General features: G+C 61.0%; 55 protein-coding genes, 3 pseudogenes and 3 riboswitches (2 of these 61 running past the window's edge). Of the genes and pseudogenes, 32 read left to right on the top strand and 26 right to left on the bottom strand.

Annotated features, from left to right (window positions below; all coding sequences use genetic code 11):
* Positions 1–1,576, top strand: the 3' portion of a protein-coding gene (locus ACQRAX_RS18820; protein WP_412040903.1) for a putative bifunctional diguanylate cyclase/phosphodiesterase. It extends 509 nt beyond the left edge of the window; the window shows 1,576 of its 2,085 coding nt (coding positions 510–2,085); the start codon falls outside the window, past its left edge; its stop codon occupies positions 1,574–1,576.
* A 2-nt stretch (positions 1,577–1,578) separates the two neighbouring features.
* Here the strand turns inward: ACQRAX_RS18820 and ACQRAX_RS18815 are convergent, their stop codons facing one another.
* On the bottom strand, positions 1,579–1,839 hold the full coding sequence (locus tag ACQRAX_RS18815) for a DUF1652 domain-containing protein (protein WP_412040902.1): 261 nt from the start codon (positions 1,837–1,839) through the stop codon (positions 1,579–1,581).
* Positions 1,840–2,225: 386 nt separating this feature from the next.
* On the bottom strand, positions 2,226–2,873 hold the full coding sequence (locus tag ACQRAX_RS18810) for a DUF1345 domain-containing protein (RefSeq protein WP_412040901.1): 648 nt from the start codon (positions 2,871–2,873) through the stop codon (positions 2,226–2,228).
* A gap of 260 nt (positions 2,874–3,133) precedes the next feature.
* On the opposite strand from ACQRAX_RS18810, the gene ACQRAX_RS18805 reads away from it, so the two are divergent.
* Positions 3,134–4,048, top strand: a complete 915-nt coding sequence (locus tag ACQRAX_RS18805) for a site-specific integrase (RefSeq protein ID WP_412040900.1) — start codon at positions 3,134–3,136, stop codon at positions 4,046–4,048.
* Between the two features lie 37 nt (positions 4,049–4,085).
* On the opposite strand, the gene ACQRAX_RS18800 is transcribed toward ACQRAX_RS18805, so the two are convergent.
* The 4 genes from ACQRAX_RS18800 to gspG form a co-directional block, all read right to left on the bottom strand.
* Positions 4,086–4,745 carry a TenA family protein gene (locus ACQRAX_RS18800; RefSeq protein WP_412040899.1) on the bottom strand — a complete coding sequence of 220 codons (660 nt, stop codon included), beginning with the start codon at positions 4,743–4,745 and terminating at the stop codon, positions 4,086–4,088.
* Between the two features lie 3 nt (positions 4,746–4,748).
* Positions 4,749–5,396, bottom strand: coding sequence for a TenA family protein (locus ACQRAX_RS18795; protein ID WP_412040943.1), 648 nt, complete (start codon positions 5,394–5,396; stop codon positions 4,749–4,751).
* A gap of 79 nt (positions 5,397–5,475) precedes the next feature.
* Positions 5,476–5,590, bottom strand: a riboswitch (TPP riboswitch).
* 38 nt (positions 5,591–5,628) lie between these two features.
* Positions 5,629–6,816, bottom strand: a complete 1,188-nt coding sequence (locus ACQRAX_RS18790; RefSeq protein WP_412040898.1) for a type II secretion system F family protein — start codon at positions 6,814–6,816, stop codon at positions 5,629–5,631.
* 15 nt (positions 6,817–6,831) lie between these two features.
* On the bottom strand, positions 6,832–7,254 hold the full coding sequence (gene gspG / locus ACQRAX_RS18785; protein ID WP_412040897.1) for a type II secretion system major pseudopilin GspG: 423 nt from the start codon (positions 7,252–7,254) through the stop codon (positions 6,832–6,834).
* A 177-nt stretch (positions 7,255–7,431) separates the two neighbouring features.
* Between gspG and ACQRAX_RS18780 the strand changes: the two genes are divergently transcribed.
* The 20 genes from ACQRAX_RS18780 to ACQRAX_RS18685 all read left to right on the top strand — a co-directional run bounded on the left by ACQRAX_RS18780 (position 7,432) and on the right by ACQRAX_RS18685 (position 29,313).
* Positions 7,432–8,037, top strand: a complete 606-nt coding sequence (locus ACQRAX_RS18780; RefSeq protein ID WP_412040896.1) for a lytic transglycosylase domain-containing protein — start codon at positions 7,432–7,434, stop codon at positions 8,035–8,037.
* A 162-nt stretch (positions 8,038–8,199) separates the two neighbouring features.
* Positions 8,200–14,076, top strand: a complete 5,877-nt coding sequence (mnxG, locus tag ACQRAX_RS18775) for a manganese-oxidizing multicopper oxidase MnxG (RefSeq protein ID WP_412040895.1) — start codon at positions 8,200–8,202, stop codon at positions 14,074–14,076.
* 18 nt (positions 14,077–14,094) lie between these two features.
* Complete coding sequence (locus ACQRAX_RS18770) at positions 14,095–16,086, top strand: cytochrome D1 (protein ID WP_412040894.1); 1,992 nt, start codon at positions 14,095–14,097, stop codon at positions 16,084–16,086.
* A 2-nt stretch (positions 16,087–16,088) separates the two neighbouring features.
* Complete coding sequence (locus tag ACQRAX_RS18765; protein ID WP_412040942.1) at positions 16,089–16,748, top strand: SCO family protein; 660 nt, start codon at positions 16,089–16,091, stop codon at positions 16,746–16,748.
* Complete coding sequence (locus ACQRAX_RS18760) at positions 16,745–17,407, top strand: SCO family protein (protein ID WP_412040893.1); 663 nt, start codon at positions 16,745–16,747, stop codon at positions 17,405–17,407. Before ACQRAX_RS18765 ends, ACQRAX_RS18760 begins: the two co-directional genes overlap by 4 nt.
* A gap of 5 nt (positions 17,408–17,412) precedes the next feature.
* Positions 17,413–18,948 carry an ABC transporter substrate-binding protein gene (locus ACQRAX_RS18755; RefSeq protein WP_412040892.1) on the top strand — a complete coding sequence of 512 codons (1,536 nt, stop codon included), beginning with the start codon at positions 17,413–17,415 and terminating at the stop codon, positions 18,946–18,948.
* On the top strand, positions 18,945–19,589 hold the full coding sequence (locus tag ACQRAX_RS18750; protein ID WP_412040891.1) for a SurA N-terminal domain-containing protein: 645 nt from the start codon (positions 18,945–18,947) through the stop codon (positions 19,587–19,589). Before ACQRAX_RS18755 ends, ACQRAX_RS18750 begins: the two co-directional genes overlap by 4 nt.
* Positions 19,590–19,818: 229 nt before the next feature.
* Positions 19,819–20,352: a response regulator gene (locus ACQRAX_RS18745; protein ID WP_412040890.1), complete on the top strand. Its 534-nt coding sequence runs from the start codon at positions 19,819–19,821 to the stop codon at positions 20,350–20,352.
* Between the two features lie 53 nt (positions 20,353–20,405).
* On the top strand, positions 20,406–22,109 hold the full coding sequence (locus tag ACQRAX_RS18740) for a GspE/PulE family protein (protein WP_412040889.1): 1,704 nt from the start codon (positions 20,406–20,408) through the stop codon (positions 22,107–22,109).
* Positions 22,090–22,878: a hypothetical protein gene (locus tag ACQRAX_RS18735; RefSeq protein WP_412040888.1), complete on the top strand. Its 789-nt coding sequence runs from the start codon at positions 22,090–22,092 to the stop codon at positions 22,876–22,878. The genes ACQRAX_RS18740 and ACQRAX_RS18735 overlap by 20 nt, the downstream gene beginning before the upstream one ends.
* Before the next feature lies 1 nt (position 22,879).
* A complete protein-coding gene (locus ACQRAX_RS18730; RefSeq protein ID WP_412040887.1) occupies positions 22,880–23,422 on the top strand; it encodes a PilN domain-containing protein in 543 nt (180 codons plus the stop codon).
* On the top strand, positions 23,409–23,957 hold the full coding sequence (pilO, locus tag ACQRAX_RS18725) for a type 4a pilus biogenesis protein PilO (RefSeq protein WP_412040886.1): 549 nt from the start codon (positions 23,409–23,411) through the stop codon (positions 23,955–23,957). Before ACQRAX_RS18730 ends, pilO begins: the two co-directional genes overlap by 14 nt.
* On the top strand, positions 23,957–24,454 hold the full coding sequence (locus ACQRAX_RS18720; protein WP_412040885.1) for a hypothetical protein: 498 nt from the start codon (positions 23,957–23,959) through the stop codon (positions 24,452–24,454). Before pilO ends, ACQRAX_RS18720 begins: the two co-directional genes overlap by 1 nt.
* Positions 24,451–26,274, top strand: coding sequence for a secretin N-terminal domain-containing protein (locus ACQRAX_RS18715; RefSeq protein WP_412040884.1), 1,824 nt, complete (start codon positions 24,451–24,453; stop codon positions 26,272–26,274). Before ACQRAX_RS18720 ends, ACQRAX_RS18715 begins: the two co-directional genes overlap by 4 nt.
* Before the next feature lie 3 nt (positions 26,275–26,277).
* Positions 26,278–26,751 carry a type II secretion system protein gene (locus ACQRAX_RS18710; RefSeq protein ID WP_412040883.1) on the top strand — a complete coding sequence of 158 codons (474 nt, stop codon included), beginning with the start codon at positions 26,278–26,280 and terminating at the stop codon, positions 26,749–26,751.
* 5 nt (positions 26,752–26,756) lie between these two features.
* The gene (locus tag ACQRAX_RS18705) at positions 26,757–27,131 is read left to right on the top strand and encodes a type II secretion system protein (protein ID WP_412040882.1); all 375 of its coding nucleotides are present in this window, start codon (positions 26,757–26,759) and stop codon (positions 27,129–27,131) included.
* A complete protein-coding gene (locus ACQRAX_RS18700; RefSeq protein ID WP_412040881.1) occupies positions 27,106–27,636 on the top strand; it encodes a type II secretion system protein in 531 nt (176 codons plus the stop codon). Before ACQRAX_RS18705 ends, ACQRAX_RS18700 begins: the two co-directional genes overlap by 26 nt.
* A gap of 8 nt (positions 27,637–27,644) precedes the next feature.
* The gene (csgE, locus tag ACQRAX_RS18695; RefSeq protein ID WP_412040941.1) at positions 27,645–28,028 is read left to right on the top strand and encodes a curli production assembly/transport protein CsgE; all 384 of its coding nucleotides are present in this window, start codon (positions 27,645–27,647) and stop codon (positions 28,026–28,028) included.
* Positions 28,025–28,444 carry a curli assembly protein CsgF gene (locus tag ACQRAX_RS18690; RefSeq protein ID WP_412040880.1) on the top strand — a complete coding sequence of 140 codons (420 nt, stop codon included), beginning with the start codon at positions 28,025–28,027 and terminating at the stop codon, positions 28,442–28,444. The genes csgE and ACQRAX_RS18690 overlap by 4 nt, the downstream gene beginning before the upstream one ends.
* Positions 28,445–28,470: 26 nt before the next feature.
* On the top strand, positions 28,471–29,313 hold the full coding sequence (locus tag ACQRAX_RS18685; protein ID WP_412040879.1) for a CsgG/HfaB family protein: 843 nt from the start codon (positions 28,471–28,473) through the stop codon (positions 29,311–29,313).
* A 72-nt stretch (positions 29,314–29,385) separates the two neighbouring features.
* Here the strand turns inward: ACQRAX_RS18685 and ACQRAX_RS18680 are convergent, their stop codons facing one another.
* The 5 genes from ACQRAX_RS18680 to ACQRAX_RS18660 are packed head-to-tail and all read right to left on the bottom strand — an operon-like array spanning position 29,386 to position 31,715.
* Positions 29,386–29,634 (bottom strand): DUF1272 domain-containing protein, encoded by a 249-nt coding sequence (locus tag ACQRAX_RS18680; RefSeq protein WP_412040878.1) that lies wholly within the window; start codon positions 29,632–29,634, stop codon positions 29,386–29,388.
* Between the two features lie 2 nt (positions 29,635–29,636).
* Entirely contained in the window at positions 29,637–30,392 is a 756-nt protein-coding gene (gene cobM / locus ACQRAX_RS18675; protein ID WP_412040877.1) for a precorrin-4 C(11)-methyltransferase, read from the bottom strand.
* A 27-nt stretch (positions 30,393–30,419) separates the two neighbouring features.
* Positions 30,420–30,821 (bottom strand): cobalamin biosynthesis protein, encoded by a 402-nt coding sequence (locus tag ACQRAX_RS18670; RefSeq protein ID WP_412040876.1) that lies wholly within the window; start codon positions 30,819–30,821, stop codon positions 30,420–30,422.
* Positions 30,822–30,826: 5 nt separating this feature from the next.
* The gene (locus tag ACQRAX_RS18665) at positions 30,827–31,519 is read right to left on the bottom strand and encodes a CbtA family protein (RefSeq protein WP_412040875.1); all 693 of its coding nucleotides are present in this window, start codon (positions 31,517–31,519) and stop codon (positions 30,827–30,829) included.
* A gap of 10 nt (positions 31,520–31,529) precedes the next feature.
* Entirely contained in the window at positions 31,530–31,715 is a 186-nt protein-coding gene (locus tag ACQRAX_RS18660) for a CbtB domain-containing protein (RefSeq protein WP_107023966.1), read from the bottom strand.
* Between the two features lie 98 nt (positions 31,716–31,813).
* Positions 31,814–32,030: riboswitch (cobalamin riboswitch) on the bottom strand.
* 62 nt (positions 32,031–32,092) lie between these two features.
* Positions 32,093–32,288: riboswitch (cobalamin riboswitch) on the top strand.
* A gap of 95 nt (positions 32,289–32,383) precedes the next feature.
* On the opposite strand from ACQRAX_RS18660, the gene cobW reads away from it, so the two are divergent.
* The 4 genes from cobW to ACQRAX_RS18640 are packed head-to-tail and all read left to right on the top strand — an operon-like array spanning position 32,384 to position 38,887.
* Positions 32,384–33,454, top strand: a complete 1,071-nt coding sequence (gene cobW, locus ACQRAX_RS18655; protein ID WP_412040874.1) for a cobalamin biosynthesis protein CobW — start codon at positions 32,384–32,386, stop codon at positions 33,452–33,454.
* Between the two features lie 3 nt (positions 33,455–33,457).
* Positions 33,458–37,219, top strand: coding sequence for a cobaltochelatase subunit CobN (gene cobN, locus ACQRAX_RS18650; RefSeq protein WP_412040873.1), 3,762 nt, complete (start codon positions 33,458–33,460; stop codon positions 37,217–37,219).
* Position 37,220: 1 nt separating this feature from the next.
* Entirely contained in the window at positions 37,221–38,225 is a 1,005-nt protein-coding gene (locus ACQRAX_RS18645) for an ATP-binding protein (RefSeq protein WP_412040872.1), read from the top strand.
* A 47-nt stretch (positions 38,226–38,272) separates the two neighbouring features.
* The gene (locus tag ACQRAX_RS18640; protein ID WP_412040940.1) at positions 38,273–38,887 is read left to right on the top strand and encodes a vWA domain-containing protein; all 615 of its coding nucleotides are present in this window, start codon (positions 38,273–38,275) and stop codon (positions 38,885–38,887) included.
* A gap of 131 nt (positions 38,888–39,018) precedes the next feature.
* On the opposite strand, the gene ACQRAX_RS18635 is transcribed toward ACQRAX_RS18640, so the two are convergent.
* A complete protein-coding gene (locus ACQRAX_RS18635; RefSeq protein ID WP_412040871.1) occupies positions 39,019–39,285 on the bottom strand; it encodes a hypothetical protein in 267 nt (88 codons plus the stop codon).
* 313 nt (positions 39,286–39,598) lie between these two features.
* Here ACQRAX_RS18635 and ACQRAX_RS18630 point away from each other — a divergent pair, with 313 nt between their 5' ends.
* Positions 39,599–40,921 (top strand): sigma-54 dependent transcriptional regulator, encoded by a 1,323-nt coding sequence (locus ACQRAX_RS18630; RefSeq protein WP_412040870.1) that lies wholly within the window; start codon positions 39,599–39,601, stop codon positions 40,919–40,921.
* Positions 40,922–40,978: 57 nt separating this feature from the next.
* Here the strand turns inward: ACQRAX_RS18630 and ACQRAX_RS18625 are convergent, their stop codons facing one another.
* The 10 genes and pseudogenes from ACQRAX_RS18625 to ACQRAX_RS18580 form a co-directional block, all read right to left on the bottom strand.
* On the bottom strand, positions 40,979–42,259 hold the full coding sequence (locus ACQRAX_RS18625; RefSeq protein ID WP_412040869.1) for a hypothetical protein: 1,281 nt from the start codon (positions 42,257–42,259) through the stop codon (positions 40,979–40,981).
* Positions 42,260–42,305: 46 nt separating this feature from the next.
* Positions 42,306–43,058, bottom strand: coding sequence for a hypothetical protein (locus tag ACQRAX_RS18620; RefSeq protein WP_412040868.1), 753 nt, complete (start codon positions 43,056–43,058; stop codon positions 42,306–42,308).
* 33 nt (positions 43,059–43,091) lie between these two features.
* Positions 43,092–43,772: a C39 family peptidase gene (locus ACQRAX_RS18615; RefSeq protein ID WP_412040867.1), complete on the bottom strand. Its 681-nt coding sequence runs from the start codon at positions 43,770–43,772 to the stop codon at positions 43,092–43,094.
* A 64-nt stretch (positions 43,773–43,836) separates the two neighbouring features.
* On the bottom strand, positions 43,837–45,381 hold the full coding sequence (locus ACQRAX_RS18610; RefSeq protein WP_412040866.1) for a heme utilization protein: 1,545 nt from the start codon (positions 45,379–45,381) through the stop codon (positions 43,837–43,839).
* 52 nt (positions 45,382–45,433) lie between these two features.
* On the bottom strand, positions 45,434–46,006 hold the full coding sequence (locus ACQRAX_RS18605; RefSeq protein ID WP_412040865.1) for an adhesin: 573 nt from the start codon (positions 46,004–46,006) through the stop codon (positions 45,434–45,436).
* A gap of 1 nt (position 46,007) precedes the next feature.
* On the bottom strand, positions 46,008–46,445 hold the full coding sequence (locus ACQRAX_RS18600) for a hypothetical protein (RefSeq protein ID WP_412040864.1): 438 nt from the start codon (positions 46,443–46,445) through the stop codon (positions 46,008–46,010).
* Between the two features lie 325 nt (positions 46,446–46,770).
* Complete coding sequence (locus tag ACQRAX_RS18595) at positions 46,771–47,295, bottom strand: AAA family ATPase (protein ID WP_412040863.1); 525 nt, start codon at positions 47,293–47,295, stop codon at positions 46,771–46,773.
* On the bottom strand, positions 47,292–47,858 hold the full coding sequence (pnuC, locus tag ACQRAX_RS18590) for a nicotinamide riboside transporter PnuC (protein WP_412040862.1): 567 nt from the start codon (positions 47,856–47,858) through the stop codon (positions 47,292–47,294). The genes ACQRAX_RS18595 and pnuC overlap by 4 nt, the downstream gene beginning before the upstream one ends.
* Positions 47,859–47,975: 117 nt before the next feature.
* Positions 47,976–48,563: pseudogene (locus ACQRAX_RS18585) on the bottom strand (methyl-accepting chemotaxis protein); the annotation flags it as partial.
* Between the two features lie 270 nt (positions 48,564–48,833).
* Positions 48,834–49,520 (bottom strand): annotated as a pseudogene (locus ACQRAX_RS18580) (cache domain-containing protein); the annotation flags it as partial.
* A 391-nt stretch (positions 49,521–49,911) separates the two neighbouring features.
* Here ACQRAX_RS18580 and ACQRAX_RS18575 point away from each other — a divergent pair.
* The gene (locus ACQRAX_RS18575; RefSeq protein WP_412040861.1) at positions 49,912–50,742 is read left to right on the top strand and encodes an undecaprenyl-diphosphate phosphatase; all 831 of its coding nucleotides are present in this window, start codon (positions 49,912–49,914) and stop codon (positions 50,740–50,742) included.
* Between the two features lie 4 nt (positions 50,743–50,746).
* Entirely contained in the window at positions 50,747–51,193 is a 447-nt protein-coding gene (locus tag ACQRAX_RS18570; protein ID WP_412040860.1) for a DUF1294 domain-containing protein, read from the top strand.
* Here the strand turns inward: ACQRAX_RS18570 and ACQRAX_RS18565 are convergent.
* Both ACQRAX_RS18565 and ACQRAX_RS18560 read right to left on the bottom strand, forming a co-directional pair.
* Complete coding sequence (locus tag ACQRAX_RS18565) at positions 51,186–51,545, bottom strand: MmcQ/YjbR family DNA-binding protein (RefSeq protein ID WP_412040859.1); 360 nt, start codon at positions 51,543–51,545, stop codon at positions 51,186–51,188. The genes ACQRAX_RS18570 and ACQRAX_RS18565 overlap by 8 nt on opposite strands.
* On the bottom strand, positions 51,538–52,446 hold the full coding sequence (locus ACQRAX_RS18560; protein ID WP_412040858.1) for a LysR substrate-binding domain-containing protein: 909 nt from the start codon (positions 52,444–52,446) through the stop codon (positions 51,538–51,540). Before ACQRAX_RS18560 ends, ACQRAX_RS18565 begins: the two co-directional genes overlap by 8 nt.
* Positions 52,447–52,574: 128 nt before the next feature.
* Between ACQRAX_RS18560 and ACQRAX_RS18555 the strand changes: the two genes are divergently transcribed.
* The 3 genes and pseudogenes from ACQRAX_RS18555 to ACQRAX_RS18545 all read left to right on the top strand — a co-directional run.
* Complete coding sequence (locus ACQRAX_RS18555; protein WP_412040857.1) at positions 52,575–53,186, top strand: FMN-dependent NADH-azoreductase; 612 nt, start codon at positions 52,575–52,577, stop codon at positions 53,184–53,186.
* A 125-nt stretch (positions 53,187–53,311) separates the two neighbouring features.
* Positions 53,312–53,527 (top strand): hypothetical protein, encoded by a 216-nt coding sequence (locus ACQRAX_RS18550; RefSeq protein ID WP_412040944.1) that lies wholly within the window; start codon positions 53,312–53,314, stop codon positions 53,525–53,527.
* Positions 53,451–53,790 (top strand): annotated as a pseudogene (locus ACQRAX_RS18545) (dienelactone hydrolase); the annotation flags it as partial. The gene ACQRAX_RS18550 and the pseudogene ACQRAX_RS18545, both read left to right, overlap by 77 nt.
* Here ACQRAX_RS18545 and ACQRAX_RS18540 read toward each other — a convergent pair.
* Both ACQRAX_RS18540 and ACQRAX_RS18535 read right to left on the bottom strand, forming a co-directional pair.
* Positions 53,774–54,973, bottom strand: coding sequence for an MFS transporter (locus ACQRAX_RS18540; protein WP_412040856.1), 1,200 nt, complete (start codon positions 54,971–54,973; stop codon positions 53,774–53,776). The pseudogene ACQRAX_RS18545 and the gene ACQRAX_RS18540 overlap by 17 nt on opposite strands.
* A gap of 143 nt (positions 54,974–55,116) precedes the next feature.
* On the bottom strand, positions 55,117–55,451 hold the 3' portion of the coding sequence (locus ACQRAX_RS18535) for an ABC-F family ATPase (protein ID WP_412040855.1). 1,252 nt of this gene lie beyond the right edge of the window; only the last 335 of its 1,587 coding nucleotides appear in the window; its start codon lies off the right edge, out of view — the gene reads right to left on this strand; it ends in the stop codon at positions 55,117–55,119.

Below are 55,451 nucleotides of genomic sequence, written 5' to 3'. Positions count from 1 at the left end.
CCGCCAGATTCGCGGAGCGGCTGCGGTGGTTATGGGCGTGGCGATTGTCGGCATGCATTACACCGGCATGGCTGCAGCGAACTTCCCGGAAGGCAGTTTCTGCGGTGCGCTCGGTAGCGGCCTGAGTGGCAACGGTCTGGATTACCTGGTGTTGATTACGACGTTGGCGGTGTTGTCGGTGGCTTTGCTGACCTCGGTGCTCGACGCTCGCCTGGAAGCGCGTACCGCCGAGTTGGCGCGCTCCTTGACCCGGGCTAATCAGGAACTCACGCAACTGGCCTTGCACGACACCCTGACCGGTTTGCCCAACCGTACCCTGCTGGCTGACCGCATCGAGCAGGCCATGAGCAAGGTGGCGGAGCAGGGCGGCTGTTTTGCGCTGATGTTCATCGACCTGGACGGCTTCAAACCGGTTAACGATGCCTTTGGTCACCATATGGGCGACCTGCTGCTCAAAGAAGTAGCGCAGCGCCTGCGCGGTCATTTGCACAGCCAGGACACCCTGGCGCGTATCGGTGGCGACGAATTTGTCCTGCTGGTGGAATTGCAGGAGCCTGATGACGCCATGGGCGTTGCTGCCAAGCAGGTCAACCTGATTTCTCGTGCCTTTCGCGTTTCGGAACAGAACCTGCAGATCTCGGCAAGCATCGGCATCGTGCTCTACCCAGGCAATGGCGTTGACCAGCATGAATTGCTACGCAATGCCGATGCGGCGATGTATCACGCCAAGAGTGCCGGCAAGAACGGTTATAGTTTCTTCGATGTGTCGATGAACAGTAACGCGCGGCTGCAGCTGCAACTGCTTCAGGACCTGCGTGTCGCCCTTGAGCAGGGCCAGTTCCGCCTGTTCTATCAACCCAAGTTCGACGCCCAGAACTGCCAGCCCATCGGTGCCGAAGCCTTGCTGCGCTGGGAGCACCCGCAGCATGGGCTGCTGTTGCCGGATCGCTTTATCGGTTTGGCGGAGAAAACCGGGCTGATCATCCCTATCGGCGAGTGGGTGCTCGATGAAGCCTGTCGGCAGATGCGCGTGTGGATTGGCCAGGGCTACAGCGACTGGCGCATTGCAGTTAACCTGTCGGCGATCCAGTTCTGCCACAGCGGTTTGGTCGAGAGCGTCGCCAAGGTGCTGGCGCGTCATAACCTGCCGGCCAACAGCCTGACCCTGGAGATCACCGAAACCACCGCGATGCACGATGCCGATGCAAGCATGGCGGTGCTGCAGCGCCTGGCGGACATGGGCGTGGACTTGTCCATCGACGATTTCGGCACCGGCTATTCGAGCCTGATGTACCTCAAGCGCTTGCCGGCCAATGAGTTGAAGATCGACCGCGGCTTTGTCCGCGACCTGGAACAGGACAGCGACGATGCCGCGATTGTTTCGGCCATTGTCGCCCTAGGCCAGGCGCTGGGTTTGCGGATTGTCGCCGAGGGGGTGGAAACCGACCGCCAACAGAACTTCCTGACCCGTCTGGGCTGCGATTCTTTGCAGGGTTACCTGCTCGGCCAGCCATTGCCGGCCGAGCGGTTTATCGTCGATATCGAGCGCGCACGGCAGTCATTGGCGGTCAGCTGAGATCAGCCGGTGGCGCGCAGGCCACAGGAGGGCTCGAAGGCGTCGAGTTCGGCCTCGACAGCTTCGATGATCCGTTCGACATCGGCAGCGGCCATGAGCGTGGCGCAGGGAATCCCGGCGATGGCCAACAGGGTTTCACCTGTAGCCCGGTCAAACAGCCGTGCAACCATGCTACGCGGGGCATCCATGCTGGCCTCGAAACCCAGCGGATGAAAATACCAGCGCATCACCTGGCAGGCGTTGGGGAACGTCAGCTTGTTCATTCCGGCCTCCTTGTAGGGGTGAACAACAGGGGAGCGGAGCGTGATGGATTCAAGATCCTGGTGACCTTGCGAGAAACCTAAACATAGCACTGCTGTCGTCAGTGTCAGCTGTTGCTGATGACAGTTTGTCGTTTCTTTCAAGTTGCTTTCGCGCGTCTTCGATAATTCTGGCTCAACGCTAATATCGGCAAACGTTTGCCCACAATGTTTCACCGTTGACAGCCTAGACATGCTGCAATTTTTACCGACAGTCGGCCGGGTGCTCGCCTGGGATTTTTCAGACCAATGGCAGCCAAGGTCCAGTCAAGGTAACTGCCATGCGTTAATCAGACTTGGAAGCGTCTGGCGCAGATCGGCATCGACCCTCCCTGTGGCAAGCGCGCCCTTCAGTTGATCAAGGTGGCGGCCATATTGATGGTGAAGCCTAAAATCGCTGTGTTGAAGACAAACCCCACCAGTGAATGCGCCAGCACCACCCGGCGCATTTCCCGCCCGGCGACGCCAACATCCGAGGTCTGTACTGCGACGCTGAGGGTGAAGGAAAAGTAGTGAAAATCCCAATAGTCGGGGTGGCGTTCGCCATCGCTAAAGCGCAGCAGAGGCGAGTGCTCGTGGGCGGTGTAGAACAGGTGGGCGTAGTGCAGGCTGAAAATGGTGCCGATCAACAGCCAGGAACCGGCGACGGTAAAGCCGGTGAAGGCTAATTGCAGGGCGGTGGGACCGCCTTCGAGCTTGGCCCCTGCGGCCAGTTGCAGGATGACCGCCACGAGGCTCGCGATGGCGGCGATGCTGACAGTGAACAGCACCAGACCGGCGTTCTCATCCTCAATGCTGGCCACCTTGCGGACCTTCTCAGTACTGGCACCCAGGGTCAGCCACAGAATCAACAGCAGATACAGCCAGACGCCGCTGTTCCAGCCAATCAGCATCTGTTCAATCCAGTCGTTTGCCGGTATCAGCCAGCCGCACAGCAAGCCAACCAGCGCGGCGATGCTCAGGCGCGGGTGGCTGCGGGTCAGTCGATGAAAAGCCATGTTGCCTCTACATCAAAGGGTCTTGAGCAACTGTAGCCTCAAGCCTGGACCGGCGCCTGCGATCTGCTTCAGGTGGCCATGATATTGCCCTCAATCGATTCCAATGCCAGTGATGAGGTACTATCAGCCCCGGTGTTAGCCATAAATGGCTTGCCAATCAATGACCTGGTCATGACGTGCGTCATCTGCACCGAGGCCATTGCGGGTCACACTAACGCGTCGCAGTTTTGCCCTCAGCTCAGCTCTACAGGATTCCTGGTTTGTCCGATTCACTGCAAAACCCCTTGCTGCAATACCTCGCGCGCCTGGCGCCTTCCAGCCAGCTGACCATGAAGTACATCCTCCAGGACGCTGCCGACCGCTTGGGCTTCGAGGATTGCGACATCAGCGATATACCCTGGCACCAGCTAGAGCCCGGCCATGTCACCGCGCTGGTGGCGGCGTTGCGCGCCGACGGTTATGCGCCCAATACCTCGTCGTTGTACGTCAACGCCGTGCGCGGGGTGATGAACGAAGCCTGGCGCCTGGGGTTGATCAGCCAGGATCAACTGCTGCGCATCCGTACCGTCAAGCCGGCGCAAGGCACCCGCCTGCCTAGCGGCCGTAATCTCAAGCGCAGCCTGATCCGGGAACTGATGGATGCCTGCGCGGCCGACCCCCGGCCCCAGGGCCTGCGTGACGCGGCGGTGATCGCCTTGCTGTATGGCACCGGCATGCGCAAGTCCGAATCGGTCAACCTTGACTTGAGCCAGGTCGACTTCAATGAGCGCAGCCTGCAGGTACTGGGCAAGGGTAATAAACAGTTGATCAAGTACGCGCCGACCTGGGCGTTTGAAAAGCTCAATGCCTGGCTGGCCTTTCGCCGTGAGCAATTGCCTGAAGGGCAGGCGGATGATGACTTTCTGTTCAACCGTATTCGCCGTGGCAGCCACATCACCCGCGAGCGCATCACCAAGCATGCGATCTACTACATCGCGCGCCAGCGTGGCACCCAGGTTGGGGTAAAGATCATGCCTCACGACTTCCGGCGTTCCTTCATCACCCGGGTGATCGAAGAGCACGACTTGTCGATCGCGCAGAAACTGGCGCACCACACCAATATCCAGACCACCGCCAACTACGACATGCGCGATGACAACGAGCGTCGCAGGGCGGTGGATCGCTACGATTATTGAGGTTGGCCGTAGATACCGTCTTGCCCGGTGACGGGCCCTAGCGGGCGTCCAGGCCCATTTGCCAGAATTCGGCTTCCAGGCGCGACGCCTGGCCGAACAGCTTGGCCAGTTCCTCGAAACGGCGTTCAGTCATCGCCCGTGAAGCCAGGTCGTCCAGGTGCGCGCGCGCTGCGTTGGCTACGCCCTGATAGCCTTCACCGGCATATTCACCGATCCAGTCGCGATACGGATGATCAGCGAGTGCGTCGATGCCATCAGGTGTCAGGTTGCGGCCGATTTCGGCGTAACCAATCACGCAGGGCGCCAAGGCCACGTGCAGATCGAGCAAATCACCCGCCGCCCCACAGTCCAGAACAAAGCGGGTGTAGGCAACCGTCGCTTGATGTTCCGGTGTGGCGGCCAGGTCCTCAGGCGACAATCCCCAGCGTTGGCACAGGCGCACATGCAGCTCGGTTTCATCGAGGATCGCCGCCAATCCCGCTTGCGCCGCACGAATATCGGCGAGTGTGCGGCTCTTGTAAGCCGCCAGGGCCCAGGAGCGAGCGAACTGGATCAGGAACAGGTAATCCTGCACCAGGTACTTGCGAAACGCCGGCTGGGCGAGGGTGCCCGCGCCCATCTGGCGGACGAAATCGTGGTCGACGTAGCTGTTCCAGTCAGCCGCAGCGGCTTGTCTGAGGCGATCAAAGATATCCATGGCTTAACCCTTTATGTCGTAGGCGGCGTCGAAGAAGGCATGCTCGAGTGCTACGGCGCGTTGGAAAAAGTCGCTGCTGATCTGCGCCTGCGCGGGTCCCACACGGTCCAGTTCGGTGCGCAGGAAGGCAACGAAGCGTTGGAAGTCCGGGTTGTCGTGCAGGGTGATCCATTCAGCATGCTCAAAGCGCGGTGGCAATTGCTTCGGCGCGCGCAAGGCCCAGTCCAGGTACAAGCCCTCGGCAACGTTGAGCACCGCCAGCGCCGCTGCATAGGATCGGGTGGCGGCCGCCTCGCGCATGATGGCTTTGAAACCCGCGGTTGGCACTGAGTCGGGGGCTTCCAGGCGTTGTGCCTCGGTTACGCCAAGCGCTTCGAAGGCGCGCAGGAAATAGGTGTTCTCCTCACCGCAAATCACCCCGGTGAAACGCCCCAGGCGAATACGCGCCTCGAAGGTGTCGGCCGTGGCAATGGCCGCGCCGAGCAAGGTCAGGAAGGCATCGATGAAGCGGTGATCCTGGATCAGGTAATTGATCAGCACCGCATCGTCGAGGCTGCCGTCGAGCAGTTCATTGACGAAGCGGTGTTCGATTGATTGCGTCCAGCTTGGCTCGCTGGCGGCGCGAAGGGTATCGGTGAAGCGTTCGGCCATGGTGCTGTCCTCAAAGATGGCGACAGCGAGACCGGGTAATTCAGACATCGGCGGCCTCGCAGTGAGACCGGCAAAAAGGCAGGTTGGCAATCCCCATCCCTTCGCCGGCATGATCCGGATCAGGTTCGAAGGGTCACCGCGCTGCAGGTGCTAGCGGTTTCTCAGCCCGTTGCCGGGCTCCCCTTGGTGGCCGAATCTATACAGCAACTGGGCTGGATTGTCACGTTGAGGGCTAGTGAATACTGGAAGCCAACTCAAAGATCGGCATGTACATGAGAATCACGATAAAGCCGATCAGCAAGCCGATGAAGGTCATCAGCAAAGGCTCGAACAGGCGCACGAACCACTCGATCCAGCGGCTGATTTCTTCGTCGTAGAAGTCAGCGCTGCGCTCCATCATCTGCCCTAGGTTGCCCGACTGTTCACCGGCACGCAGCAAGCGCAACGACACCGGGGTCACCAACTGCCCAGCTTCCAGCGCCGCTGACAACGACAGCCCTTCACGAACGCGCTCACACGCATGCTCAAGACGCTGCTTGGCGGCCACACCGAGCAGGCCGCGGGCCATTTCCATGGCCGTAAGGATCGGAATGCCGCCTTGCAGCAGAATGCCCAGCGAGCGATAGAAACGCGCAAGTTCGTACATCACCAGGCGCCGATGCAGGGCCGGCAGGCGCTCCAGTTGACGGTGCAACCAGCGCCGCACGCGCGGGTCGCGACGCAACACGAACAGACTGCCCATGAGCCCGAGAAAGCCCAGGCCCAGCGGCGCCTGGTGGGCATGCAAAAACATCCCGGCTTGCATCAGCCAGCGCGAAAGCCATGGCAGTTCGGTGCCCAGGCCCTCAAACACGAGGCTGAACCGTGGCACCACATAGCCAAGCAGAAACAGTACAACGCCGCCGCCGACCAGCAACAACAACAACGGGTAGATCGAGGCACTGACGATCTTTTGCCGCACTTCGTCCATGCGTTTGCGGTAGGCAACGTAGCGGCCCAGGGCGTCGCCGAGGGCGCCGGTTTTTTCGCTCGATTGCACCAGGGCGATGTACAGCGGCGGGAACACACTGGGCAATTGGCCCAAGGCCTGGGAGAAGGATTTGCCTTCATAAAGCAGACGCACCAGTTCACCGAGGGTTTTACGCGCCTGCGGTGCTGCTTCTTTTTCGGCCAGGCTTTCCAGGGCATCAATCAGCGCCAGCCCGGCATTGAGCAGGGTGGTCAGCTCCTGGCTGAACAACACCAGGTCGAAGGTTTCGCGGCGACTCCAGCGTAACTTGGCAAAATGCTTGCAGTTACGCACGCTGACCACCCGCAAGCCTTGCTGCTCGGCCTGCAAGCGCGCTTGTCCGGCGTCCTGGGCGTCCAGCGTGAGCAATACCACCCCGGTTTTCCCCAATGCCTTGAGCTCATAGCGCATGTGCTGATCCTCCGCTTACTGCCAACTGGTGACCTCGGCGTTCTCGCCTTCACCACCGGGTTGGCCGTCTTTGCCCATGGAGAGCAGGTCGTACTCGCCGTTTTCTCCGGGTTGGCGGTAGATGTAGTTACGGCCCCACGGGTCTTGGGGGACTTTCTTTTGCAGGTAAGGCCCCGACCAGCGGGTCTCGTCGCTGGGGGCGGCAACCAGCGCCTGCAGCCCTTGCTCGGAATTGGGGTAATGCCCCACCTCCAGGCGATAGAGGTCCAGGGCCTTGCTCAAACCTTCAATCTGCGCCCGCGCCACCTTGGCCTCCGAGCGGCCCAACTGACTGAAGTACTTGGGCGCAACGATGCCCGCCAACAAACCCAGTACCACCAACACCACCAGCAGTTCGAGCAGGGTGAATCCCCGTTGTGTGCGATTTTTTTTGTTCATACCAAGGCCCTCCATCGTGCGCCTGCAAGGCTTCATGCAATTGCCGTGCGCGTCTGCGCCGAGCCTTTGCACCATGGGCCCGGCAAGGCGGCACAGTGCTTGCGTCAGTAGCCCAAAGCCTCGGCAATCGGGGCATATCCCCCACTTTTCGGGGAACGCAACGGGGAGGGCGCAATCATGCACTGGCTCACTGCGGGAATTGTTGTCTGGCTGAGTTTGACCGACCCGGTCCTGGCCGATGTGTACATTTCGATCAAGGCTGATGGCGGCTATGTCCTGTCCAACGTCCACCGTCCTGGTCGCAAGTACGAACGGGTGGTCAGCGAGCCCGGAGCTAGCCTGGCCAGCAGCGGCCAGGCGCAACTGATCACCGGTATGCCTTATGCCGAGTTGGTGGCGGCGGCCGCCGAAGCCAACGACCTGCCACCAGCGTTGCTGCATGCCGTGATCCAGGCCGAATCGCGCTACAACCCCAATGCCCGTTCGGCCAGTGGTGCCGTTGGCTTGATGCAGCTGATGCCTGACACCGCGCGCGAGCTGGGGGTCAAAAATTCCTTGGACCCAGCTTCGAACATCAAGGGTGGGGCACGCTACCTCAAACGCATGCTCACCCTGTTCGACAATGACATTACGTTGGCCGTCGCGGCCTATAACGCTGGGCCTGATGCGGTGATGCGTCGTGGGCGGGTGGTGCCGCCGTATGCCGAGACCCAGCGTTATGTGCCGAAAGTGTTGCGCCAGTACCGGCGGTTACAGGGCTTGGCGATGGATGCGCCGTTATGACGGCGTCTGGGCAGCGTCCCCTAAATGTGGGGAATAGCGGGGGAAAACCCCCAATTGAGATTCATTCAGTAGTCCAACTAGTTGAAAAATAACAATAAAAAACTATGGCATGAGGCTTGCTCAAGCCTTTCCAGAGTCCACTTGCACCACCCGAGGCACGCCATGATGACTCCGATCAAAGGCTCCGTCCTGACTTCTCTGCTGCTCACCGCCGTCACCTTTGGCTGGCAAACAGAAAGCGAAGCTGCCGTGCGCTGCGAGCGCAATCTGGTGGCCAACGTGGTGGCGCTTGACCAGCCACTGATGTTCAACCGCCTCGGCGCGCAGAACGCCAACGGCATGATGTTCGCTTTGCGCCGCGACGTGGTCGACGAACACCAGGTGTCGCTGGACAACGGTGGCGCGGCAGTACCTGGCAAGGTCACCCTGCGACCAGACAAGCGTCCGCGGCCGATCGTTCTGCGGGTGGCAGCGGGAGACTGCCTGACCATCAACCTGCAGAACCTCTTGGCCTACCAGGCCAACCCGAACAAGCACGGTCTCGATCACGAAGAAGAAAATGAAGGCGAAGAGAACGAAGCCGAAGAAAACGAAGGCGCCGAGGGCAATGAGCAGGGCGCTGAACACGGCTTTGTTGCTGACGAACAGGTCACCGACCGCCACATAGGCTTCCAGGTCAACGGCATGCAGGCGGTCAACGGCATTGGCGACATCGCCGCCAACACCGGGCGCAACGGCAACTTCTTGATCGCTCCGGGTGCCAGCCGCACCTATACCTTGTATGCCGAACGCGAAGGTGCGTTTGCCGCGACCAGCCAGGGTGCCACCTTCGGCGGCGAGGGCGCTGCCGGCAATGTCGCCAACGGCCTGTTCGGCCAGGTGGTGGTATTGCCAAAAAATGCCCGTACCTACCGCAATACCCTGACCGAAGAAGAAATGCGCCTGAGCACCACCGGTCGCGCGCCGACCGGCCAGCCGATCGTCGATTACCAGGCTCGCTACCCACAGCGCGAACCATGGATCCGTGAAGGCAAGTCCGGCTCGCCAATCATCGCCATGGTGGATGGTAATGAGATCATCTCCAGCGAAACCGATGCAGTGGTCATGGGGCCGAATGCCGATGGCAGCTTCCCGCCCTCGACCTACCCCCTGGAAAGTATCGGCAAACGCAACCCGGCGATCCCCAATCGGCTGGAGCCGTTTCGCGACTTCGCCGCGCAGTTCACCGATGAAGCGGCCGCCACCCAAGCCTTCCCCGGTTATTGGGCAGACCCGGTAATGGGGCATGTGCTGGAACCGACCCGCGACTCGTTCATGATCAATTACGGCTCTGGCGGTATGGGCGCTGAAGTAGTGGCCAATCGCCTGGGCGTCGGCCCGATGCATGACTGCCTGTCGTGTGCCTACGAAGAATTCTTCCTCAGTTCGCACACCGTCGGTGACGTCGCGATGCTCGTGGACGTGCCCGCTAACGTCGGCCTGGAGAACATCCGCCCGGGCGAGCAACCCAAGGCCGAGCAGATTGGCGTCAAGGCCACCATGGCCCTGTTTCCATCCGAACCGGCCAACGTCAACCACAGCTACATTGGCGACTTCGTTAAATTCCGCAACACCCATAACGGCCATGAACAGCATATCTTCCACCTGCACGGTCACCAGTGGCTGTTCAACCCCAATGACGACAACTCTGACTACGTCGATGCCCAAGGCATCGGCCCCGGTGTTGGCTACACCTATGAAATCGCCCACGGTGGTTCAGGCAACCGCAACCGGGTAGCAGGCGACGCCATCTATCACTGCCACTTCTACCCGCACTTTGCCCAAGGCATGTGGAGCATGTGGCGGGTGCATGACGTATTTGAAGAGGGCACCCGCCTGGAAGTCTCTGCGCAAGGTGCCGATGGCTACCACAGCGAGCCGTTTGCCCTGCGCAGCGGCAAGCCAGCGTCAGGCGCTCGGGCCTTGCCAGACGGCGAAATTATCGCTGGTACGCCGATTCCTGCCATTGTTCCGCTGCCTGGCAAGGCCATGGCTCCTATGCCGGGCAAAGTTGCGGTGATACCGAAACTGGCTGAAACCCTGGTCGCCGAACAGGATGACGACGAGGATGAGGAAGAGGGCGATGACGACTCCGGGCATCATGATGCTGCCCCGCGGGCGGTCGGCTCACTGGTGCTGGTGGATCGCAGTGAATCCAACCGCAACGCCGATGGCAGCCTGAAAAACCCAGGCTATCCGTTCTGGATTGGCGGCATGGAAAGCACCGTTGGCCAACGTCCGCCTACGCCGCCACTGGATATGCTCGACCCGGCCAAGGCACAGGCGCTGAAAAACACCGGTGATGCCCTGTGGGCCAACCTTGACCCGGCCCAGGTTGGCGGCTGGGACGGTGGTTTGCCACGCCACGCACTGGACGGTATCTCGGCCGGTGGTGAAGTGGAGGTGACCACCACCGCACTGGATTTCACCAAGCAGATCACCAAGGCCAAGGCAGTATTCCTGCCAGAAGAGGGCACGGAAGTCGAGCAGGCGGCGATGAGCTTCCACGCCAAGCTCGAACACCCAAGCTATGCCGTGCTGCCCGGCAACCAGACGGTTGCGCGCAACTTTCGCACCAATGGCGCCGCCCCGACGGCTGGCGCACCGTACTTCGAACCGTGCATGGATGACCGCGCCAAACGCCTGACTCAGTCTTCCGGGGCGGGTGAATATGCCAGTGGCGAGCGTCTGGACGGCATGAGCTTCACCGGGTCGTCGACCTTTACTGCTGACCGTCCACGGATCTACAAGGGCGCCAACATTCAGTTCGATGCGGTGTACAACAAGGTGGGTTACCACTTCCCGCAGGCGCGCATCATTGCCCTCTGGGAAGATGCCTGGCCGGTGATCAACAAGCAGCGTCCACCAGAGCCACTGGTGATGCGCATGAACACCTTCGACTGCACCATGTACCAGCACACCAACCTGATTCCATCGTTCTACGAGATGGATGACTACCAAGTGCGCACCCCGACCGATGTCATCGGCCAACATATTCACCTGCCTAAATGGGACCTGACCGCAGCCGATGGCTCGGCCAATGGCTGGAACTATGAAGACGGTATTCTCTCGCCCGGCACCGTGGTTGAACGTATTCTTGCCATCCGTGAGTACAACAAATGCAGCAGCGGCGACCCGCGCGAAGGCAGCGCCGAATGTCCGGTAGCCAAGGAGCATCCGTTCTTCGGGCGCTATGGGCGCGCCGACTGGCTGGGCGCGCGTACCGCCATGCAGCGCTGGTTCGCCGACCCGGTGGTTAACGTCCACAACGTCGACCGTGGCCTGGGCACCATCTTTACCCACGACCATCTCGGCCCATCGACGCACCAGCAGCTGGGGTTGTACGCCACCGTGCTGGCCGAGCCTGCCGGGTCCACCTGGTATCACGCCGAAACCGGTGAACAGCTGTACAACACCGCGCTGCGCGAAGACGGCGGTCCGACCTCCTGGCAGGCGGTGATCAAGACCGGCGACCTCGACAATGACGGCCGTAATGACAGCTACCGGGAGTTCTTCCTCGAGTACAGCGACTTCCAGCATGCCTACGAGGCTGGGGTGTATGTCGGCGCTGGCCCTGACGGTGTGCCCAATGCCCAGGCCTTCCCGGCAACCGCTGACAGTTTCCGCTACGCCATTAACCCGCCCGTGCGGCAGAAGGCCTCGAACCTGCTCGAAGCGGTGGTTGAGTCGCGTGGCGGTCTGAATCCAGGTTGCCCGTCACGGCCGTGCCCGCAGGCGATCTCGGTGGATGACCCTGGCATGTTCGTCGTCAACTACCGTAACGAGCCACTGGCGTTGCGGGTCTATGACCCGAACAAAGTCGCCCCGGACGGCAAGCGCGGCATGCAGGCCGATGGCCTGGGTGGCGACCTCGCATTCGCCATGCAAAGCCGTACCGACCGTGCTATTGCGGCGATGAACCTGTCGCCCGCCGCGATCACTTCGGCTGTCGGCCCAACCGGCGGCACCACGTTGTTCCCGCCGCACATTAACAAGGCGGGCGCCGAACCTGGGGACCCATTCACCCCGATGCTGCGCACCTACTCGGGTGACAACGTGCGTCTGCGCATGCATGCCGGCGGTCATGAAGAGGAACACAACGTGACCCTGCATGGTGTGAAATGGCTGCAGAACGGCTCGGGCTACGGCAACAGCTCCAACTCGGGCTGGAAAGCTTCGCAGATGGTCGGCATCTCCGAGCAACTGGGCTTTATGGCGCCAGTGTCGATGATCTCCAGTTCTTCGGCACCCAACGGCGACTACCTGTACTCGCTCGATGCCGCCCATGAAGGTTACTGGAACGGTATCTGGGGGGTGATGCGCAACTACACCGCCAGCCGCAGCGACCTGTTCGCCTTGCCCAACAACCCGTTGCCCATGGCCGCGCGCAACACCGTGGCGTTCGACGGTATCTGCCCGCGCTACACCACCAACGCCAACGGGATTGGCACCCGGCCAACCGTGCAGCGCAGCTATGAAGTGGTCGCCGCGCTGGCCAACGACATCCTCGGCAATCCATTGGGGGTGAGCATCAACGATCCTGGTGGCGTTGGTCAGCACGTAGGTGGCCCGTTGAAAGCCAATGGCGGTACGCTGGTCTACAACAGTCGGCGTACCAGTATTCCCCAGGTCACCGTGACCGATCCGGAAGATGGCGAGACTTTCACCATCGGCGGACATAGCGGACCGCTGCATGATCCGACCGCGATCCTCTACGTGCGCAAAGCTGACCTTGATCCGGTCACCGGCAAACTCAAGCCTGGCGTGCCGATCGAGCCGCTGGTACTGCGTGCCGCTGCCGGCGAGTGCCTGAAGGTCACCCTGGAAAACCGCCTGCCGCTGGTCATGCCGGACCTGCCCAGCACTGCCGTTATGCAGAACGTGGTCAAGCGTGACCGTCAGGGCAGCGAAGGCTCCACGGCCTTCAACAACAACTTGATGCGACCCTCCAGCCACGTTGGCCTGCATACCCAGCTGTTGGCCTACGACATCACTAAGTCCGACGGCGTCAACGTCGGCCAGAACCCGGTGCAAACCGTACCGCCGCGTACCGGCAGCAGCGGTGCCTACCCGAACAAGGTGTTTCAGTACTATGCCGGGCACCTGGAGCGTGAAGGCAAACCGGTCATGCAAATGGGCCGTTCAGTGGACAACATCAACACTACCGCCATTGAGTTCGGAGGGCTCAACATCACCCCGGCCGACGTCATCAAGCAGGGCCAGAAAGGACTGATCGGTGGTATGAGCATCCTGCCGCAGACCGCGACCTGGACCGAAGACAGCGCCAGCCGTGCCTCAGCCACCGTGCAAGTGCCCGGGCAGCCGGCCTACCGCGACTTTGCCACCTTGTGGCAACGGGCCCTGAACATGCGCTGGGCTGATGGCCGGCCGGTGGAAGGCATTGCCACTGAAGGCAACGGCGTGCCGGGCGATCCGAAAGACAACTCGAACATGGCCATCAACTACAAGACCGAGCCACTGTGGTTCCGCTTTGGCCTGGCCCCGGATGCGCCATTCGGGCATGCCGATGGCAATGGCTGGGCGGATGTTCCCAATGCCCACATGGCCTACAGCAACGCCCTGGTCGGCAGCGACCCGCAAACCCCTGTGCTGTGGGCCAAACCGGGTCAACCGTTCCGAAACCACATCCTGATGCCTACCGGTGGCAGCCGTGGCATTACCTATCAGCTCGATGGGCACCTGTGGCCACTGCACAACTACCAGGCCGAAAAGTCCGACATCGGCGGCTACCCACTGAATCTGCCGGGTATCGGTTCGGTTCGCTTTGGCTACAACCCGCAGGCGATGTTCATCGGCGCCCAGGAAAGCGTGCTGCCGGCCGCACACTTCAGCTTCATGGTGCCCAGTGCCGGGGGCAGCAACGCCATACCGGGTGACTACCTGTTCCGCGACTACGCTGCTTACGGCAACGCTTCGGGACTGTGGGGGATTTTGCGGGTAACGGAAGAAGCACCACCGACTACAGCGCCAGCACAGTGACAGGGAGAGGAAGAGGTCATGAATAAGAAAAATAGACCGTTGTACCTGGGCCTGATGGCAGGTTTGACCCTGATGGGCGTGGGTATCAGCTATGAAAGCTTGTGGTGCGACCCACGCAGCGAGCTGGCGCAGGCCCAGGCTCAGAGTGATCCGCAGGCACTGCGCCGACTCAGCCGCGACGGTGTCACTGTCGAGTTTGAGGCGCGGCCGCTGGGCAGCGATGGGGTGCTGACCGAGGGCGCGTTTGCCAGCGTGCGCTTCAACGTCACCGATCAGAACAGTGGCCAGCCATTGTCGGGCATTGCACCCGGCGCCTGGCTGGACAAGGCGTTGACCGGGGACGCGGCCAAGGATCGCAACAAAAGCTGCAAGGCACGGGTGGCGCTGTTTCTGAAAAGCAGTATCGGGGCGCGGCCGTTACTCGACCTCAACAGCTATTTCCTGCTGGTGCTGAACAAAGACGCCAGCCTGACCGTGATCGACCCGTCGGTCTCGGTTGGCGGCGTGACCAGCACCCTGGCGCGTATCGAACTACCTGGCGTGCCCATGGACTGGGCGGCCAGCAACGACGACAAGCAGGTGTTCGTGTCGATCCCCGAGCGCGATGAAGTGGCATTGATAGACACCGAAACCTTCCAGCGCGTGGGCAGTATCGCCGCTGGTAAGCAGCCGCTGCGCGTGGCCTTGCAGCCTGACCAACGCCTGCTGTGGGTCGGCAATAACTCAACCGACCCTGCACGCAGTGGCGTCACGGTGATTGATGTGACCAGCCGCAAGAACATGAAGTTCTTTGCCACCGGTACCGGCCATCACGAAATCGCCTTCAGTGCCGACTCGCAGTATGCCTTTGTCAGCAATCGCGACAGCGGCACGTTGAGCGTGATCGATGCCAGCGAGATGCGCCTGGTCAAGACCCTGAAGGTCGGTCCGCATCCGTTGTCGGTGGCCTATTCGGCGCTGTCACAGGCCGTGTATGTGGCCGATGGCCGCGACGGCAGCATCAGCGTGATCGATGCCCGCAACCATACCCTGCGCCATCGCATAGAGGGTCAACAAGGGCTGGGGCCGATGCGCTTTAGCAGTGACGGGCGCTTCGGCATCGTTCTCAACACCCTGGAGAGCCAGGCGCTGGTGATCGACGCCAGCACCGACCGGTTGATTCACACGTTGCCGGTGTCCGCCGAACCCTATCAGCTGACCTTCACCAAAGCCTATGCCTATATTCGTGGCCTGGCTTCGCCGAAGGTCACCATGGTCAACTTGAGCAGCCTTGGCGAGGGCCGCCAGCCCATTGTCCAGGGCTTCGAAGCAGGCCCGGCGGCACCACGCCAGGCGGGAGATCTGCCGTTGGCTCAAGGCCTGGCGGTGGCGCGCGATGAGAACTCGGTGTTTGTCGTCAACCCGGTAGACAACACGACTTACTTCTACGCCGAGGGCATGAACGCACCGATGTCCGGTTACGCCAACCGCGGCCACAATGCCCGTGCCGCCCTGGTCATTGACCGCAGCCTGCGCGAAGTAGCGCCGGGCGTGTACAGCTCGACCATCAAACTGCCGGCAGCTGGCACCTTCGATGTCGCCTTCATGCTCAACCAGCCGCAGATCATCCACTGCTTCAGTACCGAAGTGGCTGCTTCGCCGACAGCGCCTCACCGGCAGACGCCGCAGGTCGAGTTTTTGCTCGAACCCACCGTAGTCGTGCAGGGCAGCCCGTTCACGGCGCGTTTTCGCATCGTCGAAGGTAATGGCGCCCCGCGCAACGGCATCAAGGACTTGAGTGTGCGTTATTTCCTCGCCCCCTCATCAAGGGCCCGTGACAGCCGCGTCCATGAAGTCGGTGAGGGCGTCTACGAAGCACCATTGGAGCTGGCAGAAGCCGGCGCCTGGTACCTGCATGTACAGGCGCCGTCATTGGGCAGCGCCTTTGCCGAAAAGAACTACACCAGCCTGCGGGTACTGCCTGCCGCGGCTCAACAAGCGTCCGACTCGGGTTCAAGGAGTGTGCGATGAAAATGCTTGATCGCTGCAGACTGTTCAGCCTCTGCCTGTTGGCCGCCGGTTGTGGCGTTGCCCAGGCCCACGGTGGTGTGGATCACAGCGGCCAGGGCGACCACAATGGCCATGTTCCACCCGCCGCTCATCACGAAAAGGCCTCCGTGCGTTTCGCTGATGTGCAGTTGCTGGACCAGAACGGTATGCCGGTACGCCTGGAGAAGGACCTGGTGAGCGATCGCCTGGTGGTCATGGGTTTTATCTACACCAGCTGTACCACCGTGTGCCCGGTGGTGTCGTCGATCATGGCCAAGGTGCAAAAACAATTGGGCGGACGGGTTGGCGAGGAGGTGCAGCTGGTGTCAATCAGCGTCGACCCACAACGCGATGACTCCAAGCGCTTGCAAGATTACGCCAAGGCTTTTCAGGTTGGGCCGGGCTGGAGCTGGCTGACCGGTACACCCTATGCCGTCAATGAAACCCTCAAAGGCCTGGGCAGCTTCAGTGCCAACATCAGCGAGCATCCGCCGTTGATCCTGGTGGGTGATGGCCGCAGTGGCAAATGGACGCGCTTCTATGGCTTTACCGATCCGGCGCTGCTGGTCACCGAGATCGACCGCCTCAGTGCTCGTCGCGTGCATGCCAAACACACCGCTATCGCTCAGGAGGTGCAACCATGAGCGCTGCCACTGCAAGCCGTTCAGGGATGCGCGGGGTGGACTGGCTGTCGCTGATGGTCTGCCTGTGGATCCTCAGCTCGGTGGCGTTTGCCCATGAAGGGCACGCTCCGCAAGGCAGCCCAAGTGCCAGCGACAGCGCCGTTACACCGACCGCTGGCACCCATGATGCTCAGACCTACTTCACCGACAGCCTGGTGCAGGACCAGAACGGTCGCACCCTGCGGTTCTACAGTGATGTGCTCAAGGATCGGGTGGTGTTGCTCAATGTCATCTTTACCCACTGCAACGATGCCTGCCCGCTGATTACCCGCAAGCTGCGCGAGGTGCGCGAAGCCATGGGCGAGGAGGCTGCCAGCAAGGTGACCTTCATTTCCTTGAGCAGCGACCCGACCAACGACACGCCGCAAGTGCTCAAGGCATTTGCGCAAAAGCAGGGGGTGGACGGGCCCAACTGGCTGTTCCTGACCGGTGACAAGGCGCAGATGGACCTGGTGCTGATGCGCCTTGGGCACCTGATCCCCAGCCCCGAACAGCATTCAACCCAACTGATCGCCGGAGACGTGGCCAACAAACGCTGGAACAAGATTCGCCCTGATGCACCGCCAATGGCAATCGCTCAACGCCTGCAATTGCTCTCGCAACCTTTGGCCGGACGTTGAACATCATGACCACAACGCTGCGGTCTCTGGCCTTGCTGCTGATGTTCGTCGCCAGCAATTTGGCCTTGGCCCTGGAGCTAAGCCCGGCGGAAATGGCAGGCAAACGCCTGTACCGCGAGGGTGTGTCGAGCAGCGACGCGCAAGTGTCGGCGCGGGTCGGTGCAGCCGATATGCTGGTGCCGGCCAGTGTCGTGCCCTGTGGCAGTTGCCATGGTGCCGATGGCCTGGGGCGCGCCGAGAGTGGCGTGCGTCCGCCACCATTGAGCTGGCAACGCCTGGCGCTCGGCCAGGGGTTGCGCAGCGTCAATGGCCGGGCGTATCCGGCGTACACCGAGGCGAGTTTGGCTCGGGCGATTCAAGAGGGCCGCGACCCTGCCGGCCATCGCCTGGACCCGGCCATGCCACGCTTTGTGTTGAGCATGGCTGACCAGCGTAACCTCACCGCCTACCTCAAACGCTTGGCCGATGACCGCGATCCGGGAGTGGAGGAGCAGACCTTGCGCCTGGGCACGTTACTGCCTGGCGAGGGTGCGTTGGCGGCGTCGGCACGAGTGGTGGCGGCGGTGCTAAAAGACCGCATCGAGCAACTCAATCAGCAAGGTGGCATTCACGGGCGAAGGTTGCAGTTGATCAGCATCGACCCTGGGCCTGATCAGGCCAGTGCCGAACAAGCCCTCACACAGTTGCTGGAACAGGAGCAGGTGTTCGCCTTGGTCTCACCGCTGGTACCGGCGCTGGAGCCGGTGCTGGCGAGCCGCCTGGAGCGGGCGCGGGTGCCCTTGATCGGCAGCGCACCGGCCTTGACCAGTAGCGTGCAGATCTTCGACCCCTTGCCGGGGCTGGATGAGCAACTCTTGAGTCTGGCCGATTACGCCCAGACCACGTTGGCACAACAACAGGTGGGCACGCGGATTGTGTATGCCGATCCCGCTCAGGCCAGTATGGCCCAGCACCTTGAACAGCAACTGCAACGTCGTGGCTGGCGTGAGGTCAAGGCCCAAGCCCTGACTGACCAGGCACCCGAGGGGCAGGCTATTTTCTTTCTCGGCCAGGCCGACGGTTTCGGCCGGTTGACCACCCAGCTACAGCAAAGTGGCCGCACGCCGTACCTGTTTGCCAGTGCCAATCAGGTCTCCAGCCAATTGCCGCAAGTGCCTGCGGCCTGGTCGCGGCGGGTCTTTCTGGCTTATCCCTTTGTTCCAGGGGACTGGACTTCCAGTGGGCGTCAGGCACTGATGGAAATGCGAGCACGCCAAGGCCTGGACGGCCGCCAGGGGGTGCTGCAGGTTAGCACCTGGTGTGCGATGCAATTGCTGGGCGATGCCCTCAAGCGTGCCGGACGAGATGCCAGCCGCGAAAAGCTGATCCAGGCACTGGAAGGTTTGCACGATGTGCAGACCGGCCTGACGCCGCCGTTGAGTTTTGGCCCGGGTCGCCGGCAAGGGTTGGCCGGGGCTCATGTGGTAACCCTGGAAATGCCCGGCCCGGTGTTCTATCCGGTGGCGGCCTATCGCCCTGTCGCGCAGGAGAACCTGCCATGAAGCTGCTCTGCCTGTTGTTGTGTCTATTGGCCCTGCCGCTGCAGGCGCAGGAAGGGCCGCCCGTGGCCCTGGTCAATGGTGTACCCATCAGCCAGCTGCGTCTGGAGCGTTATTTCGCCGACTATCTGCAGGCTCAGGGCCGGGCCCTGACCAGTATTCGCAACCCCAGTATGTACAAGCACTTGCGCGACCAGGCACTCAATGACTTGATCGACAAGGAGTTGCTCTGGCAAGAGGCGCAGCGTCAGGGGATCAAGGTCAGTGACAGTGAGGTAAGCGCACAAATAGACCAACTACGCCAGGCGATGGGCACAGCGAAGCCCTTTGAGCAGCGCCTGGCCGATGCTGGCTTTGATGCCAACAGCTTTGCTGACTACACCCGTCATGAGTTGGCCGCGCAGCAGGTGTTCCTGCAGGCCTCCCAGGTCCCGGAACCGGGCCCGGAACACGTTCGGGCGTTTTACATAGCCAATCAGCAATCTTTGCAGCAGGCGCAGAACCAAATCACCGATACCTCAGTCGAACCTGAGCAGGGATTGAGTCTGGCCAAACGTTTGCTGGTCGATCAGCAACAGACGCAGGCGCGCCAAACCTTGCTACAGCGTCTGCGTGACGCCGGGCAGGTGCAACGACTTGACTGACGACTGATCTGCCCCCCAATGTTGGGGACACCAGTAGGGGCAAAACGCCAGCCGGTCCCCGGGATTGGGGGAGGGGCCAAGGCCCATTTGCGTCTACTCTTAAAGAATCAACGACATAGCACAGCAAAATGCGCCGTCTCAGGTCTGGCACGAAGCATGCGTAAGCCTCTACAAGGCCGCACTTCGGCAGACCGGGAAACCGGGCCTGTAATGCTTCAGGGAGTCGACCTTGGTTAATACAGTATTGGTAGTCGATGACGAACAGACCCTTGCCGGCAATATCCAGGCTTACCTGGATGCGCAAGGCCTGAACGTCCATGTGGCCTACGACGGGGCCAGTGCCATCGGTGAAGCCGAACGCACCCAACCTGACGTGATAGTGCTCGATTTCCGCTTGCCCGACATGGAGGGGTTTCAGGTACTGGAGACTGTGCGCAAGAGCAGGAACTGTCATTTCGTGCTGATCACTGCCCATCCGACCGCTGAGGTTCGTGAGCGGGCCAGTCAACTGGGTGTCAGTCATATCCTGTTCAAGCCTTTTCCGCTGGCGGAACTGGCCCGTGCAGTCAACGACCTGATGGGCATCAAGCGCGAAGCCAGGAGCGAAGGCAACACGGACACAGGGTTCGTCGAACGACGCCAGAGCAGGAGTGACAATTTTCCCCTGCAGCTGTTCGACGGTAGTTGGGTTCTGGCAGATCGCCGACGTAATGGCGTGAGGCCCCAGAATCCAGACGACGACCAACTGCTCACCGGGGAATAACGCGCGAGCAGACCTGACCATGGCTTGCCGCGCCCCGCGCTGGAGAGCAAGTCATGGAAACCGCGTCGCTCGCTGTTGTCACCACCCAGGCTGGAGCCGTTGCCCCCCTAGGTCGTGAGTTGCTGACTCAGGCCCGTGCCGTCGCCGAACAGAGCGCCGAACGTCTCCTCGATACCCTGCAGCGCCTGAGTGGTCAGAGCCCTGCCGATTTTGTCGCGCGCTTGGGCGTCACCCTGCATTACCCTGTGCTGGACAGCCACGCGCTGTTCGCCGCTACGCCGCGGTTTGAGCGGGTCAGTCTGGCGCAGTGCCTGAAGCGTGAATTTCTCTTCCTCGAACACGACGGTCAAGCCTTGGGCGTGTTTGCCGATCCTTTTGATACGGCACGTCTGGCCTGGATCGACGAGTGCCTGCAAGGCGCGCCGTTGTATCTGGTCGGCGCTGCTGACCTTGCTGGATTTCTGGCCCGCCACGAAGAAAGCTTTCATGCCGTTGACTCGCTGGACAACGAAAGCGAAGCGGTCAATGAACTCGACACCCTGCAGAGTTTGTCGCTGGCCAGCATCAGCGAAGACCAGAGCCGGGTGGTCAAGCTGGTCAACTCGACCCTCTATGACGCCCTGAAAATGCACGCCAGTGACATCCACCTGGGCGTCACCGGCAATGGCTTGGTGATCAAATACCGCATCGATGGCGTGCTCAACAGCATCAGCAAAGTCAGTGGCAGCGAGTTCGCCGAGCAGGTGATCTCGCGGATCAAGGTCATGGCCGAGCTGGACATCGGTGAAAAGCGCGTGCCGCAGGACGGTCGTTTCAAGATCGGCATCAGCGCCCGCCAGATCGACTTTCGCGTGTCGATCATGCCGAGCATCTTCGGTGAGGATGCGGTGCTGCGGGTACTCGACAAGCAGGACCTGGCCGATCGCGTCAGCGGCGTGCAACTGCAGGCCCTGGGGTTCGAGGAGCACACCCTGCGCAGCCTGCGCCGCCTGGCCAACGAACCGTACGGCATGATTCTGGTTACCGGGCCGACCGGCAGCGGCAAGACCACCACCCTTTACGCCATGATCAGCGAGATCAACCACGGCGTGGACAAGATCGTCACCATCGAAGACCCGGTTGAATACCAGTTGCCGGGGGTGCTGCAGATTCCGGTCAACGAGAAAAAAGGCCTGACGTTCGCCCGCGGCCTGCGCTCGATCCTGCGCCACGACCCGGACAAGATCATGGTTGGCGAGATCCGCGACCCCGATACCGCCCAGATTGCCGTGCAGTCGGCCCTGACCGGGCACCTGGTATTCACCACCATCCACGCCAACAACGTCTTCGATGTGATCGGCCGCTTCAGCCAGATGCAGGTCGACCCCTACAGCTTTGTTTCCGCCCTTAACGCGGTGCTGGCGCAACGCTTGATTCGTCTGGTGTGCCCGCACTGCGCCAGCCCCCACCAGCCCAGCGAGGAAGAACTCAGCCTTTCCGGCCTGGTAGCGGGGCAGGTGGCTGAGTATCACTTTGTTCACGCCAGTGGTTGCGGCCAGTGCCGGGGCAGTGGTTACCGCGGACGCACAGCGATCGCCGAGTTGCTGCACTTGGACGACGAACTGCGGCAGATGATCGTCGAACGTCGGCCCCTGGCCCAGATCAGGGCGTTGGCCTGCCAACGCGGCTTGCGCCTGTTGCGCAGCTCGGCACTGGAACTGGTGCGCGATGGCCGGACCACCCTGGAGGAGATCAATCGTGTCACATTTGTCGCCTGATCGTTTTATCGCCGTGCTCGGCGCCCAGGGTGTTGGTGTTTGCCAGCGCCAAGGACAGCAACAACACTGGCTGGGCAGCCTGGGCTTTATTGCCGAGCGCAGCCAGGCCGCGAACCTGGCCCTGGACACGCTGCACAGCCTGCTGGCTGAACAGCGCTGCAAGGGCGCCGAGCTGCAACTGTTGTTGTCGGCGCACTACTGTCGCTTCTGCCTGGTGCCTTGGAGCGCAGCGATCAGCCGCCCCGATGAGCTGCACCACTATGCCCGGGCCTGCTTCGAAGCTCACTATGGCCAGAGCCTGGAAGGCTGGCGCCTGGTGGTTTCGCCCGAGGCCGCCGGGGCTGCTCGGATCGCCACAGCGGTGCCGGAAGCGCTGCTGCAACGCCTGCATGAGCACTGCCGCGACCTCGGCTTGCGCCTGCGCTCGGTGCGCCCGTACTTGATGGCCGCCTACAACCGCTTTGCCGAACAACTGGGGCAAAGCGACTTCCTCTTCGTCCTCGCCGAGCCACAACGCACGGTTTGCCTGCTGGCACAGAATGGCGTCTGGCGGCAGGTCAGTGCCCAGGGCAGCGGTGACAGTGACGCCGCCCTGCAAGCACTGATTGCCCGTCAGTGCGAACTCAACAGCCATGAACGCACGCTGCCGGTGTTCCTTCACGCGCCGGGCCGGCTGGAGCAGCCTCCGGTCATCGATGGCGTGCACGTGTGCGAACTGGACGGTGAAGCAGCCGACGTACTGTGCCACATGACCCGGGCGGTGGCCTGAAATGCGCCGCCTGGAGCTGGACTTTCAGCCACGGCGCACAGCCGTTGCGGCCTGGGTCTTGGTGGCGCTGGGCGCCAGCCTGTTGGCAGGGGCAATTGTCGTTAGCCAAGGTTTCGAGCAGCAGCAGGCGGCACTTGATCAGCAACTGGAAAGCGTCGAGCGGCAACTGGGCAAGCGCCCGGCACACAGCACGTCACTGACCCCGGCGCAGAGCCGCGAACAAACCGAAAAACTGGCGCAGATGCGCAGCGTTTCACAGCAACTGCAGCGGCCCTGGGAGCGCCTGTTCGACATGCTTGAAGCGTTGCCCCAGGACGACGTCGCGCTGCTGACCCTGACCCCCGATGCACGTAAGGGGCAAGTTCGGATCAGCGCCGAAGCCCGTGACCTGGAAGCCATGCTCAGTTTCCACAAACGCCTGGAAGCCAGTGGCGAGCTGCGCGATGTGTCGTTGCTCAACCACGAAATCATGGCCAAGCAGGCCGAGCATCCGGTGCAGTTCAACCTGTCGGCGACCTGGGAGATCGGCAATGCCCATCCATAGCCTGATTGTCCATGAGCGTGTCCGCCAACTGGGCGTGGTTGGCCTGGTCGGTGCTGCCTTGGTGCTGCTGACCCTGCTGTATGGCGTGGCAGTGGTGCTGCCGCACTGGCAGCAGTTGCAACAACAGCAACTGCGCAGCGAGCAAGCGCTGGCACAGCTGCAGCAACTCAAACGCGGTGAGCTGAAACTGCCGCAGGTGCCTCAGCGTGAGCTGGAAGACTTCCACAAACAACTACCGGCCCAGCCGCAGGCCACCGTGGCTATCGACCGTATCTATAGCCTGGCCAAAGCCGAGCGCATCAGCCTGGCGCGCGGCGAATATGCCCTGGGGGTCGATCCGAAGACCCAACTGGCGCGCTATCAGATCCTCTTGCCAGTACGGGGCAGCTACCCGCAGATCCGCCGCTTCGTGCACGCCTTGCTCGGTCAGTTGCCGGCCCTGGTGCTGGAAGACGTCGACCTGCAACGCAAGAAGATCGGCGACAGCGAGCTGACCGGTCGCCTGCGTATGACCCTTTACCTGTCGAGGTCATGATGAACACTCAACGCCGCTTGGCCTGGCTGGCCTTTCTCGGATCCGCTGCAGTGCTGGCGTGGGCCCCGGGTTACTTCTTCGCCGATCCGGTCGCCGACAGCGAGGCCGTGGTTGGTGTCGCCAACAAGGCCACAGTCGCTGCCAGCGAAGCAGGCGCCCAGGGGGCCAAACCGGAAGCGCTCAAACTACGCAACCTGTTTCCGAGCAAGAGCTGGAAGCCGGCCGCACAGATGGCCACGGTGACTGAACAACCGGTTGTCGTCGCGCCCGTAGCAGCCCCCACTGCACCGGCGCTGCCGTTCCAGTTCGTTGGCCGCCTGCATGATCGCGACGATCAGCAGGTGTTTCTGCAAAGCGGTGAAAAGCTCTACGTCGTACGTCGCGGCGATGTCATTGATGACCTTTATCGGATCGAGCAAATCTCCGCCACGGAGCTGAGCCTGGTCTACCTGCCGTTGCACCTGTCCCAGACTTTGTCTGTAGGGAGCGCACCATGATTTCGTCCAGGCACTGCAACAAGGCGCCATTTCTGCTGCTTGCACTGTGTGTGGCCCTGGCGGGCTGCGGTACCAGTGGCGTACGCAAGGATGGCCAGGCGTTGATCGCCGAGGGGCAGTACGAAGCGGGAATTGCCTTGCTCGAGGAATCACTCAAGGAAAATCCACGCGACACCGAGCTGAACATTGCCGTGATCCAGGGCCGTCGTCAGGCCGTTGAAGCCTTGTTGAGCCAGGCTGACAGCGACCGCAGTCGCCACGACTTCGCGGGTGCAAGCATGGGCTACGGCCGGGTGCTGACCCTGGAACCGAATAACCGCAGGGCGCAGGAAGCGGTGCGCCAGCTTGAACAGATCCACAACCTTGACGAACGCATCACCCTCGGCCAGGCGGCGCTGCGTCGCGGTGACCTGTTCGCTGCCGAGCGGCACATGCGCGAAGTCCTCCAGCTCGACCCACAGAACGCTAAAGGCCTGACCCTGCGCAGTGACATCGAACGGGTGCAGAGCCGCACCGCTCAGCCCAACCCGCAACTGCGCACGAAAATGGAACGGCCGGTGACCCTGGAGTTTCGTGATGCCAACCTGAAAACCATCTTCGAGGTGCTGTCGCAGGTGGCCGGGCTCAACTTCATCTTCGACAAAGACCTGCGTCCAGACCTGAAGGCAACCATCTTCGTCAAGGACGTGCGCATTGAAGATGCCGTGGCGCTGCTGCTGGAGCAGAACCAGCTGCACCAGAAGGTGGTGAACGACAACACTCTGCTGATCTACCCGGACTCGCCGCAAAAGACCAAGGACTACCAGGAACTGGTCATGCGTACCTTTTACCTGACCAGCATCGACTCCAACACCGCGCTGAACCTGGTCAAGACCATGCTCAAGACCCGTGATGTGTTCGTCGATGAACGCCTCAACACCTTGACCATGCGTGATACCCCCGATGCGGTGCGCATGGCTGAAAAACTGCTGCAGTCCCAGGACCAGTCCAACCCGGAAGTGGTGCTGGAGGTTGAAGTGATGGAGATCGCGCGTTCGCGGATCCTCGAGCTTGGCCTGCAGTGGCCCAATACCTTCGGGGTGCTCAACGAAGATGGCAAAGCCGTAAGCACCCTCGATCAACTGCGTGGCATCGACTCCTCGCGCATCACCATCTCGCCCTCGCCGCAAGCCAAGATCAACGCCCAGGACAACGACATCAACACCCTGGCGAGCCCGGTGATCCGCGTCAGCAACCGCGAGCAGGCGCGCATCCATATTGGTCAGCGGGTGCCGATCGTCAGCGCTACGTCGGTGCCGTCGACCCAGGGGCCGGTGATCACCGAAAGCATCACTTACCTGGACGTCGGCCTTAAACTTGAAGTGACCCCGATTGTGCACCTGAACAACGAAGTGGCGATCAAGGTATCGCTGGAAGTCAGTAACGCCAAGCCACTGGAGCCGACACGCCAAGGCACCATCCCGGTTCAGGTCGACACCCGCAACGCTCAGACCAGCCTGCGTCTGCATGATGGCGAAACTCAGGTGCTGGCGGGGCTTGTGCGCAACGACGACGGCGCCAGCGGCAACAAGATCCCATTGCTGGGCGACATCCCCGGGTTAGGTCGGCTGTTTGGCAGCAACCGTAACGACAAGAGCCAGTCGGAACTGGTGCTGTCGATTACCCCGCGCATCGTGCGCAACCTGCCGTACCAGAGCCCATCGGACATGGAGTTCCCGTCGGGCACTGAAACCAGCATGCAGATCCGCAACCTCAATCGCACCATTGAGGTCAGCGACGAACAACCGATTGCCGCCGTGCCTACCGCCGTGAGGCCCTAAGCGATGAAACGCTCGATGGCAGGATTCAGCTTGATCGAGGTGATGTTGACCCTGGCGCTGCTCGGGTTGCTGGCCTCGATTGCCGCACCGCTGACCGAAACCCTGGTGCGCCGGGGCAAGGAACAGGAGCTGAAAACCGCGCTGTATCAGATTCGCGATGCCATCGACGCCTACAAACGCGCCTTCGACGCCGGCTACATCGAAAAATCGCTCAATGCCAGCGGCTACCCACCGAGCCTGCAGGTGCTGGTGGAAGGCGTGCGCGATGTGCGCAGCGCCAAAGGCGCCAAGTTCTACTTCCTGCGGCGCATTCCCCAAGACCCGCTGCTCAGCCGCAAGGCTGACGACGAAGGCGGATGGGGCCTGCGCGCCTACGACAGCTCGGCACAAAGCCCGCGCGAAGGTGAGGACGTCTTCGACGTCTACTCCAAAGCGTCGGGCAAGGGCCTCAACGGCATCGCCTACGGGCAGTGGTGACCAGTATGAAACGCAGCCAAGGTTTCACCCTGATCGAGTTGCTGGTGGTGATGGCAATCATCGCCACGCTGATGACCATCGCCATGCCGCGTTACTTCCAGAGCCTGGAAACGTCGCGTGAAGCCACCTTGCGCCAGAGCCTGGCGGTGATGCGTGAAGCCCTGGATCACTACTACGGCGACACCGGGCGCTATCCCGAGTCGCTGGAACAACTGGTTGAGCAACGTTACCTGCGCAGTGCGCCGCTGGACCCGATCACCGAGCGCCGTGACCAGTGGCAGGTGGTGGCACCGCCCGAAGGCGTCGCCGGGTCCGTGGCCGATATCAAGAGCGGTTCAACCGGGAGGGCGCGTGATGGCAGCTTATATGCCGAGTGGTAGCGCCGCCGAGGCGGGCTTCACCTACCTGGGGGTGCTGTTGCTGATTGCCGTAACAGGCATCGCCCTGGGTTCCACCGTCACCCTGTGGTCGACCCAGGCCCTGCGCGAGCGTGAGCGCGATTTGCTCTGGGTTGGCAGCCAGTATGCCCAGGCCTTGCGCAGCTACTACCGCAACTCGCCGGGCCTGGCGCAGTACCCAGAGACCCTGGAAGCACTGCTGGAAGACCCACGCTATCCCAACCTCAAGCGTCACTTGCGGCGTTTGTACCCGGACCCTATCACCGGCAGCGACGACTGGGGGCTGCTGCGCTCAATCGACGGGCGCATCACCGGGGTGTACAGCCGTTCCGACCTCACCCCGATGAAACAGACTGGGTTTGCCGCTCAATGGTCGGACTTTGAAGGCCTGCAGCATTACGCAGACTGGCAGTTCGTGGCTGAGAAGGATTTTGCTGAATCCGCTGCAAGCGGGCGCAATAGCTTGACCCAGGGAGCAGGGCAGTGAACCGCCGCCTGGCAACCTGCGCCCTGGCCCTGGTGCTGCTGGTCGGCACTGCCCGTGGCGGCGCCGAGGACGAGATGATGGGCTTTATCGTCGACAACACCATCTCGCACATCGGCCACGACTTCTATTACAGCTTCGCCGAGCGGCTGCGTGCCACCAGCCGCCTGGATTTCAACCTGGTGGTACGCGAACGACCCGACCCGCGCTGGGGCAGCCTGGTCACGGTCGAGTATGAGCAACGGGTGGTCTACCGGCGTTTCCTGCCACCCAACACCACAGAGCTGAAGGACGCCGCCTATGAAGCGGCTGACCTGGTCAAGGCGCAGATCATCCAGCGCAAGCTGCAGATGCTGCTGCAGGACACCACTGATCTTGAGAGGGATGAGCTATGAACAACAACAAGAACTGCCGCCTGGCCTCCCTGGTCCTGCTGACTGCCCTGTGCAGCCCGGCCGGTGCCACCGAACTGGTGTACACCCCGGTCAACCCGGCCTTTGGCGGCAACCCGCTCAACGGCACCTGGTTGCTCAACAACGCCCAGGCGCAGAACGACCATGATGATCCGGATGTAAAAGACCGTGCCTCGGCGTTCGCCAGTACCTCGGCGCTAGAGCGCTTTACCAGTCAGCTGGAATCGCGGCTGCTCTCACAACTGCTCAATAACATCAATAACGGCACCACCGGCAGCCTGCAGACAGATGCATTCATCATCAACGTGCTCGACGACTCTGGGGCGCTGACCATCCAGATCACCGATCGGGCAACCGGTGAAATTTCAGAAGTTCTGGTGAACGGCCTGAACCCTTAAGGGCCGGGCAATGGGGAGTGACAATCATGAAACGATTTCTGACCACACTGCTGATCCTCGCCGCCTTGCAAGGCTGCAGCCTGCGCGAACCGATGTCCGCCGAGCAGGACACTGAAAGCCCGACCCTGACTCCGCGTGCTTCGACCTATTATGACTTGCTCAACATGCCGCGGCCCAAAGGCCGATTGATGGCGGTGGTGTACGGATTTCGCGACCAGACCGGGCAATACAAACCAACCCCGGCCAGTTCGTTCTCCACCAGTGTCACCCAAGGGGCGGCCAGCATGCTGATGGATGCCTTGCAGGCCAGCGGCTGGTTCGTGGTGCTTGAACGTGAGGGCCTGCAGAACCTGCTGACCGAACGCAAGATCATCCGCGCATCGCAGAAAAAGCCGGACACGCCGGTGAACATTCAAGGTGAACTGCCACCGCTGCAGGCGGCCAACCTGATGCTCGAAGGCGGCATCATTGCCTACGACACCAACGTGCGCAGTGGCGGCGAAGGGGCACGCTACCTGGGCATCGATATCTCCCGTGAGTATCGGGTCGACCAGGTCTCGGTCAACCTGCGGGCGGTGGATGTGCGCAGTGGTCAGGTGCTGGCCAACGTTATGACCAGCAAGACCATTTACTCGGTTGGGCGCAGTGCCGGGGTATTCAAATTCATCGAGTTCAAGAAACTGCTGGAGGCCGAGGTCGGCTACACCACCAACGAACCGGCGCAGTTGTGTGTGCTGTCGGCCATCGAGTCAGCGGTGGGGCACCTGTTGGCGCAAGGCATCGAACGGCGCCTGTGGCAAGTGGCGGGGGATGGTAGCGGTGACAATGCGACTCTGGATAAGTACTTGAGTCAGTATCAAGCACCATGAGGGAGCAACTGACTTGATTGGCACCTTGTAGATACCGTCTTGCCCGGTGACGGGCAAGACGGTATCTACTACTCATTGCGGCGTCGAGCAGCCTTGTTCCTTGACGATCCGTTGGGTCGACGCCGGGTACTTGGCAAGCTTGGCCGCCGCCCGCGTCGGGCGCTTGACCAGCTCACCGCCGCAATTAGGGCACTGGCCCTTGAGTAGACGCTCATTGCAGCCCTTGCAAAAGGTGCACTCAAACGAGCAGATCAACGCGTCCGGGCTATCGCCGGGCAGGTCACAACCACAGCATTCACAGTTCGGGCGCAGTTCGAGCATGGTCAAATCTCGTTGGGACGATAAAGGTGAGCATGGCTGGCGCGGTACAGCGCCGACTCGGCAAAGCTGTCACTGGCCAACACCCGGCCGACCAGAATCAGTGCGGTACGCCGAAAACCCTTGGCCTGGACCTGCTCGACAATACCATCAAGGGTCGCGAGCACCCAATCCTGATCGGGCCATGTTGCTCGATGGACCACAGCGATCGGGCAATCACCGCCATAATTCGGGCGCAGTTCTGCGACGATTTTCTCCAGGTGTTTGACCCCCAGGTGAATCGCCAGGGTGCTGCGATGGCGAGCAAGGTCAGCCAATTTCTCGCCATCAGGCATCGGTGACTTGTCACCGTAGCGGGTGAGGATCACGGTCTGGGCAATGTCCGGCAAGGTCAGTTCGCAGCCGAGCAGGGCGGCGCTGGCGGCCACGGCGGTTACCCCGGGGACGATCTCATAGGGAATGCCCAGTTCGCGCAGGTAACGGATCTGCTCACCGATGGCACCGTACAGGCTCGGGTCGCCGCTATGCACTCGGGCCACATCCTGGCCCTGGTCGTGAGCATGCTTGATCGCCTCGATGATCTGCGCCAGATGCAGTTCGGCACTGTTGATGACGGTCTCGGCGCGATGGCCCTCAAGCACCGCAGTCGGCACCAGGGAGCCGGCATAGATGATCACCGGGCAGCGATGAATCAGGCGCTGACCTTTGACGGTGATCAACTCGGGATCGCCAGGGCCGGCGCCGATGAAATAGACGGTCATGCAAAGTCCTTGCGAAGAAAGCGCTGATTATCTGCCAGATTCTGCCGCCGTGGCCAACGCCAGGCTAGCCTCGGCACACAGCGTGCGAGTAATTTTCAGGTGGGCCGACCCCGTGAACTGTTCGGCCAACGCCAGGGCGGCGCTTTCGGCGACGCCGTAGCAACCGCTGTTTTGGTGGGCAACGGCTGAACGATGGCTCAAGTGCGGTTCAAAGGGGGCCAGTTGTGCAGCACTGAAGAACAGCAACGGGACGTTGAGCTGCCGCGCCAAGTGTTGCAGCCCAGGCTCGTCGCGCTTGAGATCGATACTGGCAAGGCCCGCCACTGCCGTGAGCGGCAAGTCGTGGGCCTTGAGAGCTTGCTCCAACAGGTTGCCCAGGGTTTGACCTGGGCAACCGCGTCGGCAACCGAGGCCGACAAACAACGGCATGGACTTCAGGCCTGGCTCGGGCGACGGAACAGCCAGGCGCTGAGCAGACCCAGCGCCAGCCAGAATGCCGCGTTGGTCAGCAATGAAGCAACCTTGAACTCGGCGTCCAGGGCCTCTGGCGCAAGCATTTCATGCACTTCAGGTTGCGGTGCGCCAATCACATGCGGCACCACCAACAGCACAACGCCCAGCGCTTTGAACAGCCAGTTGTGGGCAAACGCAATCAGCCCCAGCCCGGCCGCTGTGGCGGCGGCGGTACCCACCCACCAGGCCTGACGCTGGGCCAGGTCGGCAGCGGCAGTACCCGGTAGCTCCGGTGGCAGGCCCAAGGTCGGCGCCAGGCAGAACACGGCAAAACCGCCCAGGCCCCACAGCGCACCGCTGATGACGGTCTTCGGTGCACGCAGGGTATAGAGTGCGGCGAGGATCAGAGCAAAGCCGACTGCCACCACCAGATTACCGCCGGTGGTCGAGAGAACCCGTTGCCAACCGTCTTCCGGGGCCCAGGCTTCGCTGTCGTGATGATGCTCGGTGGTACCAGCAGCATGCTCGTGTGGCGCTTCGACCGCGGGCGCTGCACTTTCATAGGTTTCCGCCTGAAGAATCAGCGGCGCAACCCAGAAGCTTTGCAGCAGGGTCAGCAGCAGGGCGGCCAGCAGTCCGGCAAAGCCTGCGGTACTCGCAATACGCTTGATCATCGGACGCTACTCAGTGGCAAGGGAAGGCGGCGCTGTGACGGGTGTCGTGGGCGGCGTTGTGCACCGCTTCGATAGGCGAAAAACCAGCGAAGTACACCAGGCATAGGCCCAGCAGCGAGGCACCGACGGCAACCAGCAGGCGCTGGCTGAGGCTTGAAGGGGTAACGGCTGAGTGACTGGCGGTACTGATAGGCATGGCGCTTTCCTCTTGGTGTTGTTCGGCAACAGGCAAGCGCAAGAAACCCCTGCACGGAACACGCCCAGGGGTTGCAACAGCGCCCGCCCACCGCGGGTTTGTCAGATCAGTGTTGGGCCGGTCTCCGGGCTTGTGAGGGCGAGCAACCGAAGGCGCCACCTTCCCATGCCGGACTACGGGCACAGTGGTTCTGACGCTTTTCTCACTTACCGTTGCGGGGGCAGCACCGGACTTGCCATACACCTTTATTAGCGGCGTATGACGCACCGGTTTCCCAGTTTCACCCTGTAAAGGGCACCCAAACGAATGGCGCTAGCAAATCACGGGTTAAGGCGGGCGTCAATCGTGACAGCAGTTGACCGCTCACCAGGCACTGCGTAGCCTTGCGTTCTCGAGGTTCTTCGGCGCTGGCCGAAGCTAAGACGGGAACGCGGTTCAAGCCGCGGCTGCCCCCGCAACTGTAAGCATTGATAGGATCGACACAGCCACTGCGTCCTGCGGGAAGGCGTCGTTCCAGCGGCCTTGGGCCGCAGCAGTGCAAGCCAGGAGACCTGCCTCGAACAGTTTCCGACATAAACCGGGCGGGGTGATCCGGTGGCGAACGCGCCCAGGCAATGACGCCTGCGGCTCTCGTCCCGCATGCCCGCCATCCTGCCAAGGGCATCGACATGAAAACACTGGCCAAACTCCCCGTCACCATCGTTACCGGCTTCCTCGGTTCGGGCAAAACCACGCTGCTGCGGCATATGCTCGATAACGCCCAGGGTCGGCGTATCGCGGTGATCGTCAACGAATTCGGCGAGCTGGGCATCGACGGCGAGATCCTCAAGCAGTGCAGCATCGGCTGCACCGAGGAAGAGGCCAGCGGCCGGGTCTACGAATTGGCCAACGGCTGTCTGTGCTGCACCGTGCAGGAAGAGTTCTTCCCGGTCATGCGTGAACTGGTTGCCCGGCGCGGCGATCTTGACCACATCCTTATCGAGACCAGTGGCCTGGCCCTGCCCAAACCGTTGGTGCAAGCCTTCCAATGGCCAGAAATTCGCAACGCCTGCACCGTTGATGCGGTGATCACTGTGGTCGACAGCCCGGCGGTGGCCGCTGGCACCTTTGCCGCCTACCCGGAGCAAGTCGATGCACAGCGAAAACTCGATCCGAATCTGGACCACGAGTCGCCACTGCACGAGCTGTTCGCCGACCAACTGGCCAGTGCCGATCTGGTGATCCTCAACAAGGCCGACCTGATCGCCGCTGCTGAGCTGGCCAAGGTTCGCGCCGAAGTGCAGGAAGAGCTGCCGCCAGCAGTGAAAGTGATCGAAGCCAGCAGCGGCCGTCTGCCCCTGCAGGTGCTGTTGGGCCTGGGCGCCGAGTCGGAAGCGCATATCGATGCGCGGCGCACGCACCACGATTCGCACCATGACGGTGAAGATGATCACGACAATCATGACCACGATGCCTTCGATTCGATCTCCATCGAACTGCCACAAGCAGACGAAAGCCTGTTGCTCGACGCCCTGACCCAACTGGTGGTGCAGCATGGCATTCTGCGGGTCAAAGGCTTTGCCGCGATTCCTGGCAAACCGATGCGCCTGCTGATCCAGGGCGTGGGCACCCGCTTCGACAAACACTTTGACCGTGCCTGGCGCAGTGATGAAGCGCGCACCACACGCCTGGTGCTGATCGGCCAGGAGCTGGACGCTGCCCACCTGGAAGCGAGCCTGCGCGCCGCCCTGGGCGCTTGATCCATGCACCTGCTGCGGACCCAGCCCGGTGGCTTCGTACCGGACGACAGTATTGCCGACCTCGGCCAGACCCCAGCCGAGCTGGTCATTCTCTGCAGCGGTGACTCACACCTGGCATTGCTGGCCGAAACCGCCCAGCAGTTGCCCGAAGACTTTCCCAGTCTGCGTCTGGCCAACCCGATGCAGGTACAGAATCATGCCTCGGTCGACCTCTATGTCGACCAAGTGCTGCGCCATGCCAAGGTGATTCTGGTGTCGTTGCACGGTGGCGTTGGCTATTGGCGCTACGGTGTCGAGCAGTTGCTTGAGCTGGCGGCCCGTGGCGTGCAGGTCATCCTGGTGCCGGGCGATGATCGCCCCGATCCCGAACTCACTGGCCTGAGTACGGTGTCGCTAGCGCAGGCCGAGCGGCTTTGGCATTTTCTGCGTCAGGGCGGCAAGGCTAACGCCCTGAATCTGTTCAAGTGCCTGGCCAGTCAGTGGTTGCAACGCGATTATCCGTGGCACGAGCCGCAACAACTGCCGCGTACGACGGTGTACCACCCGCAAAAAGCCAGTGCCGAGTTGGCTGACTGGTTCTCGAATTGGCAGGTTGAACACCCGGTGGTGCCGATCCTGTTCTACCGTTCGCACCTGCAGGCGGCCAATACCGCGTTTATCGACACCTTCTGCGAGCGCTTGCAGTTGGCAGGGCTCAATCCATTGCCGATCGCCGTGGCCAGTCTCAAAGAGGCCAGTTGCCTGAATCAGGTAGAGCAATGGCTAGATCAGGTCGATGCGGCGCTGATCATCAACACCACCGGCTTCGCGCAGTCCAGCCCCGAACAACCGCACCTGCGTCCGTTTCGCCGCGACATTCCAGTGCTGCAGGCGATCTGCGCCCAGGACAACCAACCCGGTTGGGAGGCGAGCGAGCAAGGGCTCGGCGCGCGAGACCTGGCCATGCACATCGTCTTGCCGGAACTGGATGGGCGCATCATTACCCGGCCGATCAGCTTCAAGGACCTGGCCTGGCGCAGCGAGCGCAGTCAGTCGGATGTGGTCTGTTATCGCCCGCATGCCGAACGCATGGACTTTGTCGCTGAGTTGGCGCGACGCTGGTGTGCGCTGGCCGCGTTGCCCAACCAAGACAAACGCGTGGCCTTGATCCTGGCCAACTATCCCACCCGTGACGGGCGCATTGGCAACGGTGTCGGCCTGGACACGCCAGCCGCCGCTTTGAACATCCTGCGCGCTTTGCAACAGCAGGGCTATCCGTTGAGCGCCTTGCCCGAAAGCGGCACCGCGTTGATCCAGGCGTTGCTCGGTGGTGTCAGCAATGACCTGGACAGCCTGGATCAGCGTCCCTGCCTGCAGAGCATGGCCTTGGATGACTATCGGACAGCGTTTGCTGCGTTACCGCAAGCCAATCAACAGGCTGTACGAGCGCGCTGGGGTGAGCCGGAACAAGATCCGATGTGCCGAAACGGGCGGATGATGGTTGCCGGCTTGCGCTTTGGCCTGACCTTTGTCGGTATTCAGCCGGCACGTGGCTATCAGGTGGACCAGAGCGCGGTGTATCACGATCCCGACCTGGTGCCACCTCACGGTTATCTGGCGTTCTACTTCTGGCTGCGTCATGGCTTTGCCGCCGACGCACTGATTCATGTCGGCAAACACGGCAATCTGGAGTGGCTGCCGGGTAAAGGCGTCGGCCTGTCTGGCAGTTGCTGGCCGGATGCGTTGATTGGCCCTTTGCCCAATATTTACCCGTTCATCGTCAATGACCCGGGTGAGGGCGCTCAGGCCAAGCGGCGGACCCAGGCGGTGATCATTGATCACCTGATGCCGCCATTGACCCGCGCTGAAACGTACGGCCCGCTGCGCCACCTGGAAGCGCTGGCCGACGAATACTACGAGGCGCAGCTGCTCGATCCGCGCCGCGCCGGTGAGTTGCAGCGGGATATCCTCGCGCTGCTGCGGGACAACCATATCGACCGCGAGCTGCAGCTTGAAGGCGCACTGGATGACGCGATGGTGTGGCTGCCACGCCTGGATACCTACTTGTGCGACCTCAAGGAATCGCAGATCCGTGACGGCTTGCATGTGTTTGGCGAGTCACCGTGTGGCCGGCTGCGCATCGACACCTTGTTAGCGCTGTTGCGCGTTGAACGTGGTGATGGGCGCGGGGCCAATGCCAGTTTGCTGCGCGCGCTGGCCAAAGCGCTGGCCTTGGACTTCGATCCGCTGGATTGCGACCTTGGTCAGCCTTGGCTGGGGCCGCGCCCGGCGCTGTTGCAGGCATTGGATCAGGCCTTGTGGCGCACTGCCGGTGACACCCGAGAACGCCTGGAAAAGCTCGCGGCGCAGTGCATCGAGCAGAGCTTGGCGGGTGCCGACGTGGTGCCGGATGAACCGCTATGGGCAGATGTGCGTGCGGTACTCGCTGCCTTGCAACACACCGTCGCGCCGCAATTGGATGCCTGTGGCCCGGCCGAACTGCAGGGGCTGCTGGCAGCCTTGCAAGGGCGCTTCGTCCCCGCCGGCCCCAGCGGCGCTCCCAGCCGTGGCCGTCTGGATGTGCTGCCGACCGGGCGCAATTTTTATACCGTCGATGTTCGTAATCTGCCGACTACCACAGCCTGGCGCATTGGATTTGCCTCGGCCAACCTGATCCTTGAACGCCACTTGCAGGAACACGGAGACCACCTGCGTCAGCTTGGCCTGTCGGTATGGGGCACGGCGACCATGCGCACTGGCGGCGATGACATTGCCCAGGCCATGGCCCTGCTGGGCGTGCGGCCGGTGTGGGCCAGCGGCAGTCAGCGGGTTGATGACTTTGAGATCCTGCCGCTGAGCCTGCTGGATCGACCACGGGTGGATGTCACACTGCGGGTGTCGGGGTTCTTCCGCGATGCCTTCGGCAACTTGATCAAGCTGTTCGATGCGGCAGTGCAGGCAGTGGCGGCGCTGGATGAGCCCGACGACCTGAATCCGCTCGCCGCCAAGGTGCGCAGCGAACGTGAGGCGCTTGAGTGTCAAGGGCTGAGCAACGAGCAGGCGGCGCGCCAGGCCGGCTGGCGGATTTTCGGTGCCAAGCCAGGGGCCTATGGTGCCGGGGTGCAAAACGCCATCGACGGACATCTGTGGAATGAGCGCAAGGACCTGGCAGAGGTCTACCTTAACCATGGTGGCTACGCCTACGGCGCTGGCGATGACGGCACACCGGCACGCGCCGATTTTGCCCGACGCTTGGGGCAGGTCCAGGCGGTACTTCAAAACCAGGATAACCACGAGCATGACGTGCTCGACTCCAACGACTATTACCAGTTCCAGGGCGGCATGCTGGCGGCGGTGGAAACCCTCAGCGGCAACACGGTTGCCAGTTATCACGGTGACCACAGTCAGCCGGACCGTCCGCGCATCCGTACCTTGAAAGAAGAGCTCAATCGGGTGATCCGCGCCCGTGCGCTCAATCCAAAGTGGATCGATGGGGTAAAGCGTCATGGCTATAAAGGTGCCTTTGAGTTGGCGGCGACCGTCGACAATCTGTTCGCTTTCGACGCTACCACGCACTTGATCGACGACCACCATTACCAGGCGCTGGCCGAAGCCTACGTGCTCGACGGCGCGACGCGCGAGTTTATCCGCCAGCACAACCCGCAAGCCTTGCACGATATCACCGAGCGCTTGCTCGAAGCCCAGCAACGCGGCCTGTGGGAGCAACCGGGGGACTACCGCAAAGCCCTCGAAGAGCAACTGCTGGACGGTGAAGAAGAGAGCTGAAATGACTGAACCTGCACATTTTCCCCTGTCTGCCGTGGTCGGCGCCGATCGCTTGAAACTGGCCCTGTGCCTGACCGCCATCGACCCGAAGATCGGCGGTGTGCTGATTGAAGGCCCGCGCGGTATGGCCAAGAGCACCCTGGCCCGAGGCCTGGCTGATCTACTCGACGAAGGGCCGTTCGTAACCCTGCCACTGGGGGCCAGCGAAGAGCGCCTGGTCGGCACTCTCGACCTGGAGGCAGCCTTGGGCCAGGGCAAGGCACAGTTTTCTCCCGGTGTGCTGGCCAAGGCTGATGGCGGTGTGCTGTATGTCGATGAGGTCAACCTGCTGGCGGATCACTTGGTCGATCTGCTCCTGGACGTCGCGGCCAGCGGCACCAACAGGGTCGAGCGTGACGGCATTTCCCACCGTCACAGCGCGCGCTTTGTGTTAATTGGCACCATGAACCCGGAAGAGGGTGAACTGCGTCCGCAGTTGCTTGATCGCTTTGGCCTGAACGTCGCATTAGACGGGCAGCCAGCGCCTGAAGCACGTGGCCAGATCATTCGGCGGCGCCTGGATTTTGATGCCGACCCCGAGGCATTTTGTACTCAGTGGGCCCCCGTACAGGCGCAACTGCGTGATCGTTGCCAGGCTGCCCGTGATCGGCTCACGCACATTGCCCTGGACGATCAGGCGCTGGCGCAGATCACTGAGCGCTGCTTTGCTGCCGGGGTCGATGGTTTACGCGCCGATCTGGTCTGGCTGCGCGCCGCCCGCGCTCATGCGGCCTGGCGCGGCGCGCCACAAATTGAGTCGCAGGACATCGAAACCGTGGCCGAGTTTGCCTTGCGCCATCGTCGCCGCGAGTTGCCGCCGCAATCTACCCCCCGTCCAGAAACCGAGCCACAGGCTGGCCTTGGCCAGAGCCACCAGCAAGGGCAGGGTGCCTGGGGCGAAATGCCACCACAGGCCACCGCGACCGGCGCCCGGCGCGAGGTGCCGAACTGGGCAAAAAAGCCCTGAGCATCCGTCGCCTTCAGGTGGCGGATGCCAAGCCCCGCCCTGGGGCGATCAAGCACGGTCAACGCGGTGGTAGCCGCCAGGCCAGCCAAGGCTCGGTGGCGTGGCCGGCAACGCTGCTCAACGGCCGTCCTCGCCAGCGTCGGGATCTGTGTTGGCAGCAGCGCACGGCCAGCGCTGATGAGCTGTGGTTGGTAATTGTCGACGCGTCGGCATCGACCCGGCGCTATCAGGCCTTGAGCCAGGCCAAGGGACTGCTGGCAGGTTTGTTCGACCAGGCTTATCGCCAGCGTGCACGTCTAACGTTGCTCACCGCCAGCGGCAATGCGCCGCGCTGGCAGCGTCACGGCCTGAAAGCTTCGGCAGCCTTGCAGCCTTGGCTCGACAACCTTGGTGCAGGGGGAGGAACGCCGTTGCTAGCGGCACTGGAGCAGGCGCGTGAGTGGCTGCGGGCACGGCAACGTCAGCATCCTGACGAACAGCAGCGCTGTCTGTTGCTGACCGACGGTCGCCTCAAAAGCTGGGCGCCGTTGCAACCGTTGCCCTGCCCAAGTCTGCTGATCGATATCGAGTGTTCGCCGGTGCGCCTGGGGCGCGCGCAATTATTAGCGCAGCAGTTACAGGCCGACTACCGTTCGCTTGAAAGTTTTAACCTGGTTGGCTAAGTAAGGCGCGTACAAAACAGTAGGTCAACGATACTGTGGCGAAGTGTCGCAGTTTAACTTTTGTGACAATTAAGTTGTCTGGCGCGCACCGTAAAGATGCGCTGCCATAAACAAAGTAGATAGCGGCCTATTTACTTTGGCATCGACCAAGGTTGCAGGTCGCAACCCTGTTTTTTCAACTCGGCACGCATTTCTTCAATCAGGCTAGCCAGTTGCATGGGATCGGAGTAGGTGCTGCTCGGCACTTGCTTGCTGCCGATGCGGGTGCTGGTCCGGTCGATCACTGCCAGGCTCAGTTCACCCGTACCGTTAGGCGAATCCCAAGCAACACACTGGAAGGGTTCGAAGGCGTGATCGGCAATCAGCAGTGCTTCGTTGACACGGAGCGGGGCATTCATGGGTTCGGTCTCTCTGTGGGCCCAAACAAGATAATTAACAACCGCGTTGGCGGTGAGTTACTTGTACTGATGCACGCAGTACAGGGTTGAGTCACACACCTGTTGAAGTTTTTTTGTGTATTTGCCAAAAAACGCTCTAGGGAGTGCAGCGTGGACGTTGAAAGTTAAAAAAAATTCCCCGGCACGCGATTATTTTGACGCTTTGCGGACAGACGGTAGTGGGCGTTTGACACATCGTTGCTACTGTTACAAACGGGCCTGCCAACTTGCTGTTTCTATTTAAAATTCCAACAATTGGCGCCAAGGAAAGGTCATGCTTGAGCCTGCATCCAACCGCCGCTTGCTCGTCGTCGATCCTTGCGATGATTGCCACCGATTATTGCCAGGTCTGCGCGATGTCGGCTGGGATGTCCACAGCTGCACCTTGGCCTCGGCGCTGGAGCATCCTTGTGATGTTGGCCTGCTGCGTTTGCAGGCTTCGCACATGCAACACCCGGATGCGGTCAAAGACCTGATCAGTCGCAGCAATACCGAATGGATTGCCGTGCTCAGCCCTCAAGAGCTGCGTATGCAGAACGTCGGCGACTTTGTCTGCGAATGGTTTTTCGACTTTCATACCTTGCCGTTCGACATCTCGCGGGTCCAGGTCACCATTGGCCGGGCCTTCGGCATGGCGCGCTTGCGCGGCAAGGTTGTGCATGTGGATGAAGCCGAGCACGAGTTGCTTGGCGACAGCCGGCCGATTCGCGAGCTGCGCAAATTGCTCAGTAAACTGGCACCCACTGAGTCACCGGTACTGATTCGAGGGGAGAGCGGCACCGGTAAGGAACTGGTAGCGCGTACCCTGCATCGCCAGTCACAGCGCCATGACAAGCCCTTTGTTCCGATCAACTGCGGAGCAATCCCTGAGCACCTGATTCAGTCCGAACTGTTCGGCCACGAGAAAGGCGCGTTTACCGGGGCTCACCAACGCAAGATCGGGCGCATCGAGGCGGCCAACAGCGGTACGCTGTTTCTTGATGAAATTGGTGACTTGCCCCTAGAGCTTCAGGCCAACCTGCTGCGTTTTCTGCAAGAAAAACACATTGAGCGGGTTGGCGGTAGCCAGCCGATAGCTGTCGACGTGCGGGTACTGGCGGCAACTCACGTTGACCTGGAAAACGCCATTGCCCACGGTCGCTTTCGCGAAGACCTGTATTACCGGCTCAATGTCCTGCAGGTGATCACCGCGCCGTTGCGTGATCGGCATGGTGACCTGTCGCTGCTGGCTAATCACTTTGCCCATTTCTACAGCCTGGAAACCGGTAGACGCCCGCGCAGTTTTAGCGAAGACGCCCTGGTGGCAATGGGCAAGCACGACTGGCCGGGCAATGTCCGCGAACTGGCCAACCGGGTCAGGCGTGGTCTGGTGCTGGCCGAAGGTCGACAGATTGAGGCGCAGGACCTGGGATTGCTCAGTCAGCATGCGTTCGTTTCGACTATGGGAACGCTGGAAGATTACAAACACCGGGCCGAGCGCCAGGCGTTGTGCGATGTGCTCAACCGGCACAGCGACAACTTGAGTATTGCCGCCAAGGTACTCGGGGTTTCCCGGCCTACCTTTTACCGGTTGCTGCATAAACATCAGATTCGCTGAGCGCTGGTCCCGTCCTGAAAAAGCCCGCTGAAGCGGGCTTTTTCAGGGGCGTCAGGGTCAGAAGTAGTAGGGGAATTTCAGGCTGAAGGAAAAGTCTGGCGAGTCGTCGGTCAGGCCAATGGACAGGTTTGGCACGATGGTCAGGTTGTCGGTTGCAGCCAGGGTCATGCCGATGTTGAAGTTGGCTGCGTTGTAGTCGCTGCTGGGAACATCCTGCCAGTCGCCACCATCGGGCTTGATCTTGCTCTTGGTGGCAAACTGGTCGGAGAACGAAAATGACATGCTCATCTTCTCGTTCAAGGCAAAGGCGATACCGGCACCGATCTGCCAGGAGTCGCCAAGTTTCACGTCACCCGGGACTTTGGTGTTGATCGTGGGGCTGATATCGCTGAACGAATCTTCCATGTTGTAGGTATAGGACAAGCTGCCGAAGAGCACGGCCGGGTCATAGGTTTTGACCAGCGAGATACCCGGGGTGATCGCCCAGATACCGTTGCCGGTGGGCAGAGATTCAGGTACTGACAGGTTGTCGTTGGTGGGGTCGTTGACCAGTTTGATGCCGTAAGGATCATCACCGGTTGGTGCCTTGACGCGCAGCGTGAACACTGCGTCGGGCAGGTTCTCTGACTCATCGAGGAACTTGTAGGCGACCCCGACGTTAACATCGCCGATGGTCGGATCGCGGGTGACCGTTGCGTCGGATGAAACAGGCCCGGCACCCCCTGCGCCACCAGAAGAATAGGTCGATTCACGGTAGACCACCGGAACGTTGATATCGAACTGCCAACGTTGCGCCAGGTTGTAGCGGGCGGTCAGGTCCAAAGTCCAGTTATCGGCCTTGATGCGGTCGAGGTTGATGTTGCCGAGGAAGATCGAGTCCAGCGCCAGGAACCCGTTGAGGACCAAGGCGCGGGTGTCGTAGTGCGTGTAGGTCAGGCCGGTTTCGACGCTGAACTTGCCGCCACCGAAGAAGCCGCTGGCCTCGTCATACAGGTTGGAGACGCTTTGCGCCGGTTCCGAATCCTCTTTGAGCGATTGCCCGTATGAGCTGCCCGTGGTGCCCGGTGCACCGGCGGCTACAGACTGGCCACCCTTGACCGTTTCGGCGGGCGACTTGGTTAAACGTTTGGGGGCCGGTGTCGTTGGTGCTTCTTCGACCTGGCGAACGCGCTGTTCAAGCACCATCAGCGCGTTCTGCTGGGCTTCGTAACGCTGTTTCAACTCCATGAGTTCTTGTTTTAGTGCTTCGACCTGGGGGTCCGTTGCTGCGTATAGCAATGTCGACGGGGCCAGGCTACTCAAAACAACGATAGCTCTGAACATTACCAATCGGTGCATGGGTTAGCCGTCCCTTCTAACTGCATTTGATGAGACTGAGCGTAGATCAGAATCCGAGAGTGCGAAGACCTTTGAGCTGGTCCAGGTTGCCGTTCAGCGAGCCTGCGGTCGGCACGTTTTCACGCAGCACGACGTTGAGGGAGGTGAAGTTTCTGACCTGGTTGCCACCGCCAAGCAGCGTCGTGTTCTGCATCAGCCCACCTTGGGCCAGACGCTGAACGGTACTGCCCTGGTTGTTGTTGGCGATGATGTTCAGTTGCACACCCTTACCGCTGGAGGAGACGCTCAGCGAGCCGGCGCCGTTTGCGCCAAGCATGGTTGTGCCAGCGGCCAGCGGCTTGCCTTGCTGTTGCGTCACTGGCGCTTGGTTGGCTTTGCTGACATTGATATCAACGTTGTTGTAGGCGGTGTTGTTGTCGCCAGCCGCACGCACGACTTGGGTGACACCTTCGGTGCTGTTCAGGCCTCTGCCGCCGGTAACGGTACCGGTGCCGGTGCCGGCGCCTTGCGAACGCCCCGGGATATTGCCTTTTTCGTCGATCATCGACACATAAAACTGTGGCTTGATGGTCGATTGTTGAATTTGCATGGTGGACGTGGCGCCGATCACTTCACCCTTGGCATTTTGCCAAGTGCTGCTCATGACAATGCCAAAACTGATCACCCGCCCTGGCATGATGTAGCGACCGCGCAGGTTCGCCAGTTCCTGGTCTTTCAGTTCGATGGGGGTGAATGTCTGTGCCTGAGTCGGCAGACTGGCGGCCAGACAAACCACGGCGAGCCAGATTGGAGTCTTCATGGGATGCTCCCGGAGCGTCGTGCTCCCTTGTCATTAGAAGAAGTCGCTTTGGATGAATCCGAAATCCATCAAATCCGCGTCTTGCACCGGGGTGAAATTGTTGATGCGGTTCTTGGCGGTCAGTGGTTGGGGCGGGTCGAGCAAGGCGTTGGTTTTGTCGTAGCCCTTGCCGATGATGGCGAAGATGATGCCGTTCCAACCGTTGATAAAGTCATCGATTTTGTAGCGTTTGTGGCCGAGGACCGGATCACCGATATACACCCAGCCGTTGTCGACTTTTTGCATGACCACAAAATGCTTGTAGCCACGGATGTCCATCAGTACCACCACCGGAATACGGATGTTGTGCAAGGTCTCGGCGGCAACCCGGTAGCCACGGGCACGCATGCCAAGGCTTTCTACGTAACGCTTCATGTCGAGCATCGAAAAGCCTTGGACCCGCACAAGGTCCTGATCGGCGTGGGCGAGCATGCCTTCGATGATCTGCTCTTCATCCACGTCCAGCCAATAGGCTTGGCGCAGAATGGTCGCCAGCGCTGCTGCGCCGCAGCTGAAGTCGGTTTTCTGTTGCACCAGGTCGGCGAATTTGCGCTCGCGAACACTCTGGATCGGCTTGAACACCACCGCACCGCCCGGTAGCACGGACAGTGGCATCTGCGCCGCTTCGCTCAGACTGGCCACGCAAAGCAAAAATGCCAAGGCGATAACACGCATGATCGGACGCCTTCTGGTTCTGTTGAAAAAAGGCCCCCCGAAGGGGGCCTCCAGGCCATGCCAATCAGAACGATTGGTTGGAAATGGCCAGCGAGTTGCTTTGTTGGTTGCCGACACCGGCAGCCACGTTGACGCCGAGGTTGCCACTGCCGCCATTCACCGAACCATTGAGGGTTGCAGTGTTGGTTACAGGGTTTGCCCAGCCGGTTGGGGTCAGCACTTGGAACGAGATGGTGTTGCTCAGCTCAAACGAGTCAGCCTCGCTGTAGCTCTTGGAAATGCTATCCGAGGACTCGGAAGCAGATTCCTTGGCTTTGTCGTACGAAGCGGAGGCCGACTTCTCGAACGAAGACTCGAAAGCCTTGTCGAACGCCGATTCGCGCGACTTATCGTAGGAAGACTCGCGGGATTTGTCGTACGAAGATTCGCGCGACTTGTCGAACGAGACGTCCAGCGACCGATCAAACGAAGAGTCGCGGGTCCGGTCGAACGAAGAGTTCGACGAGGATTCATGCGATCTATCGATCGATGCATCGAGGTTTGCATTAATAGACGCGTCGGCACTTTGGCTGCGGGTGAACTCGTTATCGTTGAAGGTACGGGTAGAGGACTGGTTGGCTCCTACAGAAGCATCCAGCGAAGCGGACAGTGTGGTATTGGAGCTAGAGCTGTGATCGCGGCTGTTGGTACCGCTGGCCGACGAGCTGTTGGTCCCACTGGCAGACGCGTTGAGCGAACCACTGGAAGACGAGCTGTTCGAACCGCTGGCCGACGAGCTGTTGGATCCACTGGCCGACGAGCTGTTGGAGCCGCTGGCATTCCAGCTATTGGATCCGCTGGATCCGGTGTTCCATGAGCCGCTTTCGCTCGAGCTCGCAGAGGAGCTTCTGTCGATGCTGGCGTCCAAGGTCCCTTCGCGGGAGGACGAACCGCTCTTGGTGGTGGTGAACGTCAGTGTATCGACGCGATAGGTCCGATCGGCCCTGTTTTCAACCACCAGGCCAGGGCCACTTTGATTGGCCGAAGCAGTGGCTGTTGCATTACCCAGCGGGGCATTGGTGTTGGCAATGGCCATGGTATTTTTTTGCTGGTTAAGGTCGCCGCCAGCAATGTTGATGCCCATGTTGCCGCTGCCTTCACTGCCGGACCCGTTCATCACAGCAGAGTTTGTAGAGCCGTAGTTTAAGACCTTGTTGTTGTTGCTGTATTGCCTGACGTTGGCGGTGGCTTCGGAGGTACCGAACACGAAGCTGTTATCGATGGCGCTGGCGTCGGAGGCAGCGTTGGCGATAGCGGCGGCGTTGTCCTGTTGGTTGCCAGCACCCGCCGCGACGTTGACACCGACGTTGCCGCTGGTGCCCGAAGCGGACTCGTTCATCTCGGCTGCGTTGATGGTGCCTTCGTTGAGGATGCGGTTGTTGGTGCTGCTTTGCCTATCGTAGGCTCCGGCGGTCGCATTGATAGGGACCATTTTTGGAGGAGGGGTGTGGTTGCTGCCACCGTGATGGTGGCCATTCCCACGCCGATCGTTCTGCCCAGCTTGTACAGCAACAGCCATGACCGCAGCAATTGCGAAAACCAGAGGCTTGATTGCCATCGAGGGTTTCATGGTGATTCTCCGTACTTTATTTTAGGTTAAGTGTTGTTCTTACCTGTTTGGGTCAGTCCGCGACCCGTACGCTCAGGGTATTGGCAGTTCGGTTTCCCACCCCGGCGCTCTGATTCAACTGAATCACCCCACGGCTACCGGTGAATGCCTGATCACTGGTAGTGATCTGGCGATAGCCAGGTGCAGAAGCAGTTGCATCGGAGTTGTTGAGCAGCGCCACGTTCTGTTGCATGAGGACGCTGTCGTCGATACTTTGCGGTTGTTCACTGAGACTGATACTCAGTGCGTTGGCTTGCTGGTTACTGGCACCTGAGCTCTGGTTGACGCCGACTACACCGCTGCCTTGACTGAAGGCATCGCCCTCAATGGCGGAGCGGGCGGCGATGGCGGGGTCGACCTGGGTGCGCAAGCGTTGGCGAATCTGGGTGCTCGCGCTGGCGTTGTGGCCAACGGCGATGGCGCGAGCGTTGGCCTGTTGCTGTTGATCGCCGGCAGCCTGGTTGACCGCGAGGTTGCCCTGGTATTGCTTACCGGAGCTGTCGATGGTGGCGTTATTGATCACGGGGGGTTGAGCGAAGGCCGGTGTACTGCAGAACGTGGCCAGAATCAGCAGCGTGTACCTCATCTCACTTGCCTCCGGTCAGGATTTGCAGGGGCGCCAGGCCTTTCTGCACACTCGAATTGACCATGTTGGAGATGCCATTGCCGGAGCCAGTACCACGCCCCCCCGCCAGGTTCGGCAGTTGGGTCTGGTTGTTGATATTGGCACCGAGGTTGTTGGTCTGTTGCGTGATCAACGAGCTGATGCCTGCACCGCTGGTGATATCGGCAAAATCACCATCACTCAATTCGTTGGTTTGTCTGAGGATTTGGGCAGACGGATTGGTGTTGACGGTGACCGGGTAGGGGTCGGGGGCGAGGGGCGGACGCATGGCGTTGCGCGGTTGCACATCGCGGGTAATCACGACGATTCCGTTCTCGGCCTGGACAGGCAAGCTGAAGCTTGAACCCACCGCGCATCCGACCAGCAGGAGGCAAAAGATGCCTTTGTCAAATTTTCCCACGATGGCTGTTCCTTCTTCAGTGCGCTGTCCCTGTTCAGCGCTGCGAGGAAGAGAGCAGAAGGTGTGCCGGTTTCTATTTGTTATTGAAAAACAAGGGCTTGATTTTATTTGTCGCCATAGTCAGAAAAAGCTGTAACACCGCTGAGACAGAGACGACGTAGAAGTGTCGACCCTGCGTGCGCCATTGCTCATCAAGGCGCTCGCGCAACGGCTGTTTCAGCGAGTTAACACTTTTGCGCTGTGATGCTCTGGCCGCTCTAACTCGCGGTTTTGCACCGGGAGAAGTGTTTCAGGAATGGACAGTTGTGCAGCGGGCAGGGGCGGCTCAAATGTTGAGCAAGCGGCTTACTGCCGCAAAGGCTGCACATTTGCGCTGATCCCAATCGCCTTGCACCACTTGATAAGGCTGGTGGTGGCGTTCAAGCCAGGCATGGGTGGCCTGGAAAAACGCTAGGCGCTCGGCCAGCTCTGGCTGGCAGCGTTGGCCGTCATCGTGCCAGGCGATGGCCTCCGGGCTGAGCAGCAAGTGCAGGTCGTAATGGCGCGTTAATAACGCATCTTCCAGCCACGCCGGGCAATCGCCAAACAGCGTGCGACTCCAAAGCATATTGCTTAATAGATGCGTATCGAGAATCAACAGCGACGGTTGTTTGGCGCGCGCGGCGTCTTCCCATGCCAACTGGCCCAGTGCTATTGCTGGAATGTCAGCGTAGCAGGTGTCGCGGGCTTGGCTGTCGATAAAGTGCCGCACGTACTCATCGACCAATATGCCGCCAAATTTGGCTTGAATCGCTTGCGCTAACCAGCTTTTACCACTGGATTCAGGGCCGGTCAGTACCAGGACTTTCATGCGCTGACCAGCGCCGGGTCGCGCCGCCATTGACGCCAGCCTTGCACGGCAATCAGGGTGAACAGCGCGTAGAGCGCAGCCGTCAGGTACAGCGCCTTATAAAGAAACAGGCCGACAAAAATGACGTCCAGCACGATCCACAGCGGCCAGCACTGCACACGCTTTTGCGCCATCCACAGCTGCGCGACCAGGCTGAACGCGGTGAGCGCCGCATCCAGCCAGGGTTGCGCGGCATTGGTCCAGGTGGCCATGGCGGCGCCCAGGGCCAAGCTGCCAAGGGCACCCAGGCCGAGACTAAACAGCATCGGTTGGGTGTCCAGATGCGTCACCCGGCGGGCTTCGCGCTGCTGGTCCGGGCGCGTCCATTGCCACCAGCCGTAGAGTTGCAATACGGCATAGACCAGTTGCAGGAGCATGTCCGAATACAGGCGCACTTCAAAGAACACCCAGCTGTAGAGCAGCACCATCACCAGGCCGATGGGCCAACACCAGGGGTTCTGTTTGGTCGTGAGCCACACGGCGATAACGCCGAGCACGGCGGCGAACAGTTCGAGGCCGGACATCGGCGTTCCTTGGCAGGTTCGGGGGAGGGCGGGGATTGTACATTATTGGGGCTGCGCTGCAGCCTATCGCTGGCAAGGCCGGCGCCTACAGGGCGCGATCCTTGCCGGCGGTCAGGGTTAAACCCGGAACTGTCCCAACAGGCGATCCAGTTGTTCGCGCAATTGATTTAATGCCATGCCAGCATTGCTCGACTGCTGCGCGGCCATTGCGGTCTGACGTGAGAGGTCGGCGGTATCGGTGACGCTGCGGTTGATGTCTTCGACGACATGGGACTGTTGCAGGGTCGCACTGGCAATCGAGGCGTTAAGCGCAGTGAGGTTATGCAGCGCCTGGCTGATCGCATCGAGGCTGACACCCGCTTCGTTGGCCCGCTCGATGGTCTGGCGCGAGGCTGAGCTGCTGGCATCGATCGCTTTGACCGCCGCCTCGGACTGGCCTTGCAAATGTTCGATCATGCTCTGGATTTCTGCCGTCGATTGCTGGGTGCGCTGGGCCAACAGGCGCACTTCATCGGCGACTACGGCAAAGCCACGGCCTTGTTCGCCCGCCCGTGCCGCCTCGATGGCAGCGTTGAGCGCGAGCAGGTTGGTCTGTTCGGCGATCGAACGAATCACTTCCAGCACACTACCGATCCGCGTGCTCTGGCTGGCCAAGGTTTGAATGACCTGGACCGCTTCATCAATGGTGGTGGACAGTTGATCGATCTGCTGCAGGCTACCGTGGATGCTTTGCTGGCCTTGTTCGGCACGGTGCTGGGCATCGCGCATTTCAGTTGAAGCCTGTTCGGCATTGCGCGCGACATCCTGCACCGCATAGGTCACTTCGTTGATCGCCGTGGCCACTTGCTCCATCTGCGCCGATTGCTGCTCGCTGTGCTGTTGCGCCTGATTGGCATTGTTGCCGACATCCACCGCCGATTGCCCGAGCGCCTGCGCGACCCCCTGCAATTGGCCGATCACGCCCTGCAACTTACCGGTGAAACGGTTGAAGTGTTCGCCCAACAGCGTGACTTCATCGCGGCCATGGGTATCCAGGCGGCGGGTCAGGTCACTCTCGCCGCTGGCGATCATGGCCATGGCGTCCACCGCCTCCTGCAAGGGGCGCGAGATGCTGCGGGCAATCACTACCACCAATAGCGTCATGACCAGGGCGATTCCCAATCCCAGTAGCGAGGCGTCACGCAGCTGGCGCAGAAATTCGTTGTGCATGTCATCGATATAGATACCTGAGCCAATGACCCAGCCCCAAGGCTTGAACAATTGGATGTAGGAGGTCTTTTCAACCGGCTCGCTGGCGCCGGGCTTGGGCCAGCGATAGTCGATACTGCCTGCGCCCTGCGCCTTGGCCAGGGTGACCATTTCGTTGAACACGGCAAAGCCGTCCGGGTCGCGCACCGCGGAAAGGTCCTGACCGTCGAGTTTGGGGTTGGCCGGATGCATGATCATCTTCGGCCCCAGGTCGTTGATCCAGAAGTAGTCGTTCTGGTCATAGCGCAAGCCGCGCACGGTGCTTAGTGCCTGTTGCTGGGCCGCCTCGCGGCTCAGGCTGCCGGCAGCTTCCAGGCCTTGGTAATAGGTCAGTACGCCGGCGGCGGTTTCCACCACATGACGGGTTTTCTCGGCCTTGGCCTGGTACAGATCGCCGTGGATCTGCCTGAGCATCAGCAGGCCCAAGGTCAACAGCATCACTACCGCCACTACCAGAATCAGCCACAAGCGGCGGCTGATCGACATATTGCGTAGAGTCTTCATGGAACGGTCACCCCGAATTCTTTTTATTGTCCTGTGCATACCAGCATGCTTTTCCCCCGCTACCTACTCGACCAAGGCCTAAGTGCCTGATTCCTACGAGGTGTGTAGTGGCGACCAGCAGCGTTTATACGAGAGGTCTGATAGGATTTCGGCCCGGTCGGGACAAACCTGAAGGGCGGCTGAACTTTTCTGCCGACTTTGCGACCAACTGTCGCTGTATAACGACCGGGCATTCGAACTGGCTTTGGCTTATGGAAACTACAACGGGGGCGGGCCATCGGCATCGCTTCGTGGGGGAATAATGGATCTTTGGACCGGCCTGCAGGCCGTCATTTTGGGTATTGTCGAAGGCTTGACCGAGTTCTTGCCAATTTCCAGTACCGGGCACCAGATCGTTGTCGCCGACCTGATCAATTTCGGTGGTGAGCGGGCGATGGCCTTCAACATCATCATTCAGCTGGGTGCGATCCTGGCGGTGGTGTGGGAATTTCGACGCAAGATCTTCGACGTGGTCCTGGGGTTGCCCAAGGAGCGTCAGGCGCAACGCTTCACCGCCAATCTGCTGATTGCCTTCATGCCGGCGGTGGTGTTGGGCGTGCTGTTTGCCGACCTGATCCATGAGTACCTGTTCAATCCCATCACGGTTGCCACCGCATTGGTAATCGGTGGGGTCATCATGCTTTGGGCCGAGCGCCGCGAGCATGTGGTGCAAGTCGAGCAGGTCGATGACATGCGCTGGAGCGACGCTCTGAAGATCGGCTTTACCCAATGCCTGGCAATGATCCCGGGCACTTCGCGGTCCGGATCGACCATCATCGGTGGCTTGCTGTTTGGCCTGTCACGCAAGGCGGCAACCGAATTCTCGTTCTTCCTGGCCATGCCGACCATGGTCGGCGCCGCGGTGTACTCGGGCTACAAGTACCGCGAACTGTTCCAGCCGGATGACTTTCCAGTGTTCGCCATTGGCTTCGTGGTTTCGTTCATCTTCGCCATGATCGCGGTCCGCGGCCTGCTGCGTTTCATCGCCAACCACAGTTATGCGATGTTTGCCTGGTACCGGATTGTTTTTGGTCTGATCATCCTCGCTACCTGGCAGTTCGGTGTGGTCGACTGGGCCACGGCGCACGGTTGAGCCAATGAGCCGCCCACAACCTTCCGTGCGCCGCGCCGTTAGTGCTAACGGTGCGGTCCAGCATCCACGCAGTAAACTGCTGGTGTTCGTCGGCCTGTGTTTGCTGCCGTTTGCTGGTGCGCTGCAGATGCTGCTCAGTGGCCAATCGTGGATACCCGCTGTGGCGTATCCATTGGTCAGCCTGGTCAGCTTTACGTTGTATTGGCGGGACAAGCATCAGGCCCGCGCCCGCGCCTGGCGAACCCCGGAAAACGTCCTGCACGCCAGTGAGTTGTGTGGTGGTTGGCCGGGGGCCTTGCTGGCTCAGCAGGCGTTTCGGCACAAAACCCGGAAGCTGTCGTTTCAACTGAGCTTCTGGGCCATCGTTGCCCTGCATCAGCTGTTCTGGATCGATCACTTGCTGCTGGGTGGCCGTTGGCTGGGCAGCGCCCTGGGGCCGCTGCTCAGATAAGCAGGCCCGGTTGCAGGCGCTTTGGCAGGCGCCTGACCACCAACTGGTGGGAGCGCTGCAGCAGGTCGCAAAGCTCCTCGCGAGCCATCGGGTAGGGTGGCGCCATGCTGATCCAGTGTGCCCGTGCCAGGTACGGTGCCGGGCGCATGCCGGGACGGTCGGCGTAACCGAGGAACAGCTCGCTGTCGACCTTGAACGACAAGCCTGCGCCGGCTAAATCCAGCACCGCGAACATCTTGTTGCCGGCAATCGAGAACACCCGCACGCCACCCCATTTATAGTCTTCGCGTGCGCCGGGCAGGCTCAGACAGAAGTCCGCTACCTGGTCCGGATTGATTTTTCCCTTAGACATAACGCTCCCCACACTCGGCAAACGATTCCACTAAATGGTCGATCCACACTCGCACAGCGGGTAGAAGGCCGCGCCGATGCGGATACACCGCTTGCAGATACCCCCCCGGCAGCGACCAGTCTGGCAGCAGTCGAACCAGTTCGCCACGGGCCAGTTCCTCCTCACAATGCATGATCGGCAGGACGGTGAAGCCCAAGCCATCCATAGCGGCCTGTTTGCGCACGACAAAATCGTCAATGGCCAGGCGTGCCTCCAGGGCAAGTTCGTGCTTATGACCATGCGCATCGAGCAAACGCAGATGGACCAGACGATCAGCGTCCACCGCGCCCAACACTGGCAAACCATTGAGGTCATCGGGCTTGAGTGGCGCGTGGAGTGCGGCGAAATCGGGCGCCGCCACCAGGTACATCTGAGCCTGGCGTAGGCGGCGAGTGACCAGCGCCGGGTCCTCATCGCCCAGGTCGCGCACGCGCAGGGCCACATCAATGCCTTCGGTGATCAGATCGACCCGGCGATTGAGCAGTACCATGTCCAGTTGAACCAACGGATAGCGTTGGAGAAAGCGGCTGATCACTTGCGGCAACAATGAATGAGCCAACCCCACTGGACACGACACCCGCAAGCGCCCCCGTGGATCGCTGGTCATGCTGGCCACGGCTTCGTCAGCCATTTCCGCTTCCAGCAACATGGCCTGGCAGTGGCGCAAGTAGCGCTCGCCCACGGTGGTCAACTTTAGCTGGCGGGTGGTGCGCTGCAACAGGCGCGCGCCTAGACGTTCTTCGAGTTCGGCGATGCGCCGTGACAGGCGCGACTTGGGGATCCCGAGCAGGCGTCCGGCAGCAGCAAAACCACCGGCTTCGACCACCCGGGCGAAGTAGAAGAGGTCATTGAGGTCTTGCATGGTGTTCACCATTGTCCTGTCAGTAGGACAAACTAACGCATTTTTGCTGACTTATCAGCTATTCGCCGTCCAGGTAGGATTCTCCTCATCGTGATCGCCCAGATGCGGTCTTCATTCAGGAGAGTCCCATGAAACTGTTGCATATCGATTCGAGCATCCTGGGCGACAATTCCGCCTCCCGCCAACTGAGCCGTAGCGTGGTTGACGCCTGGAAAGCCGCCGATCCTTCCCTTGAAGTGGTTTATCGTGACCTGGCTGCCGATGCCATCAGCCATTTCTCTGCCGCTACCTTGGTGGCTGCTGGCACCCCGGAAGCGATGCGCGATGCCGCGCAGCAGCATGAAGCTCAACTGAGCAGCGAAACCCTGCAAGAATTCCTCGCCGCCGACGCGGTAGTGATTGGCGCACCAATGTACAACTTTACTGTCCCGACCCAACTCAAGGCCTGGATCGACCGCGTCGCCGTTGCTGGCCAGACTTTCCGCTACACCGAAGCTGGCCCTGAAGGTCTGTGCGGTGACAAAAAAGTGATCCTGGTGTCCACCGCCGGTGGCCTGCATGCCGGTCAACCAACTGGCGTCGGGCATGAAGAGTTCCTCAAGGTTTTCCTCGGTTTCATCGGTGTCACCGACCTGGAAATCGTTCGTGCCCACGGCCTGGCCTATGGCGAAGAGCATCGCAACAATGCCATGAGCGCAGCGCAAGCACAGATCGGCAACGAGCTGTTTGCAGTGGCGTAATAATCGCCAGCGCGCTACCAAAACCGACAGCAGACTCTGTTTACTGTCGGTTTTTTCATTGAGCGTTCATCTGCGTCGCGCAGCCTGGCTTTATGCTGGATCATCAGCCGGGCAGGGTGACGCCAATGCGCACATTCGCTGCGTTTATGATCCTCGGCTGGCTTGGCGTTGTCGCGGTGGCCAACGCTGAGCCGGTGCCGCGCTGGAGCGTCGGACTGCACCGCATGGTGTTTGCCGATCCGCTGGATGCGCGGCCGCTACCCGCTGCTGATGGCACCCTTGAGTTTGATGTTCGGTCGCCACGCGTTGGCTCGGGTCAAGATACCGGCATTGATCTATAACGGTGATCACGACCAGCTAGTAGCCATCGACAAGAACGCTCAGGCCTTGGCGCGCAAGCAGCCGGTGACGCCTAACTACCGGGCATTTTGTCTTTATGGCAGCGTGCGATGATGAACAACGCCAGCACATGGCGGCACTGTGCGATGACCCGCAAGGCGTGGATCGCGAAGGTATTCATCGGTCATTGCAGGCTGACGCTGCGCATTTTTTCACCCGCACCCTGAGTCAACCTGGTAAGGCGCAGATCACGGCTGAGCAGTGACCGCAGGGCGGCGCGCCAGCAACAGCGTCAGGCCAACTCCGGTTAGCGACAGCAAGGCAGCAATGCAGAAGATCCAGGCGTAGCCCAGGTGCAGGGCGATCGCCCCCATCAGCGGCCCGGAGATGGCCAAGGCCAGGTCAAAAAACACCGCATAGGCGCCTAGGCCTGCGCCGCGGCTGGACACCGGCACTTGTTTGATCGCCTCCACCCCGAGTGCAGGATAGACCAGTGACAGGCCAAAACCGCTGAGCCCGGCACCCACCAGCGCTAGCGCCGGGTTAGGGGCAAGCCACAGCAAGGCCAGGCCCAGGGCTTCAGTGCTCATGCAGGCAATGGCCACGGGATAACCACCAAAGCGACTGACCGCGTTGACGAACAACAACCGCGAAACAATAAAGCACAGGCCAAAGATACTCAGGCACCAGGCTGCGCCAGTCCAGCCTTGCTCCAGGTAGAACAGGGTGACAAAGGTGGTCAGGGTACCGTAGCCGATCGAGGCCAGGGTCAGGCCCATACCGCACGGCGCGACCCTGGCGAAGGCGGACCAGAACGGTAAGCGCTCACCACGCACCACCGGCATCGACGGTTTGTTGCGGATCACCAGTAGTGCCAGCAGCGCCAATGCCGTCAACATCAGGCCCAGGGTAGCGAAGTTCAACTGATCGGCGACCATCACGCCCAGTGGCGCGCCGATGGCGATAGCGCCATAGGAGGCAACGCCGTTCCAGGAAATGACCCGCGCGGTTTGCTCGGCGCCCATCGCACCGATCCCCCAACTCAAGGTGGCTACCCCGATCAACCCCTGGGCAAGGCCCAGGAATAGGCGCCCGACAAGCAGCACCAGGAGGCTCAGCAGCGGCACATTGACCGTTATCGCCGAGACGAAGGTCAACACGCCGCTGATGGCAATGCCGAGCAGCCCATAGATGATCGCCTGCTTGGTGCCCTTGCTGTCGGCCACCCGCCCGGCAAACGGGCGACTGAGCAAGGTGGCCAGGTACTGCAAGCCAATGGTCAGCCCGGCGATGACGGCGCTGAAGCCCAATTGGTCATGCACATAGCCAGGCAACACCGCGATCGGCAGGCCGATGCAGAGGAAGGCAATGAAGGTATAGAAGACGATCGACAGAATTTGCAGGGTGATCGAGAGGGTGCTGACAGGGGCAGGTTGTAACGCGGACATGAGCTTGTTCGCTGGCGGGCGGGGGAGAAGGCCCATGATCGCTGGCGGCGCGGATAAAAGAAAGCAGGCTATCTATTTTTTAACGTTCATTGGCAAAGCCAGCTCCCACAAGGTGCTGTGGGGCTGGCAGATGCAATGCGTGCTTAGACCACGACACCCTGACTACGCAGGTAGTCATCATAGGTACCGCTGAAGTCCACTACGCCGCTCGGGCTCAGCTCGATGATGCGAGTGGCCAGGGACGATACGAACTCACGGTCGTGGCTGACAAACACCAGCGTGCCTGGGTAGTTCTCCAGCGCCAGGTTCAGCGCCTCGATCGATTCCATGTCCAGGTGGTTGGTCGGTTCGTCCATGATCAGCACGTTTGGCTTTTGCAGGATCAGCTTGCCGAACAGCATGCGGCCTTGCTCACCACCGGAAATCACTTTGACCGACTTGAGGATCTCGTCGTTGGAGAACAGCATGCGCCCCAAGG

The sequence above is a fragment of the Pseudomonas sp. UM16 genome (assembly GCF_050312595.1).
Classification (GTDB): domain Bacteria; phylum Pseudomonadota; class Gammaproteobacteria; order Pseudomonadales; family Pseudomonadaceae; genus Aquipseudomonas.
Note: the sequence above shows the minus strand (reverse complement) of the source record. Positions and strands in the feature narration are given on the sequence as shown.

Excerpts from the sequence above, each read along its gene's own strand:
- ACQRAX_RS18815 (WP_412040902.1), bottom strand. The coding sequence starts at position 1,839 with ATGAACAAGCTGACGTTCCCCAACGCCTGCCAGGTGATGCGCTGGTAT.
- ACQRAX_RS18810 (WP_412040901.1), bottom strand. The coding sequence starts at position 2,873 with ATGGCTTTTCATCGACTGACCCGCAGCCACCCGCGCCTGAGCATCGCC.
- ACQRAX_RS18800 (WP_412040899.1), bottom strand. The coding sequence starts at position 4,745 with ATGGATATCTTTGATCGCCTCAGACAAGCCGCTGCGGCTGACTGGAAC.
- ACQRAX_RS18795 (WP_412040943.1), bottom strand. The coding sequence starts at position 5,396 with ATGGCCGAACGCTTCACCGATACCCTTCGCGCCGCCAGCGAGCCAAGC.
- ACQRAX_RS18790 (WP_412040898.1), bottom strand. The coding sequence starts at position 6,816 with ATGCGCTATGAGCTCAAGGCATTGGGGAAAACCGGGGTGGTATTGCTC.
- gspG (WP_412040897.1), bottom strand. The coding sequence starts at position 7,254 with ATGAACAAAAAAAATCGCACACAACGGGGATTCACCCTGCTCGAACTG.
- ACQRAX_RS18780 (WP_412040896.1), top strand. The coding sequence starts at position 7,432 with ATGCACTGGCTCACTGCGGGAATTGTTGTCTGGCTGAGTTTGACCGAC.
- mnxG (WP_412040895.1), top strand. The coding sequence starts at position 8,200 with ATGATGACTCCGATCAAAGGCTCCGTCCTGACTTCTCTGCTGCTCACC.
- ACQRAX_RS18770 (WP_412040894.1), top strand. The coding sequence starts at position 14,095 with ATGAATAAGAAAAATAGACCGTTGTACCTGGGCCTGATGGCAGGTTTG.
- ACQRAX_RS18765 (WP_412040942.1), top strand. The coding sequence starts at position 16,089 with ATGCTTGATCGCTGCAGACTGTTCAGCCTCTGCCTGTTGGCCGCCGGT.
- ACQRAX_RS18760 (WP_412040893.1), top strand. The coding sequence starts at position 16,745 with ATGAGCGCTGCCACTGCAAGCCGTTCAGGGATGCGCGGGGTGGACTGG.
- ACQRAX_RS18755 (WP_412040892.1), top strand. The coding sequence starts at position 17,413 with ATGACCACAACGCTGCGGTCTCTGGCCTTGCTGCTGATGTTCGTCGCC.
- ACQRAX_RS18750 (WP_412040891.1), top strand. The coding sequence starts at position 18,945 with ATGAAGCTGCTCTGCCTGTTGTTGTGTCTATTGGCCCTGCCGCTGCAG.
- ACQRAX_RS18740 (WP_412040889.1), top strand. The coding sequence starts at position 20,406 with ATGGAAACCGCGTCGCTCGCTGTTGTCACCACCCAGGCTGGAGCCGTT.
- ACQRAX_RS18730 (WP_412040887.1), top strand. The coding sequence starts at position 22,880 with ATGCGCCGCCTGGAGCTGGACTTTCAGCCACGGCGCACAGCCGTTGCG.
- pilO (WP_412040886.1), top strand. The coding sequence starts at position 23,409 with ATGCCCATCCATAGCCTGATTGTCCATGAGCGTGTCCGCCAACTGGGC.
- ACQRAX_RS18720 (WP_412040885.1), top strand. The coding sequence starts at position 23,957 with ATGAACACTCAACGCCGCTTGGCCTGGCTGGCCTTTCTCGGATCCGCT.
- ACQRAX_RS18715 (WP_412040884.1), top strand. The coding sequence starts at position 24,451 with ATGATTTCGTCCAGGCACTGCAACAAGGCGCCATTTCTGCTGCTTGCA.
- ACQRAX_RS18710 (WP_412040883.1), top strand. The coding sequence starts at position 26,278 with ATGAAACGCTCGATGGCAGGATTCAGCTTGATCGAGGTGATGTTGACC.
- ACQRAX_RS18705 (WP_412040882.1), top strand. The coding sequence starts at position 26,757 with ATGAAACGCAGCCAAGGTTTCACCCTGATCGAGTTGCTGGTGGTGATG.
- ACQRAX_RS18700 (WP_412040881.1), top strand. The coding sequence starts at position 27,106 with ATGGCAGCTTATATGCCGAGTGGTAGCGCCGCCGAGGCGGGCTTCACC.
- ACQRAX_RS18690 (WP_412040880.1), top strand. The coding sequence starts at position 28,025 with ATGAACAACAACAAGAACTGCCGCCTGGCCTCCCTGGTCCTGCTGACT.
- ACQRAX_RS18685 (WP_412040879.1), top strand. The coding sequence starts at position 28,471 with ATGAAACGATTTCTGACCACACTGCTGATCCTCGCCGCCTTGCAAGGC.
- ACQRAX_RS18680 (WP_412040878.1), bottom strand. The coding sequence starts at position 29,634 with ATGCTCGAACTGCGCCCGAACTGTGAATGCTGTGGTTGTGACCTGCCC.
- cobM (WP_412040877.1), bottom strand. The coding sequence starts at position 30,392 with ATGACCGTCTATTTCATCGGCGCCGGCCCTGGCGATCCCGAGTTGATC.
- ACQRAX_RS18670 (WP_412040876.1), bottom strand. The coding sequence starts at position 30,821 with ATGCCGTTGTTTGTCGGCCTCGGTTGCCGACGCGGTTGCCCAGGTCAA.
- ACQRAX_RS18665 (WP_412040875.1), bottom strand. The coding sequence starts at position 31,519 with ATGATCAAGCGTATTGCGAGTACCGCAGGCTTTGCCGGACTGCTGGCC.
- ACQRAX_RS18660 (WP_107023966.1), bottom strand. The coding sequence starts at position 31,715 with ATGCCTATCAGTACCGCCAGTCACTCAGCCGTTACCCCTTCAAGCCTC.
- cobW (WP_412040874.1), top strand. The coding sequence starts at position 32,384 with ATGAAAACACTGGCCAAACTCCCCGTCACCATCGTTACCGGCTTCCTC.
- cobN (WP_412040873.1), top strand. The coding sequence starts at position 33,458 with ATGCACCTGCTGCGGACCCAGCCCGGTGGCTTCGTACCGGACGACAGT.
- ACQRAX_RS18645 (WP_412040872.1), top strand. The coding sequence starts at position 37,221 with ATGACTGAACCTGCACATTTTCCCCTGTCTGCCGTGGTCGGCGCCGAT.
- ACQRAX_RS18635 (WP_412040871.1), bottom strand. The coding sequence starts at position 39,285 with ATGAATGCCCCGCTCCGTGTCAACGAAGCACTGCTGATTGCCGATCAC.
- ACQRAX_RS18630 (WP_412040870.1), top strand. The coding sequence starts at position 39,599 with ATGCTTGAGCCTGCATCCAACCGCCGCTTGCTCGTCGTCGATCCTTGC.
- ACQRAX_RS18625 (WP_412040869.1), bottom strand. The coding sequence starts at position 42,259 with ATGCACCGATTGGTAATGTTCAGAGCTATCGTTGTTTTGAGTAGCCTG.
- ACQRAX_RS18620 (WP_412040868.1), bottom strand. The coding sequence starts at position 43,058 with ATGAAGACTCCAATCTGGCTCGCCGTGGTTTGTCTGGCCGCCAGTCTG.
- ACQRAX_RS18615 (WP_412040867.1), bottom strand. The coding sequence starts at position 43,772 with ATGCGTGTTATCGCCTTGGCATTTTTGCTTTGCGTGGCCAGTCTGAGC.
- ACQRAX_RS18610 (WP_412040866.1), bottom strand. The coding sequence starts at position 45,381 with ATGAAACCCTCGATGGCAATCAAGCCTCTGGTTTTCGCAATTGCTGCG.
- ACQRAX_RS18605 (WP_412040865.1), bottom strand. The coding sequence starts at position 46,006 with ATGAGGTACACGCTGCTGATTCTGGCCACGTTCTGCAGTACACCGGCC.
- ACQRAX_RS18595 (WP_412040863.1), bottom strand. The coding sequence starts at position 47,295 with ATGAAAGTCCTGGTACTGACCGGCCCTGAATCCAGTGGTAAAAGCTGG.
- pnuC (WP_412040862.1), bottom strand. The coding sequence starts at position 47,858 with ATGTCCGGCCTCGAACTGTTCGCCGCCGTGCTCGGCGTTATCGCCGTG.
- ACQRAX_RS18575 (WP_412040861.1), top strand. The coding sequence starts at position 49,912 with ATGGATCTTTGGACCGGCCTGCAGGCCGTCATTTTGGGTATTGTCGAA.
- ACQRAX_RS18570 (WP_412040860.1), top strand. The coding sequence starts at position 50,747 with ATGAGCCGCCCACAACCTTCCGTGCGCCGCGCCGTTAGTGCTAACGGT.
- ACQRAX_RS18565 (WP_412040859.1), bottom strand. The coding sequence starts at position 51,545 with ATGTCTAAGGGAAAAATCAATCCGGACCAGGTAGCGGACTTCTGTCTG.
- ACQRAX_RS18560 (WP_412040858.1), bottom strand. The coding sequence starts at position 52,446 with ATGCAAGACCTCAATGACCTCTTCTACTTCGCCCGGGTGGTCGAAGCC.
- ACQRAX_RS18555 (WP_412040857.1), top strand. The coding sequence starts at position 52,575 with ATGAAACTGTTGCATATCGATTCGAGCATCCTGGGCGACAATTCCGCC.
- ACQRAX_RS18550 (WP_412040944.1), top strand. The coding sequence starts at position 53,312 with ATGCGCACATTCGCTGCGTTTATGATCCTCGGCTGGCTTGGCGTTGTC.
- ACQRAX_RS18540 (WP_412040856.1), bottom strand. The coding sequence starts at position 54,973 with ATGTCCGCGTTACAACCTGCCCCTGTCAGCACCCTCTCGATCACCCTG.